This is a genomic window from Paenarthrobacter sp. PPS72 (assembly GCF_048537125.1).
Taxonomy (GTDB): Bacteria; Actinomycetota; Actinomycetes; order Actinomycetales; family Micrococcaceae; genus Arthrobacter; species Arthrobacter nitroguajacolicus_E.
Map to the genome: position 1 here is coordinate 1 of NZ_JBLYIE010000025.1, position 55,986 is coordinate 55,986.

A 55,986-nucleotide genomic window follows, 5' to 3' on the forward strand; every position below is an offset into this window, starting at 1 on the left:
GCCAGCAAATACGGGCCGGCAGCCCTTCGAATTCCACCCGGTCCGCAGCAGCGTCCAGCCACTTGTGCAGGTGCTTGTTCTCCGGGAACAACTCCTTGATCGCCGCATCCGTCACGGCGATGTCTTCCGGATCCCCGGACAACGCGACCCAACGGAACGGGCCAAGGCCCTCGCAGAACAGAGGGCGGATGTACGCCGGGACGAAACCCGGGAACTCAAACGCCCGCTCGTACCCGCCCTTACGTGCCTCATCACGGATCGAGTTGCCGTAATCAAACACCTCAGCCCCGGCGTCCTGGAACTCCACCATCGCCTGGACCTGACGGGCCATGGACGCCTGCGCCTTCTTGGTAAACCCTTCCGGATCCGCCTCAGCCTCCGCGTGCCACTCCGCAACGGTGATGCCCTCAGGCAAGTAGCTCAACGGATCATGCGCGCTTGTCTGGTCCGTGACCACATCAAAGGTCACTTCCCCGGCCCTGTGCCGGGCCAGCAGTTCCGGGAACACCTCAGCGGCGTTACCCACATACCCCACCGACCAGCCACGACGCTCGTCCTTAGCGGCCTGAACCTTCTTGATTGCAGCATCCAGATCGGTTTCGACCTCGTCCAAGTACCGCTTCCCGACGCGGCGGCGCAGCCTTGTCTCGTCGACGTCAACGATCAAACACGCCCCGTCGTTCAACGTTACAGCCAACGGCTGCGCACCGCCCATGCCACCGCAACCACCAGTCAAAGTCACGGTCCCGGCCAGCGGGCCCTCGGTGGAACCATCAGCGGCAGGCGCCGGGTGACGACCCTCAGCAGCCAACTTGTTCCCCACCGCAGCGAAAGTCTCGTAGGTGCCCTGCAAGATGCCCTGAGTGCCGATGTAAATCCAGGACCCGGCCGTCATCTGCCCGTACATCATCAAACCCTCGGCCTCGAGCCGGCGGAACTCAGGCCACGTCGCCCAATCCCCCACCAGATTGGAGTTCGCCAGGAGAACCCTGGGCGCCCACTCATGAGTACGGAACACACCCACCGGCTTACCCGACTGCACCAGCAGCGTCTCGTCCTTCTCCATGGACTCCAACGTCCGGGTAATCGCATCAAACGCAGCCCAAGAACGGACAGCACGACCCGTACCGCCATAAACCACCAAATCATCAGGACGCTCAGCAACCTCAGGATCCAGATTGTTCATCAACATGCGCAACGGCGCCTCGGTCTGCCACGACTTGGCAGTAAGCTCAGTACCCCGCGCGGCCTTAACCGGACGGGCACCAGAAGTGAAATCGGCAGTCATTCTTTACTCCTCTAAAGCAACCAGCAACATGAACCAGCAGGGATTAGCCCAGGTTCTTGGTCTTGAGCCATTCCTTGGCGATTTCGCCGATGTCCTCGAACTTGGCCACGCGGCCGTTCATTTTGATGAGGTCTTCCGTGGTCAGGGCAGCGGAGACCTTGTCCAGAGTTTCCTTGACGGTCTCCGTTGCCTTCTTCTCGTTGATGACAGGCACGATATTCTCGGACAGGAAGAGGTTCTTGTTGTCTTCCAATGCCACGAGGTTGTTCTCGGCCAGGGCCGGATCGGTGCTGAAGAGATCGGCAACCTGTACCTGGCCGGAAAGAAGGGCGTTCAGCGTGAGCGGCCCACCGGCGTCGAGCGCTGAAAATTCTTTGAACTCAAGGTTGTAAACGGACTTCAGGCCGGCAACGCCGTTGAGGCGGGTCTTCCACTCCGGCGGGCCGCCCAACACGAGTTCCTTGGCAACGGGCTGGAGGTCTTCGATGGTCTTCAGCTTGTACTGATCGGCGATTTCCTTCTTGACGGTGAGGACGTCCTTGTCCTCCGCTTCGGAAGCAGTCAAAGCAGTCAGGCCGGCCGGGACCTTTGTGGTCAACTCTTTGGCAACGTCCTCGGAAGAAACAGCCTTGGTGCCGGAGTCCAGGTACTGGAGGAGCGCGCCACCGTATTCGGGCATGAGGTCGATGGAGCCGTCCTTGAGTGCGGGGATGGTGACCTCGCGGCTGCCGATGCTCGGCTTCTCGGTGACTTCGACGCCCTTGGCCTTGAGGGCTTCGGCGTAGATTTTCGCGATCAGCTGGCTCTCGGGGAAGTCCGCGGAACCGACAATGATGCTGTCGCCCGAGGTACCTGCTGCGGCTGTGTTGGACGAGCTCATGGGATCCCCGCCGCCACAGGCGCTCAGGGTGATGGCAGCAACGGCTGCCAGGGTGAATCCGGTGAGGTACTTCTTCATGTCAACTCTCCTGGGGTGGGTGCTGCAGGGCATGCAGCGGCCAGATGGGGGTGGGGTGGAGGTGAATCTTGCGCCGAATAACCGGCGCCGGTGTTGGTTAGACCGTGACGGGGGTCTTCACGGGTTCGGTCACAGCGGCCGACTTGATGGTGCGACGCGTCAATCCGGGTGAGACAACGCGGCGGGTGATGAAAGCGAGAAGCTGGTCGAAGAACAGTGCCAGCAAGGCGACCAGGACGGCGCCGGCGACCATTTGGCCGTAGTCGTTCTGGGCCTTGCCGTCGATCAGGAGGCGGCCCAAGCCGCCAAGCGAAATGTATGCGGCGATCGTCGCAGTAGAGATGATTTGCAACAGTGCGCTGCGGACGCCGGACAAAACCAGCGGCAGAGAACACGGGAGCTGGACGTCCGTGAGGATCTTCATAGTGCGGAAGCCCATGCCTTTGGCGGCGTCGACGGCGGCAGCATCCACTGCTCGCACGCCGGCGTAGGTGTTGGTCAGGATGGGCGGAACTGCCAGAAGCACCAGCACGATAAGGCTGGGCAGAACGTAGCCCATACGGGACGGGAAGGCGGGCGAGATGAGCAGGACCAGCAGGATCAACAAACCCACGCTGGGAAGTGCGCGGAGGGCGTTGGCAAGGCCGGCGATCATGAACACGCCTTTGCCTGTCACCCCGATGTAGATTCCCAGAGGTACGGCGATGATGGCCGCGATTACCAGGGCAATAAGCGAGTACAGGAGATGCTCAGCAATCAGGGTTGGGATGCCGTCTGCGCCGCTCCAATGCGCGGGGTCGAATAAGTAGTTCACGATGCCACCACCTTGGGGGTCCACGGTGTCAGCCACCGGTTGATGAGGATGATGATCCCGTCCAGGACCATGGCCAGGACCACACAGAGCACAATGCCGGCGATGATCGGGGTGTAAAAGCGGAGCTGGAAGCCTTGCGTGAACAGCGAACCGAGCTGCGGGATGCCCAGCAGGGCGGCAACGGATACGAGACTGACGTTGGAGACGGCGGCGACGCGCAAACCTGCGCAAATCACCGGGACACCCACAGGAAGTTCAACTTTCAGGAGGCTCTGGTAGCCACGGTAGCCCATGGCTTTGGCTGCCTGGACGGTGTCCTCGGGAACGGAATCGAGGGCATCCGCCACCACCCGGACCAGCAGGGCCACGGTGTAGATGGTGAGTGCGGCCACGATGTTCAGCGGGTCCAGGATCTTGGTGCCCAGGACCAGCGGAAGGAGCACGAAGAGCGCCAGGGACGGCACGGTGTAGAGCAGGCCCGCAAGACCCACCAAAAGTGGGTAGATGCGGCGGCTCCGGTGAGCCCACCAACCCAAGGGCAATGCGATGAGCAGCCCCAGGATCAGCGGGGTAACGGCCAGCAGGACATGCCAACCGAGCAGGAACACAATGTTGTCGAACTGGCGGCCCAGCCACTCGAAGTTCATCAGATCGTCTCCAAGTGTGGTTCGGCCTCGATGGCCTTGACCACGTCTGTTGCGGACACGGTACCGATCAATTCGCCGTGTTCGTTGACAACCACACCCCGCCGGCTGGGCGAGGAGAGGGCGGCATCAAGCAGTTGGCGCATGGTTCCTGAAGCTGCGGCCGGGATGCCGCTGAGGTTCAGGTTTTCACGCTTCACCTCACCGTTGAGAAGCTCCGGCTGAGCCCATCCGAGAGGCTTCCTGCCGCCGTCGACCACCAACACCCAAGCACCCAGTGCCTTGGCGCGGGCCTCGTCAGCGGAGGCACCCAGCTGAACAGCAGCTTCTTCGCCGATAGCCACGGCGCCCGCGGTCTTGGTAAAGCCAAGCGAACGGTAGCCACGGTCACGGCCCACAAAGTCGGCAACGAACTCATCTGCAGGCGCGGTCAGCAACTCGGACGGTGACGCCATCTGTGCCAGCTTGCCGCCGACGCGCATCACGGCAACCTGGTCACCGAGTTTGAGGGCTTCATCGATGTCGTGGGTGACCATGATGATGGTCTTGCCGATCTCGCGCTGCAGGCGAAGGAACTCTTCCTGCAGCTGCGCGCGTACTACCGGGTCCACTGCACTGAAGGGCTCATCCATCAGCATGAATGCCGGGTCCGATGCGAGCGCACGGGCAACACCCACGCGCTGCTGCTGGCCGCCGGAGAGCTGCCAGGGATAACGCTTGGCGAAGCTCGCGGGCAATCCAACGCGTTCCATCAGTTCGAGCGCCTTGGTCCTGGCTTTTTGCCGGCTTTCGCCGAGCAGGAGAGGCATGGTGGAGACGTTGTCCACGATTGTCTTGTGCGGGAAGAGCCCTGCGTGCTGGATGACGTAGCCGATCCTCCGGCGGAGCAACGCTGCGTCCATCCCGGAGGTGGGCTGATCATCCAGGTAGATGGTGCCGCTGGTGGGTTCGATGAGGCGGTTGATCATCCTCAGTGAGGTGGTCTTGCCGCAGCCGGAAGGACCAACAAGAATGGTGAGCTTTCCGGTGGGGGCCTCCAGGTTGAGGCCGTCGACTGCCACCGTGCCGTCAGGGTAGGCCTTGGTGACATTTTCAAACTTGATCATTTTGCTTCCATGCTTTCCTGGGGTAGCTCATGGTTTTCGGTGTTCAGGCTGAGGATGTTGTCAGCTTCCTCCACCAGTTGCTGGCCTATCTTGAGGGCCTTCAGTTCGTCCACGCGGTAGCTGGGAACCACAATGCTCAGCGAAGCCACTGTCCGTCCTCCCATGACCACCGGCGCGGCGATTGCCGTAACGTCGTCCTCCACACCGCTGCGCACCACGGCAAAGCCACGCTCGGGTTGTTCGCCCTTGAGTACTTGGCCGGAGGCTGTGCCTTCGAGCGGGATGCTCCGCCCAACCCAGCTGGAGTGCCTGATCGAATGAGTTCCCTCAACGATCGCGATGTAGATTCCCGTGTCCCCAACACCGGGAATGCTGAGATAGCAGGATTCGCGCGTTGTCGCCACGAGGCGCTTCATCGCCGGCGTGCACAACGAGACGAGTGATTCTTTGCCGAGCGCGAGTGCGCCAAGCTGGATGATGCTGGCCCCCGGACGGAAGTTGCCGCCGTCGTCTCTTGAGACGAAGCCGCTTCCTTCAAGGGTGCGGAGCAGGCGAAGCGCTGTGCTTGGTGAGAGGTCCGCAACCCTGGCCGCATCGCTCAGCGCAATGGCTCCTTCCGAACAAACTGCCCCCAAGAGCGCTAGCGCCCTCTCTACTGTCCGGGTGGAGGAGTCAGCCATTACACACCTTCGCTTTCCGTGGTCCACATCACAACGTTCTTGCCATTCAGTAAAAACGAAGTTTCATTAAATGGCAAGACCCTTCCGGAACATTGCGGAGGTTTGCTGCTATGAGACGCAATGATGCCCTTTCATCGATGCGGGTCTGTTTCCGCCGTGTAAATAGTTCGATCAGCCCTTGTCATGTGGTGACAACTGGTTTTTACTTGGTGGCAGTCTTCAATCGGAGGAAAACGTGGAACCCGTCAATCAGCTCCTAGCCTCAATCCAGGATGTGGGCCGCGATGCGGTCCGCGGAGGTTACTCCAGGGCCGTCTATACGACTCCCGAAATCGACCTCAGGCAATGGTTCATCGAGCAAGCCCAGCAGCGCGGCCTCGAGGTGGAAACAGATCGGAACGGGCTTATCTGGGCGTGGTGGGGCAAGCCCCAGGATGGCGCCCTTGTCACCGGAAGCCATCTGGATTCGGTCCCGGGTGGAGGTGCGTTTGACGGCCCGCTCGGCGTCGCTTCCGCGTTGGCCGCCGTCGATATCCTTAAGGCCCGCGGAGTACAGCCCGCGCGCTCCCTCGCCGTCACTGTGTTCCCGGAGGAAGAAGGTTCCCGCTTTGGCGTGGCCTGCCTGGGCTCCCGGCTCCTCACGGGCGCGATCGACGTCCACAAGGCCCTGAACCTGCGGGACATCAATGGCGACTCGTTCGCCGACATCGCCGGCGCCAATGGCTTGGATCCTCGTCACATAGGTCCGGATCCAGAAGCCATGGCGCGCATTGGCGAATTCATCGAGCTGCATGTCGAACAGGGCAAGGGACTGGGACAGGACGGCCCTGCCATAGCTGTAGGAAGTTCAATTCTGGGTCACGGTCGTTGGAAAATCAGTGTCAGTGGCCAAGGAAACCATGCCGGCACCACGCTCATGGCAGACCGCTCCGACCCCATGGTCGCAGCGGCGCAGATCATTCTCGCCGTACGCGACACGGCCGCCAAGCAGCCCGACGCCAGAGCGACAGTAGGCCGCCTGACGCCCGTCCCCGGCGGAACCAACGTCATCGCTTCGCGTGTTGATCTTTGGCTGGACGCCCGCCATCCCGATGACGCAGTAACCGCCCAACTCATCGAGGCGATTTACCGGGCAGCCCGGGACACAGCGGCGGCAGAGGGATGCACCGCAACCCTCACGGAAGAGTCCTACAGCGACACCGTGCATTTTGATGCAGGCCTGAGCCGTCGCATCAACGACCTCTTGCCTGGAGCCCCCGTGCTGGCAACCGGCGCAGGGCATGATGCCGGAGTGCTGGCCGGCTACGTGCCATCGGCGATGCTATTTGTCCGCAATCCCAGCGGGATCTCCCACTCACCCGAGGAATACGTAGCCGACGAGGACGCCTCTGCGGGCGCTATTGCCTTGGCTGATGTTGTGGAAGGACTCCTATGAGCGCGTTCTGGTGTGAGACGGCCATCATCGCGGGCGACAGCGGCAGAAGCGACGGCGTTGGCAACGGCGGGCCGGCCCTTACGGAGGCAGCTACGGGCGTGCGCGTGGAGACCGTGGACGGCCGCATCTCCTTCATCGAGAGAGGTGCGGGGCCCCAACCCGGGGACACGAGACTCACGGGCGTCGTCTTCCCTGCGGCTGCCAACGCGCACTCGCATGCTTTCCACAGGATCCTCCGCGGAAGGACGCACGATGGGCGCGGAGACTTCTGGGTGTGGCGGGAGCAGATGTACCGGAGCGCGTCGGAGCTGACGCCGGAGAAGTACCAGAAACTCGCCACTGCCGTGTTCGCTGAGATGGTGGTGGCAGGTTTCAGCAGCGTGGCCGAGTTCCATTACGTCCATCACCAACCGGACGGTACGCCCTATACGGAGCCCCATGCCATGGAATTGGCCCTTGCGCGGGCTGCAATGGCCGCAGGAATCCGCCTCACGCTTTTGGACACTTTGTATCTCGCGGGCGGAATCGACACAGCGCTCAGCCCGGAGCAGGCAAGGTTCGGAGACCCCGACGCACAGGCGTGGCTGGATCGGCTGGCCTCCCTGCGGGCAGCGATAGCGCTGGAGTTTCCGCCGGAGATGGTGGGCGTCGGCGCTGCCCTTCACTCCGTCCGGGCTGTGCCGGAACAAGCACTGGAGATTGTTGCCAAGCACCTACCCCGGGACATTCCCCTTCACATCCACCTCAGCGAACAACCTGCCGAGAACCAGGCCTGCATCCAGGCCTACGGCACCACGCCAACGGGTCTTTTGGAACGCCACGGCCTCCTTTCCTCCCGGCTTTCAGCCGTGCATTCCACGCATCTGACCCAGGACGACATCTCCTTGCTGGGCGGAGCGTCCACCACCGTGGTGATGTGCCCCAGCACGGAAGCCGACCTCGCTGACGGGATTGGCCCTGCCCGTGAACTTTGCGACGCCGGAGCCACCATCGCTCTGGGCACGGATCAGCATGCAGTAATAGATCCTTGGATCGAAATGCGCACCTTGGAACACGGGGAGCGGCTGGGCAGTGGACAACGCGGAAGGTTCTCGCCCGGGGAACTGCTGCGGGCTGCTTCCGAGGGCGCGGCGCGATCCATGGCCACGCCCATTGCCGCCTCAGCCCTGCAGGTGGGTGCAATCTGCGACCTCATGGTCATCGATCCCGATTCCACCCGGACTGCAGGTTCCCAACCCCTGCAGCTGGCTTTCAGTGCGACCGGCAGCGATGTGACGCAGGTGGTCATCGCCGGTGAACTCATTGCCGCCCACGGCGTGCACACACGCCTTGGTTCGCCGGGAAACCTTCTGACCGAAGCGCTGAAGGAGTTCTCCTAACCTCGCGTAAAGCCTTCAACAGCTAACGACGGCGGCACTTGGCTTGCGTGCAACACTGGCCGCACACCACCGTTCTTGCGTTCAATTAGTGGACTCAATTGGGCTGGCCACTGCGCAGGCGGACGCCCTCCCGACCCGGGCAGGGCCTTTCAGGGAACTCTCAGCGACCAGACATGCGCCTTTGCGTTAAGAAGCTGAATGCATGTAGCGTCCGTCACTTGACTGGAACTTGGTGGATATGACGTGCCACACTGTGTAGCGCGAGTGCACCGGCGTCCCCGTCGGACAGCCGACGACGTCCCGCACCGCGATCCCACACCACCATTTCCCAAGGGAGACCCATGTCCAGTCCCAGCACCGAAGAAGGCGCGCCCCCAGTTTCCCGGAAGGTGATCGGCCTGGCCGTTGCCGGCGCCGTGGGCGGCTTCCTCTTCGGCTTCGATTCGTCCGTGGTCAACGGTGCCGTGGATGCGATGGCTGACGAATTCGTCATGAGTGAGGCACTGACCGGTTTTGCCGTAGCTGTGGCGTTGTTGGGCTGTGCCGCCGGCGCCTATTTCGCCGGCAAGATAGCCGACCGCTACGGACGAATTCCCGCCATGAAGATCGGCGCACTGCTCTTCCTGGTAAGCGCAGTGGGAACCGGCCTTGCATTCGGCGTTTGGGACCTCATCTTCTGGCGACTGGTCGGCGGCCTGGGCATCGGCCTTGCCTCCGTTATAGCCCCGGCGTACATCTCCGAGATTTCCCCGCGCCACGTACGCGGGCGTTTGGCGTCACTTCAGCAGCTCGCCATCACCACTGGCATCTTCGCAGCGCTCCTTTCGGATGCGGTGCTCGCCAATTCGGCCGGCGGGGCCGGCGGCGTGTTGTGGTTGGGCATTGAAGCCTGGCGCTGGATGTTTATCGCCTGCGCCCTTCCCGCCGCCGTGTACGGCTGGATCGCCTTCCGCTTGCCTGAGTCCCCCCATTTCCTGGTGCTCAATGGCAAGGAAGACCAAGCCCGCACCGTCTTCACCAAGCTCATTCCCGGCGGCGACATCGAACGCCACATCCGCGAAATCCGGGAATCCATCCAGGAGGAAAAGCTCTCCACCAAGAAGGGCTCGCTCCGCGGCAACAGGTTTGGCCTGCTGCCGGTGGTCTGGATCGGCATCATCCTGTCCGTGCTGCAGCAGTTCGTTGGCATCAACGTGATCTTCTACTACTCCACCACTTTGTGGAAGGCGGTCGGGTTCCAGGAAAAGGACTCCCTGACGATCTCCGTCGCAACGTCCGTCACGAACATCCTGGTGACCTTGGTTGCCATCGCGCTGGTGGACCGGATCGGCCGCCGCCCCATCCTCCTGACCGGCTCCATTGGCATGGCTGCATCCCTCGGTGTCATGGCACTGGCGTTCTCCTCCGCAGTTGGCACAGGTTCCGAGATCAGCCTCCCGGGCGCTTGGGGTCCGGTTGCCCTCATCGCCGCCAACGTTTTTGTCATCAGCTTTGGCGCCTCGTGGGGTCCCCTCGTGTGGGTACTGCTGGGTGAGATCTTCCCGTCCCGCATCCGCGCCCGGGCCCTTGGCCTGGCAGCCGCTGCGCAGTGGATCGCGAACTTCGCCATCACGCTCAGCTTCCCCATCATGGCGGCAGGTTCGCTGCCGCTGACCTACGCCATGTACGCGGCGTTCGCGGCGGCGTCGTTCTTCTTCGTGATGTTCAAGGTTCCCGAGACGAACGGCATGTCCCTGGAGCAGGCTGAAACATTGTTCGTTCCAAAGGGTGCACCAGTAGCGCCGCTCCCGGTCACTTCGGACGAAGCAAAGTAGCGCACTAAAAAGCCCGGCAGGTTCTGGACCAGTTCAGTTCCGCCGGGCTTTTTGTGTCTCCGTAACCGGTTAGACCAAGTGTGGATCGTGCGATTTCAGGTATGCCCGGCCACCAAGGGCAATGAAGATGGCGATAACCATGGACACGGCACCAGCAAAGAACGGCACCTGCGGGCCGAAGTGCTCACCCAACTGGGCTGCCGCAGAGGGGGCCAGCGCGCCGCCCATCCAGCGCACGAAGTTATAGCCGGCAGAGGCGATGGGACGCGGTGAATCAGAAACACCCATGGCAAGTTCCGTGTAAACGGTGTTGTTGATGCCCAGCAAAGCACCAGCCACGATGACAAGCACGACGACGGCGCTCACCGAGTGCCCGGCGGCCAGTCCCAGCCCGATGAGGTCCAGCATGAGGACAGCCAACGTACCTGTCAGGACCTTCACCGCTCCGAACCGCTTTTGCAGCACGGGAGCAACGAAGACCGAGAATACGGCAACAGCTACTCCCCATCCGAAGAACACTCCCCCGATTCCGTAGGCGTCCATGCCCAGGATGAAGGGCGTGAAGGCGAGGATGGTGAAGAAGCCATAGTTGTAGAACAGCGCACTGGCTGCAGTGGTGCGCAGGCCTTTGTGCCCGAGGGCCAGCAACGGATCCCGCAGACGGGACTTCTCCGCCGGAGCGGGTGTTTTGGGCAACAACGCAAGCAGTGCGATGAAGGCCGCGGCCATGAGCACTGCGGTACCGAAAAACGGTGCGCGCCACTGCCAGCCGCCCAGGAGAGCGCCAAGCAGGGGTCCGAGCGAGATACCCAAACCGAGGGCGGCTTCATAAAGAATGATGGCCGTGCCCGTTCCGCCACTGGCTACGCCTACGATCACTGCCAAGGCGGTAGCCACAAACAAGGCATTTCCGAGACCCCAGCCTGCCCTGAAGCCCACGAGTTGCTCAACACTGCCGGAGAGACCGGACAACGACGCGAACACCACGATGATCGACAAACCAATCAGCAGGGTCTTCTTTCCACCGACCCTTGAGGACACGAATCCACTGATCAACATCGCTATGGCCGTCACCAGGAAGTAGCTGGTGAACAGCAGCGAAACTTCACTGGTGGATGCCTCAAGGTTCGTTGCAATCGCGGGCAGGATCGGGTCCACCAGCCCAATCCCCATGAATGCGAAGACGGCCGCGAGCGCAGTCGCCCACACCGCCATTGGCTGTTTGAGGAAGGACGTTTTCTCCGCTTCCAGAGTGGTTTCGATGGTTGTTTCGGCGCTTGCTGAAGCGTCAGCCAACTGGCGTGACATTCAATTGCTCCTTGTTGGTGCTGGTGTTCTGAACAGTGCTGGTCTTCTGAACGGTGCTGGCTTCCTAGCTCTGGAACGAGCTGTTGAGCTTGGCGATCACAGGCAACGCGGCGGCAAGGTGCTCAATCTCGTCGCTGCTGAGTTGTTGAAGCAATTCGGCCACCATGGCGTTGCGCCGTTGATTGGCGAACTCGACGGCTGCCGTACCGGCTTGGGTGATGGCCACCTGCACGGCCCTCGAATCGTCAGGGTCAGGCTGGCGGGTGACCAGGCCAGTACGCTCGAGCTTGATGATCTGCTCCGTGGCGCTGGGGACCTTGATACCGAGGTTCTTGGCGATATCGCCCACGCGGAGGCCGCCGTCGGAAATCATGGACAGCAGGCTGAGCTGCGCGGCAGTAAGGTCGCCTTCGGGGTCGAGGCGGCGAAACATGTACACGCCGAGTCGCAGCGACTCGCGAAATTCCTGTGCGAGACCAAGCAGCCGGGGATCAAAAGAGCTCATACTTAGGTACCCTAATAGTTAGGGTATCTAATAGTCAAGCTTTGATCGGTGAGGGCGGCCTGCGCGGATGGCCGGGCAGCGGCCGGGCTTTGGATGTGTAGTTATGCCCGGTAGGTGTGCTGACCTCCAGGGTATGGACGTCTTCCAACAGCTGCTTTGTCGTCCAACCAAGGTTTTCCTTGGTGTGGTTGCAAGCTTCGCAGAGCCCCGCACCGTTGCTCACGGTGGTAGCGCCACCTGTATGCCAAGGGACAACATGATCGATATGCCTGATGGGGGCGTCGCAGTAGGGCGTGCGGCAGGTATCGTCCCGGACTTCGATAAATCGCCGCAACCTCGGCGGAAAAAGCCGGGCTTTGGAGTCCATGGTGATGAGCTCCCCTGTGGACGGCGCTGTAAAGAGCCGGCGAAGCCACACCGTGAATTCCGGATTCTGCACAGTGCCTGTTCCCTGATTCATCCCACGAGGTTCGTCGGCAACAACCTCTCCGGCGCCGACCAGGGCTCTCGCCCACGCCGCCGGGACTATTCCATAGCCTTTGAGTCGGGCCGGCTCGCTATCCCCCTGCAACAGTGTGCGGTCCGTCATGACGAGTTGGAGGTCGACACCACTGATGCCGCCGCGACGGCCGGTGATACGTTCGACGAGGGTATCTGCCATAACCTGACCCCGGTTCCGAGAGTCCCCACCAGCCCGCGCAGAGTCCGCCTTGCGCGTCAGCGCGGCATAGACAGCTACCCCATGGGCGACAGGAAGCAGTGCGGTCAGATACGTCATCGCATCCGGCGCCGGCCGCAGGCTCACTGTTCGCTCGGTGGCTGCATGACTGGCGCGCTGGGCAACGGAACGGGGATCGCGCCTGTAGGCGGCGGCTTTCGCGGCCGCAATAATGGCTTTGTCGCCCGCCCCCTCAAAGGTGCCCATGTCAGGTGCAAGTTCCTCGTCGACGGCGCGCCGATCTTCCAGGGAGAGGCAGGCCGTCTCTTTCACGAGCAACGTGGCGCGCCATTCATTGAGCTGGCCGGATTCCAACGCAGCCATGGTGCGTGGCATCTCCACGACCACCGCCTTCGCGAATCCAAGGAGACGGGAGCCGCTGTTGGGTGACTCCCGCCGGGCCAATGCAACTTGAGCGGCGACACTTTGCCCCTGCTCCGAAGAGCCAACACCAGCAGCCGATTGCTCCCGCCGTTGCACCAGGTCCAAAGCCACCGCGGCCCGAGCCTGGACACCTGCAACAGCAGACTTCAGGTCCTCCAATCCACGCAGCTGATCAATCAGCTGAACGCTGGAAGAACCAAGGCGCACGGTCCTCAGCAGCGCAATGACCTCAGGAACAACTGGCTGGGAGCCGTCGGGCCGCGACCCGACCCGGACAGCAAGGGAACCCCCATCAACCCCTCGCCGCTCTCGAATCTTCTCCATGACCCAACTCTTGCAGCGGGCCATGTGCCCCGTAAGAGCAGAATCTCCCTATGTGGACAACAGGGAGAAGTCGCCCTCCTATAGCGTCAGCTTCATCCCTTCATGGCTTGCGACGAACCCCAGCCGCTCATAGAAGCGATGCGCCGCTACCCGGGATTTGTCCGTGGTGAGCTGCACCAGGGAACAACCCCGCTCCCGGGCCTGATCGATGGCCCACTGGATCATCAGAGCCCCAACACCCTGACCCCGCAGCACGTCGGACACCCGCACCGCCTCGATCTGCGCACGCCAGGACCCCTTGCGCGACAGCCCCGGGAGGTAGCTGAGCTGGAACGTAGCCACAACATCGCCGTCGAGTTCGCCCACCACCAGAAGGTGGGCCGGGTCGGCGTCGATCGCGTCAAAAGCCCGTTCGTAGGGCGCCAAATCTTCGACGCTTTCCCGGGTGGCGCCAAGCTGGTCGTCCGCCAGCATCGCAAGGATTCGCGGCAGGTCGCCCTTGAGAGCGCGCCTGAGGGTGAAGGTCCCGCGTTCGACGGCGGCAGTAAACAAAGCGGGAACGGCACCGTACTGAGTAGTCACCACCCCAGCATGCCAGTCCGGGCACAGAAACCCGGAACTCAGTATTGCTAAGTACCGGTACTTAGTTCTACTATGTAGTGGTAGCTAGTAATACTGAGTAGCGAGGGAGGTGTCCGATGGGCAAGCAAATGACAGAGATGCTCAAAGGCACATTGGAGGGCATTGTTCTAGCCCTCCTGACCGGAAAGGCAGCGTACGGATACGAGATCACCACGCTGCTCCGGGAGCAAGGATTCACCGAGATCGCGGAAGGCACCGTGTACGCGCTGCTGGTCAGGATCGAGCAAAAGGGGCTGGTGGACGTTGAGAAGCGTCCGTCCGAAAAAGGGCCGCCCCGCAAGGTGTACACGCTCAACGCACAGGGCGAAAAAGAACTGAACGAATTCTGGAACACCTGGAGCTTCTTGTCCGGACGGATTGAAGAGCTCCGCAAGGAAGGAAAGTAACCATGACAGCGAAATGGATCGAACTGGTCACCGGATCACTCGAGCAGAAGAAGCAGTACAAGCAGGCCAAAGCACGGCTGGACGCACTTCCTGAGCCGTACCTCACCGTAGCGACCGCCTTCAACAGGTACCTGATGTACTACGGCGGCGTCACTGAGGGCGACACCATGGTGCAGATGTTCACCGACTTGGCAGACCTGTGGGAAAGGGCTGCGATTGAAGGCACGCCGGTGACCGAAATGGTGGGCGAAGATCCCATCGAATTCGCCGAGACCTTCGCCCAGGCCTACGGCGGCAAGCGCTGGATCGACAAGGAACGCGAGCGCCTGAACAAGGCAATCGACAAGGCTAAGGAAGCGGAATCATGACTGCTGCGGCAATACAAGTAAAGGGCATCGAAAAGTCCTACAAGGATCTCCACGTACTCCGGGGAGTGGACTTTGAAGTCGCGCGTGGCAGTATCTTTGCCCTGTTGGGCTCCAATGGCGCGGGCAAGACCACTATGGTGAAGATCCTGTCCACGCTGCTGAAAGCGGACGCCGGCTCGGCCGCCGTCGAAGGCTTTGATGTTGCCTCTGAGTCGCTCCAAGTGAGGCAGTCCATCAGCCTGACGGGGCAGTTCGCGGCAGTGGATGAAGTCCTGACCGGCAAGGAGAACCTGATCCTGGTGGCGAAGCTGCGTCACTTGAAGAATCCGGGTGCAATCGCAGACGAACTGCTGGCTCAGTTCAGCCTCACCGAGGCAGGGTCCCGCAAGGTGGCGACGTACTCCGGCGGCATGCGTCGGCGCCTGGATATAGCGATGAGTTTGATCGGCAATCCGAAGGTGATCTTCCTGGACGAGCCGACTACCGGCCTTGATCCTGAAGCCCGGCTGGAGGTGTGGCAGATCGTCAAGAATCTCGCCAAGCAAGGGACCACGGTCCTGCTCACCACACAGTACCTGGACGAAGCCGAGCAACTCGCGGACCGCATCGCCATCCTCCATGAGGGCCGCATCATCGCCAACGGTACCCTGGCAGAGCTCAAGCAGTTGCTGCCGCCGGCCAAGATCGAATACGTGGAGAAGCAGCCGAGCCTGGAGGACATCTTCCTGGCGCTCGTAGGCACAGGCACCAGTAACAATGAGTCAGTAAGGGACAGGTCATGAGCACCCATTTCTTCGCAGACACCTCGGTCCTGCTGGGCCGTTCCATGCGGCACATCTTCCGCAGCGTTGACACCATCATCACCACCGCCATCACCCCGATTGCCCTGATGCTGCTGTTCGTCTACGTGTTCGGCGGGGCCATCAGGACCGATACCGGGAACTACGTAAACTACCTGCTCCCGGGCATCATGCTGATTGCGATCGCCTCAGGGATCGCCTACACGGCAGTCCGCCTGTTTACCGACATGCAAAGCGGGATCTTCGAGCGGTTCCAGTCCATGCCGATCGCCCGGTCATCGGTTCTGTGGGCCCATGTGCTCACTTCGCTGGTGGCCAACGGCCTCTCCCTGGTGATCATCGTCCTCGTGGCGCTTCTCATGGGTTTCCGCACCTCGGCCAACGTGCTGGACTGGCTGGCTGTCGCCGGTATTCTGGCTCTCTTCACCTTGGCGCTGACATGGATCGCAATTATCGCGGGCCTCTCGGCGAAATCCGTGGACGGCGCAGGAGGATTCTCCTACCCGCTGATCTTCCTGCCCTTCATCAGCTCGGCCTTCGTCCCTACGGAGACCATGCCGGGCCCGGTGCGTTGGTTCGCTGAAAACCAGCCGGTCACGTCAATCGTGAACACCATCCAGGACCTGTTCGCGCAGCGTCCCGTGGGCGGCGACATCTGGGTAGCCTTGGCGTGGTGCCTTGGGATCCTGGTTGTCTCCTACGCCTTTGCGACGGCGGCCTACAAACGCCAGATCGCCTAGTACTGAGGCAGTACTGAAGCAGTGCCAAAGCAGCACCAAACAACGGCTTGAGCTCCTCTTTTCCACAAGGGGAGCTTTCGCCATGCCGACCGATTCGCCATTGATCAGACATTAGCTATAGCTTTATCGAACAGATTTGTAACGGCCGTCACCATTGTGGCGGGTCCTTCGAAGGGTTCTTGAACTAATGTCCGATCAGACAACACAGGGGAAGCTCCACGTCTCCAGCAGGGACAGCGAGCCCCACCTGTCACGCTCGCTCAGCAACCGCCACATCCAGCTCCTGGCAATCGGCGGCGCAATCGGAACCGGCCTTTTCATGGGTTCCGGCAAGACCATCTCCGTCGCCGGCCCCTCCGTAATCTTCGTGTACATGATCATCGGCTTCATGCTGTTCTTCGTCATGCGGGCGATGGGCCAGTTGCTGCTTTCCAACCTGAACTACAAGTCCTTCAGCGACTTCGCGGGCGACCTCCTGGGCCCTTGGGCAGGCTTCTTCACCGGGTGGACCTATTGGTTCTGCTGGGTAGTCACCGGCGTGGCGGATGTCATTGCAATCGCTGGCTACGCCAATGAACTCTGGCCGGGAATCCAACTCTGGATCCCGGGCATCGCCACCATCATCATCCTCCTGCTCCTGAACCTGCCCACCGTGAAGGCGTTCGGTGAGACCGAGTTCTGGTTCGCCCTCATCAAGATCGTGGCCATCGTGGCACTGATCGTCGTTGGCCTGGTGATGATCTTCACCGGCTTCCAGTCCAACGCAGGCACCGCGAGCTTCACCAATCTCTGGAGCCACGGCGGTTTCTTCCCCAAGGAATTCATGGGTTTCGTGGCCGGTTTCCAGATCGCCGTCTTTGCGTTCGTGGGCATCGAATTGGTGGGCACCGCCGCCGCCGAAACCAAGAATCCGGAGCACAACCTCCCCCGCGCCATCAACGCCATCCCCTTGCGCGTCATGCTCTTCTACGTAGGAGCCCTCATCATCCTCATGTCCGTCACACCGTGGACTGAGTTCAAGGCAGGCCAAAGCCCATTCATCGCCATGTTCTCGCTGGCAGGCCTCGGCATGGCAGCTACAGTGGTCAACCTCGTGGTCCTCACTTCAGCCATGTCGTCGGCCAACTCGGGCATCTACTCCACCTCCCGCATGGTGTACGGCCTTGCCCACGACGGCGACGCCCCCAAGCTCTTCGGCCGCCTCTCCAGCCGCAAAGTACCCCAGAACGCACTGTTCCTTTCGTGCGTCCTGTTGCTGGCCGGCGTCGCGCTTCTCTACGCGGGCAAGGACGTTGGCGTGGCATTCGACATGGTGACCACCGTGTCCGCCGTCTGCTTCATGTTCGTCTGGTCCATCATCCTGGCCAGCTACCTCGTTTACCGTAAACGCCGCCCCGAGCAGCACGCGGCCTCACCGTTCAAGATGCCCGGCGGTATCCCCATGGTGTGGGTGGTGTTCGCGTTCTTCGCGTTCCTCGTATGGGCGTTGACCACGCAGCCGGATACGCTCACCGCGCTGCTGGTGACGCCCATCTGGTTCGCCATCCTCGGCGTCGCCTACGCAGTGGTCCGCAAGTCACCCCTGCACCAGGCCCGCGTGGCCGAATGGAAGGCGATGGCCGAAGGCGAAACCGCCGCAGCACGCTAGCCTCCAACAACAGATGGAGAACGACGTCGGCACCCGGCCTGGGTGCCGACGTCGCACTTTAATTCACACCCTCGACTTCACATCACCGCGGCTGGGCCGGATTGGTGGGAACGCCCTGGGACGGCGGGTTGATGGGCGGGCCGGACGTTGCGGGGCTGACGGGTGAACCCGTACTGGTCCGGCTGACCTCGGGAGTGCTGGGCGAAGTGGTCCCGCTGGGCTCAGCGCCGTTCTTGAGCGCATCAAGCCGGTGCTCCAGGATCTGGACGACGGGGAGCCTGTTGCCATGGGCCCGCTCGTAGCTGAGGAGTTGCTCGATTCCTCCCTGGTCCAAGCCTGAGATCCGGGACGGCAAGGTTCCACTGGGGATGTGATCATAATCAGCCAAAGGCAGTTCATTGTGCTGAGGGGTGTCGTTCACTGAAGATACCTCCTGTTTTCCGCTGCCGGGCCACGGTCCGGTCCGGCGATCCACATCAGCGATGCTGCCAAAGTAGCAGCCTTTTTCCTTGAAAGTAAGGTTGCTGATGTTTGCCGAAACGTGTTTGCGGAAACGTGTTTGCGGAAGCGTGTTTGCGGAAGCGTGTTTGCGGAAGCGTGTTTGCGGAAGCGTGTGACCGGAGCGTCAGGCGAAGTACACGCCAATGCGGTTACCGTCGATTTCCTCGATGCGGATATCGATGTCGTAAACGTCGTACAGCATCCCCGCACGCATGATGTCCGAGGGCGTGCCCTGATGGATGAGCCGGCCGTTTTTCATGGCCAGGATGGTATCCGAATAGCAGGACGCGAAGTTGATGTCGTGGACCACCAGCACGATGGTCTTCCCGAGCTCGTCCGACAACCGCCGCAGCAGCCGCATCATTTCCACGGAGTGCTTCATGTCCAGGTTGTTAAGAGGCTCATCCAGAAGCAGGTACTCAGTATCCTGCGCCAGGACCATCGCAATATAGGCACGCTGGCGTTGGCCACCGGAGAGCTCGTCCACGAACTTGTCCGCCATTGACGTGAGATCCAGCTGACGAATGGCCTCGTCCACGTGCTCAAGGTCCTCAACAGTGGGCCGGCCACCGCTATGCGGGAAACGTCCGAACGCCACGAGGTCCCGGACAGTAAGCCGCATGGTCAGGTGGTTTTCCTGCCGAAGGATGGCCATGGTCTTGGCCAGTTCCTTGCTGGGCGTCGCGGTGACGTCCAGACCGGCGACGGAAACTCCCCCGGCATCCATGGGCTGCAGGCGGCTGATCAGGGAAAGAAGTGTGGACTTGCCCGCACCATTGGGACCGATGATGGAGGTGATGCCGCCACGGGGAATCTCGCAGGACACGTCGTCCAGCACGGTGGTGCCGCCGTAGCGCTTGGTCACGTTGCGGACGGTAATCATTTGAGTGAGCCTTTCAGCAACAGGTAAAGGAAGAGGATGCCGCCCGTGAACTCGATGATGACGCTAAGTGCAGTGGCAAAGCCGAACACTCGTTCCAGCAACAACTGGCCCCCCACCAGTGCAATCGCACCGATCAGCACCACGATCGGCAGCAGCCACGCATGCCGGAACCCACGGCAAAGTTGATATCCAAGGCTGACCACCAGGAGCCCGAAGAACGTTACCGGACCCACCAGTGCAGTCGAAATGGCCACCAGCAACGAGCAGGCCAGCAATACCCGCATCACTACGCGCTTGTGATCGACGCCCACATTGATGGCCACTTCGCGGCCCAGCGCCAGGACATCAAGTGTGTGCCGCATGCGCCACACACCGGCGCACACCAAAGCAATCAATACAGCGGAGACACCCAGCAGCCCCGGGTCCACATTGTTGAAGCTGGCGAAGAACAAGTCCTGCAGGATGATGAATTCGCTCGGTTCCATCAGCCGCTGCAGGAGCGAGGAAAAACCGCGGAACAACGTCCCCAGGACAATCCCCACGAGCAACAGCAGATGCAGCGACCGCGTGGCACCGGTGAACATCCACCGGTACAGGAACGCACTGAACCCCACCATCAGCAGGATCTCCACAGCGAACTTCAGCGTGGACGGCGCCGTTGCGAGCGTCGCAGCACCTGCCACGAACGCCAACGCGGTTTGCACCAGGATGTACAGGGAATCGAAGCCCATGATGGACGGCGTCAGGATCCGGTTGGCCGTCACAGTTTGGAACAGCAGCGTGGATACACCCACGGCCACGGCCACCAGCAGCATCGCGGACACCTTGATGACCCGCCGCGGCAGCACATAAGCGATGTTGCCCTTGAGGTCTATTGTCAGGAAAACAGCAACAAGCACGACGGCGGCAATCGCCAAAATTGCGATCACCAATCCCGGCGGGGTTCTTCGGATGGCGTCCCTCCAGCGTGCTGGCCCGGACCAACGGGGTGGTCTGGCAACAGGAGGGCCGGGAGCGCCCGGCGTCACGGATTCAGGAGTCACGGAAGTTTCAGGCATTGCGTTTCCTCAGGAGCAGGAAGAGGAAGAGGATGGCTCCAAGCACTGACATGACCATGCCCACTGGAACCTCGTAGGGGAATCGGATGGTGCGGCCGATGATGTCGCAGACCAGCACGAACGCGGATCCAAAAAGCGCGGTCCAAGGAACAGCCCGGCGGAGATTGTCCCCGAACAGCAGGGAAACGATATTCGGGACCACCAGGCCGAGGAACGGCACGGCCCCCACAGTGGTGACCACCACAGCCGAGATCAAAGAAACGATCATCAGGCCGAGCCGCATAGTGCGGGCGTAGTTGAGGCCCAGGTTGGTGGTGAAATCCGGGCCCATTCCGGCCACAGTGAACCGGTCAGCAGCAAACAGTCCCACCAGCACCAGGACCGCCACGATCCACAGCAGTTCGTACCGCCCGCGCAGCACGCCGGAGAAGTCGCCGATCATCCAGTTGCTGAGCGTCTGCAGCAGGTCGAAGCGGTAGGCAAAGAACGTGGTGACAGCAGCAATAATGCCACCCAGCATGATGCCCACCAGCGGAATGAGCAGGGTATTGCGGGCCGGAAGCCTACGGAGAATCGCCAAAAACAGGGCGGTGCCCAGTACGGCGAACACAGAAGCCACCAGCATTTTGGTGAGGATCGGCGAGTCCGGGGCCAGCACCGTGACCACCAGGATCCCCAGCGTCGCTGACTCAACTGTGCCCACGGTGGACGGTTCAACAAAGCGGTTTCGGGCCATGAGCTGCATGATCAACCCGGCAACGGCTACGGCCATGCCAGCCAGGACAACGGCCACAGTGCGCGGCACCCGGGAGACCCAGAAGATTTCCCAGGCGCCGGCGTCGTTCGCCAGCAAGGCGGGCAGCGAAACATCGCTGACCCCGACGAAAATACTGCCGACTGCGACCACCAGCACAACGGCAGCAGCCGCAACCAGGCGGGCGGTTTCGCCAGTCCGGTTGCGGCTCGCTGAGGCCGTGGGGCGCACGGCTGTAGTTGTCACGTCAGGTTTTCAGCTGAAGCGGTTGGTCAGGCGACGGAGTCGGCCACTGCCGTGACCATGGCCTGGACGTTGTTCAGGCCGTAGCCAACGATGTACCAGCCGGCAGGATCGAGGTTGACGATCTTGTTGTTCTTGGCGGCGTTGGTGGACTTCACGAGCTCGTTGTCCAGGATCGGGTTGGCGGTGGAGCCAGCGGTGCCCACAGCCGTGTCGCGGTTGATGACGTAGAGGATGTCCGGATTGGTGTCCTTGATGTATTCGAAGGAAACGGCCTCACCGTGGGATCCCTCGGTCTTGACATCGGCGGCGGTGGGAACGCCCAGGACGTCGTGGATGATGCCAAAGCGTGAGCCTGCGCCGTACGCTGTGACTTCGCCACCGGAGGTCAGGACGATCAGGCCCTTGCCGGCCGAAGCAGCCTTGGTCTTGGTGTCCGCGACCGTCTTGTCCACCTCAGCAAGCTTGGAAGCGACCTCGTCTTCCTTCTTGAAAATCCTGCCGAGCTTCTCGGTCTGGGCCTTGAAGCTTTCCATCGGCTTGGCAGCATCAACGGAGAGATCGATGGTGGGGGCGATCTTGCTCAGTTCCTCGTAGGCGCCGGCCGTGCGGCCGGAGACGATGATGAGGTCAGGAGCCGCGGAGCTGACGGCTTCGAAGTCCGGCTCCTTGAGCGAGCCGACCTTGGCGTACTTGGCGTCGGAGAACTTCTTCAGTGCCTCCGGGTAGCTGGCCTCGGGAACACCGGTGGGCTCGACGCCGAGCGCGTTCATGGTGTCCAAAACGCCGAGGTCGAACGTGACAACCTTGGCCGGGTTCACGGGAACGTTGGCCGTGGACCCCTGGGCGTGCTCAATGGTGATGGTGCTGGCTTCCTCGGGCTGCGAAGACGCCGTTGCCCCGCCTCCACACGCCGTAACGGTCAGCAAGGCAGCGCCTGCAGCCAATGCCCCAATGTAGCTGGACAGCCTCTTTTTCACGCCGGTGCTCCGCTCACTAATAAGTCATAGATCTGTTGCCTAATTACTGTTTGACTCTATTAGTAAGGTGAGGCTAACTTCAAAACCGAAAGGCTCTCCAGCGGGTATTTGTGACTGAAGTCACGTGTTTTTCTCCCGCTGGAGAGCCTTTATGACATTCGGCTGCTGCTTTACCCCTCGGCTTGCCGATCCTCTACGAGCTTCTGGAGGGCCGGGAACAGCGGGTGCGACGCCGTCAGTTCCGTAATGCGTTCGACGGCGGCAGCTGCGTCCAGTTCGGACAGCAAGTTGGCGAGCTCCACGGCTTCGTCGTCGTTGCCGTCGTCGAAACGGAGTGCTGCCGACATCGCTTCAAGGAGGGCCGCGGGTGTTACGCCGCGCTCGGCCAACTCTGCGGCAGGACCGACAAAACGCTCGTGCCGGCTCAGCTTCCGCAAGGGCGCCCGGCCCACGCGGTTCACGGTATCCGGCAAGTGCGGGTTGGTGAAGCGCGACAGGATCTTCTGCACGTACGCTTCCTGCTCGGCCTCAATGAACCCATGTTTGGCTACCAGCAGTTCCTTGGTTTCCTCCAGCACGGCCCGGACCTTCGCAGCCACGGCCTGATCAGCCATGGCATCGGAAATTTTCTCCAACCCGGCCTGGTAACCGAAATACGCCGCCGATGCGTGGCCGGTGTTCACGGTGAACAACTTGCGCTCGATGTACGGGCCAAGCTCGTCCACGAAAGTGGCACCCGGGATCACCGGCGCGTTGCCGTCAAACGGCGTGCGATCAATGACCCACTCGTAGAAGGTCTCCACTGTGACATCCAGCCCCTGGCCCGGCGCCTGGTTGGGGACAATGCGGTCCACCGCCGTGTTGGCGAAAACCGCCACCGCGTCGAGGTCCCCGGCGGAATCGTCCCAAGCCGCACGGATCTCCGTGTGCAGGAGGTCCGTGGCATTGATGGCGTTCTCGCAGGCCATGACCTGAAGGGGCGGCAACTCCGTGGGCCGGGCGGCCAACCCACGGGCGATCACCGGCGCTACGAACTTCAGGATGTGCGGCCCCACAGCAGTGGTGACCACATCCGCCGTCGAGATTTCCTCCACAACGGCGGCTTCCTGCGAACCCGAGTTGAAAGCACGGAAACCGGTGACGGTCTTGACCGCCGGGCTCTCGCCCACCTCATGGACGTCGTAGCTGCTGGCCGATGCGAGCTGGCTGATCAGCGCATCCGCAACGTCCGCGAACACCACCTCATAGCCGGCCTCGTGCAGCAGCAGCCCCACGAAGCCACGCCCAATGTTGCCGGCCCCAAAATGGACTGCCTTCACTATGCGTTGACCTTTCCGAACAGCTCCAGGACTTCATCAACCGTGGTGGCTTCTTCCAGCTGGGCAACCTGTGCCTTGTTGGTGAAGATCTTCGCGATGGAGGACAGGATGTGGAGGTGCTCATTGTTGAGGCCAGCGACGCCGACCACGAACTTCACTTGCTTGCCGCCCCAGTCGATTCCCTGGGGGTAGCGGATAATGGACACGGCCGAGTGGTTGATGTGTTCCTTGGCATCGTTGGTCCCGTGCGGGATGGCCAGGAAGCTGCCCATGTATGTGGACACGGATTCCTCGCGCTCGTGCATGGCGTGGACGTAGCTGACATCCACGGCGCCGCGGTCCAGCAGGAGCTTTCCGGCCTCGTCGATCGCCGCGTCACGGTCCGTTGCAGTTCCGTTCAGGATCACGCTTTCGCGGAGCAGGACACCTTTACCTGCCACTTGACCGCCTGCCACTTGACCGCCTGCTACTTGACTGTCTGTTGCGGCGGCCGGCTCAGCGGCGTGCGCACCATGGGCTGCGGTTGCTGTGGTGGTTACAGCGGCAGCGGGCTGGTCGCCGGCGGTGGATTCCGCCGTCGTGCCTGAAGCCGCGCCTTCGCTGTTGCTGCTGCGGACCAAGTCAACGATTTCGTCGTACTTGGGGCTGTTCATGAAGTTGTCCACCGAGTAGTGAACGGCGCTGGCCGTCCTCGGCTGGGCGCGTTCAGTGAGGTCCTGGTGCGTGACCACCACATCAAAGGTGTCGTCAAGGTTGGCGATGGCCGAGTTGGTGACCTTGACCTCCGGAAAGCCGGCGGCCTTGATCTTGTTGCGCAGGACCGAGGCACCCATGGCACTTGAACCCATGCCGGCGTCGCAAGCGAACACGATGTTCCGGACCGGGCGGGTGAGGACGGTGCCGGCCTGGGCGGCACGGTCGCCAGTCAATGCGGAGGAGACTGAGCTCTTCTTGCCCTTCATGGCCTCCATGCGTGACGTAGCAGCTGAGAGATCGTCCTCGCCCTTGTTCTTGGACGTGCGCAGGATGACCGCAGCGATGAGGAAGGAGACGGCGGTGGCCAGGATGACCGCAAGAATCACGCCCACGTAACTGTCACGGGATGTCTGCGCGAGCACCGCAATGATGGAACCCGGAGCGGCAGGAGCCACGAGGCCGGAGTTGGTGATGGCGAGGGTTGCGATGCCCGTCATGCCGCCGCCGATTGCAGCGAGGATCAGGACCGGCTTCATCAGGACGTACGGGAAGTAGATCTCGTGGATACCACCGAGGAAGTGGATGATCGCTGCACCGGGGGCCGAAGCCTTGGCGGCGCCGCGTCCGAAGAACATGTAGGCGAGCAGGATGCCGAGGCCCGGGCCGGGGTTGGCTTCGAGCAGGAACAGGATGGATTTGCCCTGTTCCAGCGACTGCTGGATGCCCAACGGGGTCAGCACGCCGTGGTTGATGGCGTTGTTGAGGAAGAGGACCTTGGCCGGCTCAATGAAGATGCTGGTCAGCGGCAGCAGGCCGTTGTTGACCAGGAAGCCCACCACGGCGCCGGCGCCGTCAGTGAAACGCTGGACAACCCAGGAAAGTCCGTAGAAGCCGCCCAATGCCAACAGCGCGCCCCAAATACCGGCGGAGAAGTTGTTGACCAGCATCTCGAAGCCTGGGCGGATCTTTCCGTCCCATAGGGAATCGATCTTCTTCATGGTCCAGGCACCCAGCGGGCCCATGATCATGGCGCCGATGAACATTGGCGCATCCGTGCCTGCGATGACGCCCATGGTTGCGATAGCGCCCACCACGCCGCCTCGGACGTCGTAAACCATCCGGCCGCCCGTATACGCGATCAGGATTGGAAGGAGATACGTGACCATGGGGCCGACGATGCCCCCGTTGGGATCACCTTCGGCATTGGTGCCGAAACCGCCCAGTTCAGCGACTGGAAACCAGCCCTTCTCGATGAAGAGGGCCGTGATGAGGCCCCAGGCGATGAAGGCGCCGATGTTGGGCATGATCATGCCGGACAGGAAGGTGCCGAACTTTTGTACACCAACGCGCACGCTGGTGCGGGGCTTCGCAACTGTCTCTGTTGCCATGTGAATTCCTAACGTGTGTCCCGCGGCGGCGCGGGGTCAGTCGATATAGATCGAGAGAGCGCAGCCTTTAGGAGCTGCTGGAAATGCGGTGAAGCCATTCAAGGAAAAGCTTCAGTTCAGAGCTGGATAGTTGGTCCGAATGCGAGGCCTGCAGTGCCGCATTCAGGGCGATTGCCGCAACAACTACGGACGACTTACCGGAGTCGTCCCCTGCGGCGCCACGGGCGGTGTCCGTGGAGACGGCAAAAATCATGGAATCCCGGGTCATCGTTGAGAGCTCGAGATTCCGTTCCTCCACCGGTTCTGCGATCAGCATGAGCGTGACGCCCACGTTGGCCGCCAGGATGCTGCGGGCCGCTTCGCGGGGCGGCACGTTGATCTGACCGGAAATAGCGGCCTTGTTCAGCATTTCTTCCAGAAGCGCTTCAGCATCGGCCACGATTGCAGGGCGGCTTTCCGGCCTGATGTTGCCGAACATGACCAGGTATAGATGGGGTTGCGTCAGCCCGAACTGGACGTGGTTATCCCACATCCGCCGGACGTCTTCCAACGGCTCCCCGGACGGTGCAAAATCCCGCTCTCCCGCCACATACTCTTCAAATCCGGCTGATACGACGGCGTCGAACAAGCCTTCTTTGTCGCCAAAGTGGTGGTAGAGCGTTGGCGCCGTGACCCCGGCAAGCTTGGTGATCTGGCGCGTTGAGACCGCTGACCCCTCCGAATTCGCCAGCAACTCGGCAGCTGCGCGAAGCAACCGAATTTTGGGCGGAAGCTGGTCATCGAAACTCATAACCGCTACCCTAGCACCTATAGCGTTGCTATATGAAGTGGCTCACAAAGGAATTTTGTAGGCTAGTTTCCGAGGCTCCCGGTGCCGTCGCCGGCGGGCCTGAACCAACAAGCAGGAACAGAGGATTCAGTGCAGAATTTCCAAGGAGTAGGGGTAAGCCCTGGCCGCATCATTGGTTCCGTCCGCCAGATGCCCAAGCCGGTGAGCGAACCGCCGTCGGGAGAACGCCTGGCCGCGGACGTGAGTCCGGAAGACGCCGTCGCGGGTTTGAAAGCGGCTGCGCAGGCCGTCCATGACGAGCTCAAGGGACGTGCGGACAGCGCTTCCGGCGACGGCAAGGCCGTCCTCGAAGCCACAGCCCTCATGGCCAAGGACACCATGCTCCTGAAATCGGCGAGCAAGCTCATCAACGCCGGATCCTCTGCCGAGAGGGCCATCTGGGAAGCGGGCGCCTCGGTCTCCGAAATGCTGCACAACCTGGGCGGCTACATGGCCGAGCGCGCCACCGACGTCCTGGATGTGCGCGCCCGGATCGTGGCCGAACTCCGTGGAGTTCCTGCTCCCGGCATCCCCGCCTCTGACACGCCCTTCATCCTGGTGGCCGAGGACCTCGCCCCCGCCGACACCGCAACACTGAATCCCTCGGTGGTACAGGCGCTGGTGACCTCAGGCGGCGGCCCGCAGTCACACACGGCCATCATCGCCCGTTCGCTCGGACTGCCTGCCGTGGTTGCCGCTCACGGCGTGGACTCCTTGCCCGACGGATCCGAGGTCTACGTAGACGGCGCGGCTGGCTTTGTTGCCGTTTCGCCCTCCGATGAGCAGCGTGCCGCAGCTACGGCCTGGGCGGAAACCTCCGCCACCCTCGCCGAATTCGACGGAAACGGCACGACGGCGGACGGCCACCTGGTGCCCCTCCTCGCCAACGTGGGCGGAGCCAAGGATGCCGTGGCAGCTGCCGCTTTGGGCGCCCAGGGTGTCGGCCTGTTCCGCACCGAGTTCTGCTTCCTGGAACGGGATACCGAGCCCTCCGTTGACGAGCAAGCCGCAGCCTACAAGGCCGTGTTCGATGCGTTCCCGGGCAAGAAAGTCGTCCTCCGCACCCTCGACGCCGGCGCCGACAAGCCCCTCCCCTTCCTCACTGACGCCACCGAACCCAACCCTGCGCTGGGTGTCCGCGGCTACCGCACCGACTTCACCACCCCGGGTGTCCTGGAGCGTCAGCTCGAAGCCATCGCGCGGGCAGCCTCCGAATCCGAAGCTGACGTGTGGGTCATGGCCCCCATGATCTCCACGGCTGCCGAAGCCGGACGTTTCGCCTCGCTCTGTGCCGCCGCTGGAATCCAGACGCCGGGTGTCATGGTGGAAGTTCCCTCTGCCGCTTTGACTGCTGCCACCGTGCTGCGGGAAGTGGGATTCGCCTCGCTGGGAACCAACGACCTCACCCAGTACGCCATGGCCGCCGACCGCCAGCTCGGACCCCTGGCTGAACTCAACACGCCATGGCAGCCTGCTGTACTCAGGCTCGTGCAGCTCACAGTTGAAGGTGCTGCACAGGAAAGTTCAGGCCGTGAGGGTGCCGCCAAGCCCGTCGGCGTCTGTGGTGAGGCTGCCGCTGACCCGGCCCTCGCCGTCGTACTGACCGGCCTGGGCGTCACCACACTGTCCATGACCGCGCGCTCCTTGGCCGCCGTCGGGACTGTGCTGAAAACCGTGACCCTGGAGCAGGCGCAGGAACTGGCGCAACTCGCGTTGTCCGCACCCAGCGCTCTGGAGGCACGCGACTGGGTCCGCGCCAAGCTCCCCGTGCTCGAAGAACTCGGCCTCTAACTTCTGTTTGTTTCTGTCAAAGGAGAAACCATGCCCGAACGCACAGCCACCATCGCCAGCCGCTCCGGCCTGCATGCCCGTCCGGCCGCCTTGTTCGCGGAAGCCGCGGGCGAGCAGCCGGTTGAGGTCACCATTGCCATGCAAGGCGACCCTGCCGATGACGCGCTCGACGCCGCCAGCATCCTTTCGCTCATGACGCTTGGCGCCGCGAAAGGCGACGTCGTTGTGCTCAGGGCGGAGGGCGACGGTGCGGACGCCGCGCTGGACACACTGGTGAAGCTGCTGGAGACGGACCTGGACGCGGAGTAGCCTTCGGCCGGAGGGCCCATTTCCGGGAGGGCCATTTCGATGGCCAGCTGCAGCTAAGACGGTAGGAATCGTCTTGCCTGCAGCGAGCCATCTAAATGAGCTGGCTTGCTCGTACCGCTGGGAGTAGGTTCGGGCTATGAACGAGCACGTGATCCCTATCCTCCCTTGCCGCAACGTGGACGACGTCGTGCCGTTCTACGAGGCCTTGGGCTTCACAATGACCTTCCAGCAGGCCCGACCCAACCCCTACGTGTGCTTTAACCGGGGCGGGATCGACCTCCACTTTTTCGGCTTGGAAGCCTTCGAGCCCGAGAACTCCATGGCAGCGCCATCCTGCTGGTCCCGGACACAGGCGTGCTGTTCGACGAGTTCGCTGCCGGCCTCCGCGCGGCCTTCGGGAAGTTGCCGGTTTCCGGACTTCCGCGGATCACCCGGCCGCGACGGAAACAGGGGACCGCTGCCGGGTTCACCGTGGTGGATCCGGGCGGGAACTGGCTACGGATCTATGCCCTGGGGGCAACAGAGGAAGACGGCAAGGGCTCGGAAACCCGTTTGGAAAGGGTCCTGCTGAACGCTGCCCGACAAGGCGATGCGCGCGGCGCTGAAGCAGTGGCGATATCGGTCATCGAGACCGGGTTGTTGCGGCACCCGGATGCCACCGACGCCGAAAAGCTTCCCCTGCTGGTGTATCTCGCTGAGCTTCACGGGCGCAGCGGGCACCGCGAGCTCGCAATACCGGTGCTGGATACCGTGGACGCGCTTACGCTGACGCCCGCTGAACGTGAGGCCTTGGCAGGGGACTTGGCCAACGCCGCCGAGCTCCGGGCGTCGTTGTAGGTTCCGTGGCGCCCGTTTGGTGGGTTCCCTGCAGCTCATGCCGGGCGCACGGCCCTGCCGGCAGGGAACCATCGAAATGGGCAGCTAACTCCCGCCCGGCTCCCACAGGCTAGGCTTCTGCCATGGCACTGATAGCTCCCCGCGTGACGGCCGGCCTTCCTGCCGACGACGCCCGGAATCTGGCACGCTCCCTCCAGGACAGCAACGACATCACCGTGTTCGTGGACGGCACGGTCCACCGCCTGCCGGACGAGGCGAGGGACGCCGTCGTCGATCTCCTCGCGAGACTGAGCCGTGGCGAAACGGTGACGGTCAGCAGCGTGGAGGAAATGCTCACCACATCGCAGGCCGCCGAACTCGCGGGCATCTCTCACACTTATCTGCGCAACATGACGGACCGCGGCGAGATCCCGGTGGAGTACCGGGGAACTCATCGAAGAATCCGGCAGGCTGCCATCATGGCGTGGCTGGCAACGCAAAGGAAGAAACAGCAGGCCGAGGCCGGCGCAGGAGACGACGCCGCGGAAGAAAGCGACGCGAGACCCTAGCCGACCACCAATCCCGGCATGCTGTTGAATAGCGTTATGGCTTCGAGTAAACCTTCCGCCGTCTGGCCCGTGGTGCACAGAGAACGCCGCGCCCTGTTACAGGACTTGGAGCCTCTTCCGGCAGCTCAATGGCAGACGCCATCGCTCTGTGCCGGTTGGGACGTCCACGATGTCCTGGCCCACGTGGTCGACAGCGCCAAGACGACGCGGCTGAACTTCATTCGCCGGATGATTGCCGCCCGGATGGACTTTGACCACGACAACGCCGTTGGAGTGGAGCGCGAAAAGACCGCGGAACCGGCGCAGACGTTGAACGGGCTGCGCGCTGTGCTTTCGCGAACCTCCGGCCCGCCGGCAAGCTTGGCCACCCGCTTGGTTGAGGCGTTCGTCCATGGGGAGGACATCCGGCGCCCCTTGGGAATCCGGGGCGACTACCCCGCGGAGCACGTGGCCACCGCCCTCAGCTACCAGGTGAAGACCACCACCAAAATGGGTGGAGGCAAGGAAATTGCGGAGGGTTGGCGCTTGGTAGCCACTGACACGCCTTTCGATCATGGCAACGGCCCCACGGTTGAAGGTCCCGCCATAGCCCTGTTGCTGGCGATATCCGGCCGGCCCATCGGGCACGAAGAAGTGGGCGGGCCAGGGGCTCCGGTGTTCCTGCAGCACTTGGGAAACGTGTGAACGCGCGTGTGAATGCCCGGGCCAAGACCGCAAGCCTGCTGTCCGCCGACGTCGACGTCATGGGCCTGACCGGACGGATTCTCTGGACCGACGGCGCACCTCCGCCGGAGCCGGGCGCAGAACCCCGGAACGAGCCTGCGTACATCCTGATTCACGGCATTGGCGTATCGCATCGGTACTTGGCGCGGTTACACGGAGTACTGGCCGCGAGCGCGCCGACCTATTCGCTTGACCTGCCCGGCTTTGGCGGGACACCCAAGCCTGGCCGCCAGCTGTCCGTGGAGGATTACGGCGCTTTCATTGCGGAGACACTCAAGACCTGCGGCATCGATTCCTACGTGCTGGTGGGCCACTCCATGGGAGTGCAATTTGCCATTGAAGCGGCTTTGCATGCCCCGGAGCAGATCAGTCAGCTGGTGTTGATGGGGCCGGTGGTGGACTCGCGGCACAAGAACGTTCGCCGGCAGTCCTTGGCGCTCTTTTTGGACGGATTACTCCGTGAGAGTCCGTCGTCCAATTGGATTGTCATCTCGGACTACTTCCGCTGTGGTCCACGCTGGTATCTCAGCGAGCTTCCCGTCATGATGAGTTACCCCACGGAGAAACGGCTCGCCGGAGTGCAGGTGCCCGTACTGGTTCTGCGTGGGAGCCGCGACCATGTGGCAGGCCCGGATTGGGCGTTGCGGCTGTCGAGGGCAGTAGCCCAGGGGCGTTTGGTGGAGATTCCGGGGGTGGGGCACGTGGCGCAACACATGCGTCCCATGGCTGTAGCGGATGCCATCCGAAGCTTCGTCACCGCCACGACTCCTCACCGCTAAGCATTAACGCACGACGCCGGCGCCCGGGTTGCGCCTGCCTTTTGGGGTTGCGCCTGCTTGTTGGGCCAGCGCCTGCTTGTTGGGCCAGCGCCTGCCGACTAGGCTGGCAAAGCAAGCGCATTAGTAAGTTTGCTTACGAAAGGGCTGATCGTGACTAATAAAGACTTGAATGAGGAAACCCAGGGCTTCGGCGCAACGGGCGCTACAGGGCCCTTCGACACTACGTCCGACGCCGACAGCATCCACGAGGATCCCGACATGCGCCAGGATGAGGACGAGGATCCCGCAGCCTCCGCCAACCCCGACCCCCTCGACGGCAATGTCACGGGCTTGGAGCCAGGCGGCGGAGTACCCCCGGGAGAAACCCCGCCCGCCGAAGGCAGCATGAGCAGCGATCAAGGGCACGAAGAGTAGCTACGTTGCCAACCCGCTGTTACGTTGCTGGCCAGCGACGTAACAGCGGGTTCACCACGTCCTTACGGGCTCCCGGCTACTGCAGTTTCAGGATTTCCCCGAGATCGTATTCAGCAGGCTCTTCCAACTGAGAGTAGGTGCAGCTCTCCGGAGTACGGTCCGGCCGCCAGCGCCGGAACTGCGTGGTATGCCGGAACCTGTCCCCCTCCATGTAGTCGTACGCCACCTCGATCACCAGCTCGGGGCGCAGTGGGACGAAGGAGAAATCCTTTCCACCGCTCCACCGGCTTTGGGCGCCGGGCATGCGCGAACCCCCGGGTGCCTCGTCCTGTTTGGCCCACTCGCCCCACGGGTGCTCACCGAGTTCAACCTGGTACGGCTCAAGCTCAGCCACCAAGGCTTCGCGCTTGGCCATGGGGAACGATGCCACCACTCCCACATGATGCAGGCGGCCAGTGTCATCGTGAAGCCCCAGCAACATCGAGCCCACAACCTTCGCGGTCTTGTGCCATCGGAAACCTGCCACCACGCAATCAGCCGTGCGCTCGTGCTTGGTCTTGAACATCACGCGCTTGTTGGGTTGATAGGCCCCGGTCAACGGCTTGGACAGCACGCCATCCAGCCCCGCGCCTTCCAATTGCACGAACCACTCCTGCGCCCGGTCGAGATCCGTTACAGCCGGAGTCACATAAACGGGCGGCTCAGCCTTGGCCAGCGCACGTTCCAAGATGGACCGGCGCTCGGAGAAGGGCTTGTCCATAAGGTTTTCATCGCCGAGGGCGAGGATGTCGAACGCAATCATGGATGCCGGGGTTTTCTCGGCCAGCATCCGTACCCTGCTGTCGGCGGGGTGGATCCTTTGCTGGAGCACCTCGAACTCCAGCCTTTTGCCCTCGATCAGGACGATCTCGCCGTCGATCACGCATTTGTCCGGAAGGTTCTTCCTGAGCGCCTCCACCACTTCGGGGAAGTAGCGGGTCATGGGCTTCTCATTGCGGCTGCCCAAAATGATCTCGTCCCCATCCTTGAAGACGATGGTCCGGAACCCGTCCCACTTGGGCTCATAGTGCCCAACATCGGGAATGGTCGGAACGGATTTGGCGAGCATGGGCGAGACGGGCGGCATCACAGGCAGGTCCATAGTCAATGTCTACCTGCAGGCGCACCACGAAGCTAGTGTTAGGCCATGGATATCTTGCTCGTGTTGGCAGCAGTGCTGGGAGTTCCGGCCCTGCTGGGCGGGCTCTGGTACTGGTCATTGCGTGGGAGCAGCCCGGGCAAAGTTCGCCGCGGAGCAACCGGCGGAATGCTGGGAGTAGCGGATGAAATCTTCCGGCCGGAAACTCACCAGGCAGTGCAAATCCAGAGGATCCAGCATGAGTTGCCCGCTCCCGCACCGGCCCCGAAGCCTAAGTCATAGAAACCTGTCGTTTGGGCAGACGTACCGCCCGTTACATTAATGTGACTTTACTTTCCGGCTCATGTACCGTCGTAGGGCGACCCGTATCTCCGCTGGGCCGCTTCCGGATTGACGCCGAGCTCTGCCGCAATCCGGGATCCGCCAGACCCGCGGCAGAGGCGGGGGACCCACAGTTCCCGGGCTTGGTATCCAAGCCCTCGGGGTGAAGCCGCTTAGGCGGCCGGACGGCCTCGTCCGAACCCGACAGCTAACCTCGAAGGCGTTGAGAGGCAACCACCATGTCCCCAACCATGGATCAGCCGCGCCGCGCCCAAACTGAAGGCGCGCGCACCAAGCCAACCGGACGCCGTCGGGCCCAACCCAGCGGACTCCTTGACAGTTCGCCGGCCGATTCCGCCGCTGCGCCCGGAACAACAGGCACGACGCCGGAACCCGCCACCGCATTCATCCCCACCGTCGCGGCGCCTGCCACTCGTGCGGAAATACGTGCGGCCGAGCGGCAGCGTGCGGCCCAGGCAGTGATCGCGCCCGAAGCATCGGCGCCACAGCCCGAAGGCGAGCAAGCTGCCCAGGCAGTTGCTCCGAGGTCCACCACACCCGGGCCTCCTACCTCTGCGATCCCCATTGTTCCGGCAGCTGATATTAAGCCGGGTTCGCTGGAACTCAGCACGCCCGAACCCGCCACCGCGGCTATTCCCGTGGTGCAGCCTGCAACGCCGGAACCCACAACGGCGGCCATTCCCGTGGTGCAGCCTGCAACGCCGGAACCCACAACGGCGGCCATTCCCTTGGTGTCTGCCGGGTCACCGCGCACTGAATCTCCGCGCGGCAAGTCCCCTGCGCAGGTTGCTGCAGCCGCAACGGCGGCGGCATCGCTGGCCAGCCGCAAGGATGCCCGCAGGCAGGCTGCTGCCCCCGCGGCAACCCAGTCCAGCATCGGCTCGACGTCCTCATTTGGCCGCGAACCCCACGCAGCCCTTCGCAAAGCAGCGTCGGTGAAGCACATGAGCCAACGCATGGCAGTGGTTGCAGGTGCACTTGGACTCGCGCTGACGGCGGGAACTTTGGGGCAAGCCCTCGAGCTTCCGTTCTTCGGCCAGGAAACCCCCGCGCAGGAAGCAAGCGCAGGCAGGAACTCGGGCTCCGCTTCTCCTGCGCCCAGCGCCTCCTACTCCACCGCTTCGTCGCCTTTCGCGTCGTCGCCATCACCCTCGTCAGTTGCCACTGCTTCCTCGGAAGCCGGCCAACCCGCGACATTGGCGGAGGCACCCACGGCAGGGTCGTCGTCGTCGGCTCCGACACCGAAGGTATCCCTGGCCGACCCGGTATGGGTTCCGTCAGGGGCGGCCTCGGCAGCCTCCCCCGCACCAGGTGCGAGCAGCCCCGTTCCAGCCCAGCCGGCGCCCGCCCCGAGCGAGGTGCCGTCGGACACCATCACCACGCCTCCCACGACTCCGACGCCCACACCAACGGGAACTGCAAAGCCGACTCCAACGGTCACGCCGACGCCCACACCCACCCCAACGGAAACTGCAACGCCCACGTCCAAGCCGCGGCCGGGCAAGCCGCAGGCCGCCTCGGCACCGCAGCCCAGCGGCTCGGCACCGCAGCCCAGCGGCTCGGCGCTTCAGGACATCCTGAATGCAGCCCAGGACGTCCTCGGATGAGCACCCGCCTGCCCCGCATGGCCAGTCATGTGGGATGGCACAGCCGGTACTGCAGCAGCAGCCGGACGGCCACGTTCCGTCGCAGGATGGGACGCTGGAGCTGCCAGCGGTTTCGGCGCTCCTAAGCTCAGATCCGCGGCCGCCCTGCCCAGCGCCGCGCCTTCAGGGCCGCATGTAACTCGAGCCGGATCGCGCCACTCAACGGATCAGCACCGATGAGTTGGCGGATCCGGCCGAGCCGATTGTAGATGCTGCTTCTGTGGAGGTGAAGCTTGGCGGCCACATCCTGCACTGAGCCGTCATTGTCATACAGCAGTTCCAGCACGGGCAGGAGTTCGCCGTTCCTGTCCTGGTCCTCAAGGGTCTGAAAATGCACCGAACCCGTGTCGTCCCAACCTCCGGGCGCCACCAGGCGATCGAAAAGTTGGTAGACGCCAACAGTCCGGCTGTCCACCAGCTCTCCCAAGGGCTGGTCCACTGCCGCCGCTTGCGCAGCAACCTTCGCCTGACGGTAGGCCCCCGACAGCTGCCGAATGACTTGGAAGGGTTCGCTGATGCCCAGGATCACCCTGTCCACCTTGCGGCCGGCCCTCTTTCCGAGTTCCAGTTGATAATGCACCAGCACCTGGGCATGGTCCGCCCGGCCACCCGACTCGCGGAACAACACCACCGAATGCGTCTCCGTCCCGGCGCTGAACAAGGCTGCATTGACCCCAATAGTGGACTGCAGCGCCGCTGATCGGTGCGTCAGGGTTGCGGCTATGGGATCGACGTCGGACCTCGAGCCCTCCGGGTCGAGGATGGTCACCAGTTGCCACGGACCGCGCCCTTGGATTTCCTTCCACCCCGCGACGGCGGCCACAGCGTTCGATTCGCCACCGCAGGCCGACAGGAATTCCTGCTCACGCCTTCGCCTGAACTCCGATTCGGCCGTATTGGAATCCAGGAGCAAGCCTGCCAACAGGTCCAGTTCGTCCCGCACGCCGGGCAATTCGGTGAGGATCGCCGTCGCACTCTGTTCTTCGAGGTCCAACTGCACCCACAGGTAACCGACGCGGAAACCGCGCACCAGAAGTGGCACGCAGACGCGGCCCAACATGCCGAGTTCGTCATTGGCGGGAACCACCACCGGGCGCACGGCCGTGGCGATGCCGTGAGCGAGCTGCCAGGCGCTGACGTCGCTGGGGACCCGCTTGCTGAGGAGGAAGTTCACGCGGACCCGGTCGGCGTGCGACTGGTTGGAGCTATAGGCGAGAAGAACGCCGTCGAGGTCTTCCAAGGAGAGCCCGCGGCCCAGCTTCAAGGCCACACGTTCAACGATCTGTTCCACGTCCTGCTGCATCCTTCAAAGCGTACCAACAGCAGGCGACACTTGACGCTTCAGCGCTCGACAAATGTCGAGCACCGCCACAGAAGATCGTTGAATTTACGGGGTCTGCTTGTGCGGGCAGCTCCACGTCCGTGTCGCCTGCCTCACAGCCGGATTTATTCTGGAATCACAGCCCGCAACACATTTTTCGGCCGAAGAGGCCGCTAGCGATGGAGCCCACAGATGATCATCGGTGTCCCCAAAGAAATCAAGAACAACGAGTTCCGCGTAGCCATCACGGCCGCCGGGGTCCACGAGTTCCGCACCCACGGACACACCGTTCTGGTTGAGCGCGGCGCAGGCCTCGGTTCAGGCATCACCGACGAGGAATACTCAATTGCCGGCGCCGAAATCGTCAACGAAGCAGATGACGTTTGGGCGCGCGCGGACATGGTCATGAAGGTCAAGGAACCCATCGCGGCTGAGTACCACCGCTTCCGCAAGGGCCTCATCCTCTTCACCTACCTCCACCTCGCCGCAGAGCCCGAGCTCACCGCCGAGCTCATCAACTCGGGCGTCACGGCCATCGCTTACGAAACCGTGCAGGAAGGCCGCACCCTTCCGCTGCTGGCCCCGATGTCGGAGGTCGCGGGCCGCCTGTCCGTCGTGGTCGGCGCTTCCTCGCTGATGGCTCCGGCCGGCGGCAAGGGCGTCCTCCTGGGCGGCGTACCGGGTGTACGTCCGGCCAAGGTTGTTGTCCTCGGCGCCGGCGTTGCGGGAACCAACGCCGCCGCCATGGCGCTGGGCCTCGGTGCTGATGTCACCATCATGGACATCAACATCAACCGGCTGCGGGAACTCGATGCCCTCTACCAGGGCCGCCTGAAGACCGTTGCCTCCAACGCCTACGAGATCGAGAAGTCAGTCATCGACGCAGATCTCGTGATCGGTTCCGTCCTGATCCCGGGCGCCAAGGCACCCAAGCTGGTCACCAACGAACTGGTTGCCCGCATGAAGCCCGGCTCGGTCCTGGTGGACATCGCTGTTGATCAGGGCGGCTGCTTCGAGGACACGCACCCCACCACCCACCAGGAACCGACGTACAAGGTCCACAACTCGATCTTCTACTGCGTTGCCAATATGCCCGGCGCTGTTCCGAACACCTCCACGTACGCACTGACCAACGTCACACTGCGCTACGCCGTGGCACTGGCCAACCTGGGCGTCAAGGCCGCCTTCGACCGCGACCCCGCCCTGGCGGCCGGCCTCAACATCGCCGCTGGCCACGTGGCACACCACTCCGTTTCCGAGGCGCACAACCTGCCCCTCGTCAACGACTGGCACACCCTGGTCTCCGCGTAGCCCAAGCTTCGCGGCGACGGAAACGTCGTTGGCCCCCTGTTCCGTTGCTGCCCGGCAACGGAACAGCGGGCTTCCCGCGTTTAACGCGCTTCAGCCTTTCGACGCCTACCCAAGGCCACCCTGAGCTTCTGATCCAGTTCCCACGGCCTGTGCAGGTGGGCCCACTCGATTCGAACAACCTCCCAGCCCATGGCAATCAGGGCTTTCTCGCGGCGACGTTCTTCGAAAATGACCTCTTCCGTGGGCGCGTAGTCGAAGTACTTGGCCCGGCCGTCGAACTCAAGGATCACCTTCTGTTCCGGCCAGCCAAAGTCTCCCCGGAAGGTACCGATTCCTGTCTCCACCTCCAGCTGCAGCACAGGCACCTGAATGCCCAACTTTTCCAGAATCAGGCGAGTGCGTGACTCCCCCACCGACTCGGATCGCTTGTCCATTGCGCCGAGAACCCTGCGCAGCCGCCGGGCGCCGCGGGTGATCCTCCCGCTGTCCAGATATTCCTGCATGAGTCCTGGATCGGCCCCTCGCCTGAGGGCTTGGTCTGCGATAACGACTGCGGTCTCGAACTCCAAAGTTCGCGCACAGTCGATCACTGTGCGTTCAAGGCTCGTGACTCTGGCGTGGCGTCCCCATGACGAGGGAATTTCCGTGATTTCTTCCGGGTTCAATGGCCCGCCGTGGGCAACGACGTCCACACCCGAACTTGCCTGGGCCGGGGAGAACGGCGTGGTGACGTGCACTTGCGGGCCACCTTCCCAGTCAGGACACCCGTGGAGCCGGGCAGCACTCAGGTGGCTATACGTGGCTCGGCCCGGGATGCTGCAAGCATGGGCCTGAATCCGTAGTAGCTCCCGTTCCCAAGGTTTGCGGTGACGCCAATCAACTGTCCGGACATAGGCACCGCGCCTCAACCTCAGGAGCTTTCCGGATCGTACTCCCGCGGTTAGCGCGCGGTCCCCAATGCCCTTGGCCGCAAGCTCGGGGGTAGAGGCAACGAGGGTGGACGGCCACTGTGCGGCGATAAGAGCATCGAGTTTCTGTGATTGCATGTACCCATCGTTGGCGCAGGGGTGGCCGACAGCCATCGGTGATGCATCCTATGTGGACAAGTACGTGCCGAGGCCGCTTCTCCGTTGGGGCCCAACAACGCAATAGCGGGCCGGGAACGGATCAGACGATTAAGGTTTCCCGGGGAGGTCCGGGTTTGCCGGGAGTGACGGAATCAGGTGCGAGGGAACCGGCACAGGAACGCCCGAGGGACCAAGCTTGGAGGGGTCGATCTTGGAGGGATCGATCTTGGACGGGTCGATCTCCGGTGGTGTCACGGGCAACACCGGAGGCGACGGGATGACGCCGTTTCCGGGCTCTTTGTGTGACGGCACTTTGGGTGTGTTGGGGTCGTGCGGGGGCGCTCCACCGGGTTCCGGCTGGGGAGCGGGAACGGCAGGGCTGCCTGGTACGGCCGGCATCGGCTGGGGTTGGACCGTGGCAGGAGCTTGCTGCGGCTCTTCCTGGACAGGCAGCGGCTCGGGAGTGGTGCCTGCGGGGGCATCGGGCCGAGGCGCACCGGAACCGGGGTTTAGTTGCGAGACCACGGAACCAATTGCTGCCCCGAGATGCTGGAAAGCGCCCGGCAGGCCGCCCTCGGCAGCGACCGCAGCGGTAGCGCCGCCAGCCAAGGACACAGCAACGGCGAGACCCGCGATGGCCGTCCGACGCTTCTTACGACGCCGGGCGGCAAGTTCGTCCACACGACCGGATTCAGGACCGGATTCAGGAACGGTTTCCGGGCCGGTTTCCGCGCCAACCGTGGCGAGGACCGCAGTCGGCGAACCCGACAACGCAGCCGGGCCGTCCGCCGTCGTGATCTGCCGGGTTGCTGTGACGTGCGGAGTGGCTGTCATCTGCTGTGTGATGGCAGCCGGGCTGCTGACCATGAGCGCGCGAACAGCATCCGACGGCACAGGGGCAGTGCTGGCCAGGGAACGGAGCCCGAGCAGTTCAGTGCGGAGCTCGGCGTCGCCGGTGAAGCCTGAGTCGGCCAGCAGGTGGTCGATTGCCTGCTGGTCGTGACGTCCGCGAGGCGCAAATTGTTCGCTCATGATGTGCCGTTCCTTAGTAGTGCACGCTTCTTCAGTGCACTCAATGCCCTGCGCTGTAGCTGTTTGACGGCTCCTTGGGACTTACCCATGATCGCCGCCGTATCTTCCACCGACACGTCGGCGACGACCCGGAGGGCCAGGACCTCCCGGTAATCGTCGGGGAGGTCATCCAAAATTTCAGTGACGCCCAGGCCGGCAACCCGTCCGAAGGCCTGGTCTTCGGCCGATGGCGATCGCCGTGCGTCCAGGTCCGCTTCGTACGGAGTGGAATCGGGCGTTCGTTCGCGTTTCCGGTAGTGGTCCACCATCCGCGCATGGGCTATGGAGAACAACAGGGTTTTGGCCCCCTGGAGCCCCCCGTGGAGTGATTCCAGCTTGGGATACAGGGCCAGGAATACGTCCTGGGTTACGGCTTCGGGGTCGTCCACGCCGCGTGCCCGGAGGTAGCCAAACACCGGTCCGGCGAAGTTATTGTAGGCAGCCGTGAAGAGCAGGGCGGGATCGTCCTGATCCGCCTGCACATATTCATCAGCCAAAGGGTCAAGCACCCGTGGATGCCTCCGTCCCACACTACGTAGCGGGGCTCCTTGTACTAAGCCAAGGAGCCCCGCCCTTAAACCGTAACCGCTGCTTGCTTAGCGGACAGAATCGAGGGGCGTTCCGGGAACAGCCGGGACCTCGGAGGGAACCTGGGTGGGCAGCTCAGGCGTCGCAGGGACGGCCGGGACAGCCGGGACAGCCGGCGTGGCGGGAACGGCAGGTACCGCGGGCACAGCCGGAACTGCAGGCGTTGCCGGGAGTTCGGACGTTACGGAGGCGTCGACGTCGGCCTCTGCCTTCGCCGAGCCGTCAGCCTTCAGGCCGGCTACCTTAGCGGCCTCAACCACGGCCTCACAGTGCGCCTCCACCTTGGCTTCGCCGCCGGCGGCGATGGTCAGGGACTCGAAGCCCGGAAGCTTGGCGTCAGAGTCCAGGCCGCCATTGAGGAATGCGGTGCAGAGGCCGAAAGCCTCCGGGGACGTTGCGTCTTCTACCGCTGCCTTGGCATCGGAGACGGCGTCGGTGGCCTTGGCCTGGCCGGCTTCGGCGGCCTCAGTTGCTGTTGACTGCGCGGTCTCGACGGCGTCAGTCGCCTTGGCCTTGGCCGTCTCGGCAGCGTCGGCGGCTGCGGCATCGGCGGCGGCTGCGGCATCGGCGGCGGCTGCGGCATCGGCTGCTGCGGCATCGGCGGCGGCTGCCTTCTCGACAACCGGGGCCGGCGCACCAACGAGGTCATGCGCGGTCTGCTGGATTTCGGTGGGAAGAGCGCCATTGAAGGCAGCAACACCGGTTCCACCGGCAGCTACGGCTCCGGCAGCCAAGACGCCCGCGGCGACTTTGCTGGTGGCAAGGATAGTGAACAAGGACATGAAACCCTCCGACAAACGATTTTGGGATTGCCCCGGTCACGGTTGGGTCGCGACCGGATGATCAGCGTGCGGACGTGGCCCGCACTCCCCTTACATCGTTCGTGGCGCCGGTGAGGTTACGCGTTGTCCGAAATTCTTTTTTCCGGGGCCTGTTCGGCTGAGGCCACGCAAATTCGTTCGTGCCCTGTATATAGACTTCTGCCACGCGGATCCAGGTGTCCTCAGTGCGTTTCGAGGTCAGCTACGAATTTGGGTGTCACTCATGGCTCAGAGCGGCCAGAGCCCTGGCCTGCTCAATCAACTTCAGCACCTCAACGGAGTCGGCCGGATCCACAGGTGACGGAAGCCCGGAGGCGGTGCCGCCGTCGTCGAGCTTTTCGGCGAGGATCCGATAAAACTCTGGGTAGGCGCCGCGCTCGGTAGGGATGGTGGCGCGCTGTCCGTTACGTTCCAGCGTTCCATGGTTTTCTGAAGGCTCGACGCCGTAGTCCGCGTCCGTAGGCAGCCCGCCGCCCAGCATAAACGGCTCCTGTGGGTCGGTACCGAACTTCACGAAGCCTCCCTCTGTGCCCAGGATGCGGAAGCGCGGGCCGTGCAGGTGGCTGTTGAGGTTGATGGTGACGTGGCTGACCACGCCGGACTCATGCTGGAGAGCCAGGAAGACGTCATCATCGGCTGACTCTTGGGGGCGCCGGGCCGCGATCTCTGCATAAGTGACCGTGGCGGGTCCAAAGAAACGAAGAGTCAGATCGAGGACGTGGGTGCCGAGGTCGAACAGGACGCCGCCGCCATCTGCCGCCGTGGCGCCGGCTTTCCACGCCTTGGCGATCTCCGGCGCCCAGCGCTCCATGCCCACCTCAAACCTGGTCACGGTACCCAGCGTGCCGGCGTCGAGCAGTTTCTTCACGGTGAGCGAGTCGCCGTCCCAGCGCCGGTTTTGGTACACGGTGAGGACGCGGCCCAGCTTCGCCGCCAGGTGGATCAGTTCCTCGCCCTCCGCGCTGCGGACCGTGAACGGCTTGTCAACGACGACGTCGAGTCCGGCTTCCAGCGCCGCTTTCGCAAGCGGAAAGTGGGTTGCGGGCGGAGTGCCCAGGACGATGAGGTCCAGCCGGTCGGCCAATGCCAGGATGTCCTGCGGGGTTTGGACGACAGTGGCTTGCGGGTAGCGGTCCCTGGCTTTCGCCTGCCTTGCGGCGTCCGAGGTTGCAATGACGGCCAGTTCGTAGGCGGGGTTACTGGCGATGAAGGGCGCGTGGAAGACGCTCCCCGACAGGCCAAAACCTTCGACGGCGGTACGGATCGGCTGGGTAGTCATGACCCTAGGCTACCGATCCTCTCTCACGTAACAGCCCTTTCACGCCAACCCTCTATCACCGGGTGATCGAGGGTTTGGGTGAAGGGCTCGGGATGTGAGTGAGGGTTGGGGTGAAGGGCTCGGGATGTGATCGAGGGTTGGGGACGGCGAAGGCCGGGAACCTCCCGAGCCTATGAACAGGTTCAGGGAGTTCCCGGCCTTCAGGAAACTACACTTTGGGAAATTGCACTCCAGGAAATTGCAGCCTGGGAAATTGCAGCCGGAGGTCTACTTCTTGGCGCCCTTTTCCCAACCGATGGTGGTCCAGTCAGGAACGTTGGAGAGGCTCTTGAACAGGGACGGACCGTAGTTGGCCAACCCGGTGCGCACAAACTGGATCTCCGGGCCGTTCAACACAGTGCCCATGGAGAAGTACTTCTCCATATGCTTCTTCTCTACCTCCATGGCGGCCTTGTTGCGCTCTTTGTCATCAGCAATGGTTGCCAGGCGCTTGATTTCAGCGTCCAGCTCAGCATCGCCGAGTTTGTTTTCGTTGGTGGTGGACTCGTAGAACTGCTTAACGCCACTCGTCGCATCCGCGCTAACGGTGTAGCCCGAAATCGTCAGATCAAACTCCCGCGACCCCAGAACCTTCTGGAAGTCAGCGTCACCGCGCTGGTCGATGGACACGTCCATACCAGCGGCTTGGAGCTGCTTCTGCAGGGTCTGCGAGGTGGCAGCCTGCGTGGGGTCGTCTCCAAAGTAAGTGACCTTGAAGGACACCGGGACGCCGTCCTTGGCCATGATTCCCTTGTCGTTGGCGGTGTAGCCTGCATCGGTCAGGACCTTCTTGGCAGCCTCAGCGCCGGTCTCCTTCACGGGGTAGTTGTCCTGGTAGTACTCGGAGAACGGCATGAGCATCATGGAGCCCGAGCTTTCCTCGGACCAGTTCAGGCCGTTGAAGCGGACATCGCGGATGGCCTTGCGGTCCACTGCGGTGAAGATCGCCTTGCGGACGGCAACGTCGGCGAGGGCAGGCCGCTCGGCGTTGAGGTTGAGACCACCGGCGAACAGTCGCTGACCGCGGCGTACCTCGGCGTTCTTGGTTCCTTCAAGCTGCTTGTAGCGGCTCAGGGAGCGAGCGTCAGTAGCATCAATTTCGCCGTTCTTAAAGGCGGCGATGGTTGCGCTGGGTTCCATCTGGCGCCAGATGATCCTTTCGAGAACAGGCTTCTGGCCCCACCACTTGTCGTTGGGAACCATGGTGACGGTCTTCGCGGTGGTGTCGTAGTTCTCCACCTTGAACGGGCCAGCCATCCATTCGGGACGCATGTTGCCGGCAAAGCCCTTGTTGAAGATCTCCGCGGTGTTGACGGCCGGGTGGATCAGGCCGAAGAACAAGTCCTCCAGCGGGTAGACCGGCTGAGTAGTGGTGACGATGACTTCTTTGTCATTGGCACCGGCTTTGACCGAATCAACAAAGGGATATGACCCCGGGTTAACTATGTCAATCGCCTTGTCTTCGCCGCGGGACATCTTCCACGTGTTTTCGAAGGTCTTGACGTCGATGGGGGTGCCATCATTCCACGTGGCCTTGTCGTTGACCTTAATGGTGATGGTCTGCTTACCGTCCTTGACTTCGCTCTTTACCTCTTCGCAGAAGTCCTTATTTGGCTCAGCCTTGCCGTCAAAGTCCAGCTTCCAGCAACCGCCGATACCGCCGCTGCTAAGACCGGCCGGATTGACGGGGGTCAGCACCGCTGAGGTTGCGGCGCTGTTCCCGACGTTGGAATTATTGTTGAAATCCGGCCCTAGATCCACGGTTGGCAGCGTGAGCGTACCGCCCTGCTCCAGGTCCTTTGCTTCCTTGGCGTTGACGCTGATCAGCTTGCTGATATCGCCTCCGCTCGCTTCGGCCTTCTGCGAGGCCGGACCCGACGGCGTTCCCCCGCCGCAAGCCGTCAGCATAAGCGTTGCTGCGAGCGCTACGCCACCGATCGTCGTGTATTTCTTCATGGTTTGCCCTTCATGTTTACGACTGGAAATCTTTGCGAGTTGAATAACAGGGTTTCAATCGATGCGTCATATGTCGTCAGGCATGCACCACCAGCATGTCAGCATCTATCTCTCCGTCCGGGAAGAAGCAGGCGAAGTCCTGTGCGCTTTCCTTCTCCGATGCCAGTGGCGGCTCCAGAGTAAGGCACTTCTCCTGCTTTGCGGCAGGTAGTGCCGCGAAGACGGGACAACGGGTCGCAAAATTACATCCCTGGGGAGCATCAAGCGGGCTGGGTAGGTCACCCTGCAGGATGATGCGTTCGCGGGTCCGTTCCAGGTTGGGGTCCGGCACCGGGATCGCTGACAACAGGGCCCGTGTATAGGGGTGGCGCGGGTTGTCGAAAACGTGGTCCACATCGCCGGTTTCCACGATCTTGCCCAGGTACATGACGGCCACGCGGTCAGAAATGTGCCGGACAACCGAGAGGTCGTGGGCCACCATGAGGTAGCTGAGGCCCAGTTCGGCGCGGAGCTTGTCCAGCAGGTTGATGACTCCGGCCTGCACTGAGACGTCCAAAGCAGAGACGGGTTCGTCCAAAACAACGAGCTTCGGGTTGACCGCGAGCGCCCGGGCAATGCCGATGCGTTGGCGCTGGCCCCCGGAGAACTGGTTGGGGAAGCGGTTCACGTGGTCCGGCTGCAGGCCCACCAACTTCATGAGTTCCATGATGCGTTTCTTGACGGCGGCCTTGGGCATTCCCAAGTTTTCGAGGGGTTCGGCCAGGACCTCGTACACCGTGAAGCGCGGATCCAAGGCACCCGTTGGGTCTTGGAACACCATCTGCATTTCCTTGCGCATGGCCATCTTGGTCTTGTGGTCGGTGGCCACTTTGTTGCTGACACCGCCGATCACTACTTCACCCACCTGGTCCGGGTGGAACTCCATGATCTCCAGGAGCGTGGTGGTCTTGCCGCAGCCCGACTCACCAACGATCGAGACGCACTCGCCTTCGCGGATGTCGAAGCTCAGACCGTCCACGGCTTTGACCGTGCCGATCCGTCGCTTGATCAAAGCACCCTTGAGCAGCGGGAAGTGCTTCTTCACGTCCTTGAGTTCCAGGACCTTTTCGCGCTCGACCCGAGCGACGCCGTCGAACTTTGAAACGGGTTTGGGCGGCGCGTGGAAAATCTTGTGCGCATCGGCGTTCCCGGACAGTTCGTCAGTCTTGATGCACGCCGCTTTGTGTCCCAGGGTCTGGCCGTCTGAACCGCGCCCCTCCACACCAGGCACCGGGAAGAGCTCCGGTTCGCCGTTCAGGCAGGCATCACTGACCAGGGGGCAACGGGCTGCGAAGGAGCAGCCGGTCACCGGCAATGCGAGGTTGGGCGGCGTTCCCTCGATGGGCACCAGCGACTGTTTGGTTGCTGTGTCGACGCGGGGAACGGCACCGAGCAGGCCCAGCGTGTAGGGCATCCGCGGATTGTAGTAGATGTCCTCCACGGTGCCCGTTTCCACGGGCTTGCCTGCGTACATGACCATGATGTCGTCGGCCATGCCGGCAACGACGCCGAGGTCGTGCGTGATCATGACGACGGCGGCCCCGGTCTCCTCCTGCGCGGTGTGCAGGACCTCGAGCACCTGCGCCTGGATGGTGACGTCCAACGCCGTCGTGGGTTCATCTGCGATGAGTACGCGGGGATCATTGGCGATGGCGATGGCGATCATGACGCGCTGGCGCATACCGCCGGAGAACTCGTGCGGGAAGGCCTTCAGCCGGTCCTTGGGGCTGGGGATGCCCACCATGCGCAAAAGGTCGACGGCGCGGGCTTCTTTGGCCTGCTTGCTCATGGTGGGGTTGTGGACCGTCAGTGCCTCGATGATTTGGGTGCCTACCGTGTAGACCGGCGTCAACGAGGACAGCGGGTCCTGGAACACCATGGCGATGTCGTTACCGCGGTGTTTGCACATAGCTTTGTCGCTGAGTCCCAGGAGTTCCTTGCCCTTGTACCGGACGGAGCCTGTGATGTCGGCGGTTTCGGGCAGGAGGCCCATGATGGCCATGGAGGTCACGGACTTACCGGATCCGGATTCACCCACGATGCCCAGGGTTTTGCCGGGCATGAGGTCGAAGTCGACGCCGCGGACCGCATGGACCACGCCGTTCTCGGAATTGAACCGGACGTTCAGGTCGCGGACGCTGAGGACGGCGTCGCCGGGTGCGTAGAGTCCTGCATCGCGGAGGCGCTCGGCGGGAGTGGTGTTGGTGCTCATTTGCCAGCCTTTGCGGTCTTGGTCTTGGCCCGTCCGATGGAGCTGGAGCTGGGGTCGAAGGCGTCACGGAGGCCGTCGTTCATCATGGCGAGCGAGCCGGTCAGCAGGAACATGACGGTCAGCGGTACCCAGAACATCCACGGGAAGGAGGACACCTGGCCCGTTGCCTGGCCGATCAGGACACCGAGGCTGACGTCCGGGAGCTTGATACCGATGCCGATGAAGGAGAACGCGACCTCGGCCAGGATGGCACCGGTGATGCCGCGGGTGAAGTCGAGGACCAGCAGCGAGCCGATGTTCGGGACGAGGTGGCGCCACACGATGCGACGGGAAGGGACTCCCATGTATTTTGCGGCTTTGACGTAATCGCGCTGCATCAGTGACATGGACAGCGAGCGCACCAGGCGGGCGGTGCCCATCCAGCTGAAGAACAGCAGGACAACGATCAGCAGGAGCCAGCTGGGGAGGTCCTTGAGCCCACCGCTGCCGCTGGTCGCCACGGCCACCACCAGGATGGCGGGCATCATGATGAGCGCTTCAAGGATGAACAGCATGGTGGCGTCCACCTTGCCCCCGAAGAACGCCATGGTGCAGCCGTACACCGCGGAAATGAGGACGGAAACTCCGCCCACGATCAGGCCGATGAGAATGGAGGTCCGGGTGCCGTCCACGATAAGCGCCATGAGGTCGATTCCGGCCTGCGTGGTACCCAGCAAGTGGTCCGGTGACGGCGGCATTCCAATGTTCAACGGATCCAGGGTGTCCTTGTCCCAGGAGGTAAGGAACCCGCCAAAGACCGAGAAGAGGAACAGCGCAAGGAAAATGAACAAGCCGGCGACGGCGGTCCGGTTCCGCATGAAGCGACGGAAGATGATGCGGGATTTCCCAATTACGACGTCCTGGTCGGCAACCCGGGCTTCGTCGAGTTCCGCAATGGGATCGATGATGTTGGTCATTACTGGACCCTCACTCGTGGATCGACCAGCGTGGTGGCGAAGTCGGCAAGGATGGCGCCGATCGCGAAGATCACCGAGCCATAGGCCAGCGTGGCAGTGGCGACGTTGACGTCCTGAAGGCTGATGGCTTGGATGCTCCAGAGTCCGATGCCCGGCCAGGCGAAGATTGCCTCAGCAAAGAAGCCTCCCGTGAAAATGGCCGGGATGGTGAAGGCGATACTCTGCGCCACCGGGATGAAGGAGACGCGCAGGGCGTGCTTCCTGATGGCTTGGTTTCGGGTGAGCCCCTTGGCCCGGGCAGTGCGCACGAAGTCGGCGTTCACGTTGTCCAGAAGGTACTGACGCTGGGCGATCTGGTAACCGGCCCAACCGAAGATGGTCATCGCGAAGGTGGGGACGGCGTAGTGGGCCACGAGGTCAACGAAAGCCGGCCAGCCCGGCTCAATTCCCGGCGTCGAAATTCCCGTCACGAAGAAGATGCGCTCGCCAACGGCCTCGTTGATGCTGATGGCGCCGAGCTGCACCAGGAAGTACGCGATGGGTGCGGGGAGAATGTGGACCAGGTAGCTGTAGGACGTAATGACGCGGTCCTGGAACTTGTACTGGCGGGCGGCGGAGTACACACCGAGGGCGACGCCGATGACCAAGGTGAGGATGATCGAGGCGATGAACAGCCGGGTGGAGACCAGCACGCGGTCCGCGAATTCGGCGTTGACGAATGCGCCGTTCGGGCTGCGGCCCCAGTCCCAGCGGGTGACGATGCCCCAGAGCCATTCCAGGTAACGCTCCCAGGGGTTCTTGTCCGGGTCCAGTCCAAGCCCGCGGAAAGATGCGGCAACCTGTTCGGGGGTTGGCCGCGGGATCTTTTCCTGCTCGAGAACGGCAGGCTTCAGTGACGAGACCGCCAAGAAGTAACCCGCACTTGTTGTCAGGAAGATCATGATCAGGTAGATACCCGACCGCTTCATCAGATATTTCAGCATGTCGGGCGGCTGCCCCGAATCGTGGCAAAACTCAATGCTCGTCCTTCCGCGGTTCCCGGCTGTGGCCGGCGTCAGCTGCGAAGTGGCGCAGCGGGTTGTTGGGTCCCCCGCACCCCTTCAGTGATCACCAGCCCTGTATGGCATGCGTCACATTCAAGAGGAAACTACCACAATAACTGCTTCACGTTTTGCTTCGAGGCGCCCGGTTTCGCGCCTGCAGCCATATTGTTATGTGCGGCTTGCGTCATGTTTTCGACGCCGGCAGCACTGTCCCGCTTACAGCCGCGGGGATGGGGACGCTAACAGGAGCCTGCTCCCATATCAGCGCTGCCGGTTCTGCGATCTAAGCTGTCGTCAGGAGACGGGTGATCAGCTCGCGCCAGGAGTCGGTAAGCCTCGTGGGTGAAATGCCGCGGACACGTACGTCGTCGACTATTCGCTCAGGGTCCAGTGCGTAAGTCAAGGACATCGCCATCACCCAAGGATCCGCGATTCCCGCCTCCCGCAGCAGGACCTCCATATGTCGATGCGAAAGCTTGGTAGCCGGGACATCGAACCTGTTGCGGGTAGCAGCGCCAGCCGCTTTCAGGAGTTCGCCGTTTTCCAGGACGAAATAGATCCGACCCTCCCCGAAGGCCACCAAACGATCTTTCGGGGTTGCGCCCGGCCCAAGCGGCGGCGGCCCGAACATGAAGCCGTGCTGGAATTCAGACTCCGAGTCACTCAACAGGGTCATCATCAGCCCCGCCCGACTACCAAAACGGCGGAAGACTGTCCCCTTGCCAACTTTGGCCTTGCAGGCGAGGGCGTCCATGGTCAGCGCTTCGGCACCAAACTCCGCCACCAGGTCCCGGGCAGCGTTGAGTAATCGCTCGCGATTCCTCGCTGCGTCACTGCGCTCGTGGGGCGCACCTAGGGGCACGTCCGGCCGGATGGGGATCGAGCTCACAGAAATATTCTAGACCCCGGGAATAGAAAGCGGACCATAGTCCGTTTAGTATCGATGAAGGCCCCAAAGCCAAGACACTGAACGGCCGCCCCCGGCCAGACACAAGGAGACACCATGTCAAAGAGCACAGTTCTTACCCTCGTCGGCAGCCTCCGCGCCGATTCCCACAACAAGAAGCTCGCCGAAGCCATCCAGCTGAACGCACCTGAGAACGTCGACGTGCAGATCCACGACTCCCTGGGCAACATCCCCTTCTACAACGAGGACATCGACGTGGAAGGCCAGGTCCCCGCCGAAGCCGCAGCCCTCCGCGCCGCCGCAGAAGGCGCCGACACGATCCTGCTGGTCACCCCCGAACACAACGGCACCGTCCCGGCTTCCCTGAAGAACGCCATCGACTGGCTGTCCCGCCCCTTCGGCGCCGGCGCCCTCTCCGGCAAGCCGACCGCCGTCGTCGGAACCGCCTTCGGCCAGTACGGTGGCGTGTGGGCCCAGGACGAGGCCCGCAAGGCCGTGGGCATCGCCGGAGCCAAGGTTCTGGAAGACGTCAAGCTGGCCGTTCCGGGCTCCATGATCCGTTTCGCGGAACTGCACCCGAAGGACGACGCCGAGGTTGTTGAGCAGATCAAGGGCATTTTCGAGCCCCTGACCGCCGTTCAGGACGAAGAAGCAGCAGCCTAGTCTTTCCGCTTTTGATGCCCCCGTTCCGCAATCCGCGGAGCGGGGGCATTCGCGTTGCTTCTGTTTTGGCAGGGCGTGATCAACTCTTGTCCGAACCGTCACCGTAACGGCATGTTGTGTTCCGCCTCCCCATCCTAACGTTGGAGGTACAGGTGGACGGACAGGAGCGCGGGGCTGTCATGCATGCCGGACGGGGACCAAAAAGTACGACGGCGATCACGGCTGCCTGCCTCGTTTTTGGCTTGTGGGTTGCTGGCTGCACCGCTGTCCCTGTGGGGCCCGCAGCTCCTGAAGGTGCCGCGCCCTTGCCGACGGTTTCGGTGACGCCGCTGGTACCTTCAACGAGCACTGCGCCCGCTGCTTCCGCACCTGCTCCCTCAGCTTCTGCCCCCGTGGTCCCAGATACTCCATCCGTCGGCGTCGTGCCCGCTGCGACGCCCGCGCCGGCAGCACCAACCCCCGCGCCGACAACCGCTCCCCCGAGCACCCCCGCTTCCTCCGGGGCCGCGCCCACCCAACCGGTGCCCATCGTCGAGCCTTCACCCCAACCAGGCACCAGCACGCCTGAACCAACGGCCACGGTGGTACCCGTGGATTCGGACCACTCCGGACCAGCGGTCTACTACGTGGCAATCGACGACGGCGGCGCCCGCGGCATACGATTCGGCTGCAACGACAGCCTGGTACCCGTCAGGGGGATTGCCGTGCCCGGCGACCCGTTGTCCGTGGCGCTCGGCCGGCTACTGGAGGCAGGAATGCCGGTGGATAGTGACGCGGCCCTTTACGATGCTCTGGCTAATTCGTCTCTGCGCTACCTCTCCGGCTACATGAGCGGCGCCACCGTAGTGGTCAACCTCAGCGGATCCCTGCGACCCGGGGGCATGTGCGACATCCCCCGAATCCAGGCGCAGCTCACCCAAACCATAGTGTCGGCCAGTGGCGCTTCGAGGGCCGAGATCTACGTGAACGGCAGGACATTGACGGAGGCGCTGAGCGTGCGGTGAGTGCTGATTCGGGGCGCGCTGCTCCGTGGGTTCCCCGCTGCCACGTTGCCGAGCCGCTATTCCGTGGTTGGCCCGCGACGGAATAGCGGGCTGGCAACGAATTAGCGGGCTGGCGGTCGGCTGGGTGGGGGCAGGCGGTCGGCTGGGCAGCTATGCCGTTGCAATGGCCAGCACTCGCCGGAGTGCCCACGCCACCCTCAGCAGGGCCAGGACTGAAGCGAAAGTCAGCATGAAGACCACTGCTTCCGGGATCCAGAGGCCCGTGGCTGCGTCTCCTTCGAGGACCACCGTGACCAAAGCCGCAACCACCAGTAGCCCCAACCCGGGGATGGCAAAGAGGAACACCTCGCCAATTTGGCGTCGGTGAGAGGCGGACAGTTTCTCAAGGGGAAGTTCCCGCTGACCCGGTGCAGCCTTCTTTCCCAGCACATTGATCAGCATGGACACACTGGTTAGAGTCAGGCCGGCAGTAGCCCCGGCCAGGGTGGCGAGGGTCTGGAACAAGGTTCGCCGCGCACCAGGGTCCACGCCCTCCAACATCAGGGGTTGACGCGCCAGCAACGCGATTCCCAGCCAGATCACAACGGCAATCGCAGCCCATCCGAAGTCAGCGCCGGGATGCAACAGAAACCAGCGCCACGGAGTCTTTCGGCGCCCGCTTCGCTCCACGTCAACCTCGTACAAGCTCATGATCTGCACCGCCTTGGTTCCCGTGGGCTGCTTGCCCGGCTGTTTCAACTTGCCCGGCTGTTTCAGCGCTCTTCTCAGCGGCGGCCAGGGTTGCCCGAACAGTGGCCATTCCACCCGCAACGAGGTCCGGCACCAGCCCCGAATCAGCCGAGCCTTTGATGTCAGGCAAGGTCCTGGCGAAGAATGCTTCGTTGTCCCTGGCTTGCTTGGTGAGGATGGTGATGGCCTCAGCGGTGGACCTCCGGGGATCGTTGAAGATATCCGGGTCAACCTCGATGTGCGAAATGAAGCGTTCCTTCAGCAGGTCCACCACTTCACGGTCCCCTGTCAGGGAGTCCTTGCCCTCGGCTACCACGTAGTCGAAATGCTCCACGGAACCCGCCCTCCGGAAGAGATCAATCAACTGTTGGATACGTTCCCGAATCCGCTGCTTGTCCTCGACCTTGCCCGACCTGCCCACACTCAAGGAAATCCGGAACGTGCCCTCATTCATGAGCCGCGAGGCGCTGTCCAAAACGTCAGCCCATTCGCCCTCCATGAGCTTTCCGGACAGGCGTTCCGCAGGAAGTGCGAACTCGAAACGGCTCACCTCCAACCGGGTCAGGATTTCGTCGATATCCTCCCGGACAACCGGAACCAGGTTCGGCTCAAGCCCCAGCATTCCCTCGAGATACTCGCCCATCCTGGACGCCCGGGGTCCGTTGCCACTGGTCAGCACCGCGATGACGTTCCTCTTCAAAAAGGCAAAGTAGGTAGTCTCCAGCAGATGATCCCCCGGAGCCAAAGGCAGGGGTTTCCGCCGACCAAGGGCATCGCCGACACTCGGGAGATTGGTATCCCTCACCCGGTCCAACAGCAGCACGGGATGAGGTGCTGACGCCACTGCCTGAGCCAGCAACACGGTGCCGTCAGCACTGGTGAAGTGCCTGTCCGTCTCCGCATCCTGGGCTTTCTTCAGAACCTCGGCAACGCGGCGCGCTGGAAAAGGACGGCTGAGCTCCTCACCGTTCAGCTGCTCGATCCGCCAGAACTGCACACTGCGCCGTGCCATGGATTCTCCCCTCGTCTTCCGTGACCCACGCTAGAGGCGAGCTCTGACATTAAAGCCGCGCGCCGCCGTCGTGCCTCTGGTTCAAAGGCTTTACTGGGTTCAAAGGCTGTATTTGGGCCCGGGTGCGAAAAGCGAGTCCATTTCATCGTGGCTTCGCGTGCCGGCCAGCCCCGCCCAATTGCCGTCACCGAGAATTTCCTTCGCCACCCGCGCCACCTTGGCGTACGCCGCTTTGGCAGTGTTGCCACCAATGCTGACGCGACGAACTCCGGCGTCGTGCAGTTCAAGGGGTGACGGCGCACCGACGCCCGCCAGCGCGTTGAGCGGCGCAGGAATGCGGCTGGAAAGCTCATGCAGGACATGGAGATCCACGACGCCGGGCACGAAGATTCCGTCTGCACCCGCAATGAGGTAGGCCTCGGCACGCCGCAAAGTCTCGTCATAGGCGTCGTCCGGGAACTGGCCCGACAGGTAGGTGTCAGTCCGGGCGTTGATGAACAGCGGTATTCCACGATCGTCAGCAACAGCGCGGATCAAGGCGATCCGGCGTGACTGTTCGGCGATGCCCGTGAGCGGCTCGGTAGCGGAGTCCTCGATGTTGATTCCCACGGCCCCCTCGTCCAGGACAGCGTGGACTGTGGCCCTAAGTTCGTCGTCGTTGCGCCCGTAGCCGGTTTCAATGTCCGCCGAGACCGGCAACCGGGTCGCCCCCACAATGCGTCCGAGTGCAGCCATAGCCAGGCCCCACGGCACGTGATCGCCGTCCCGGAAACCCAGGCTCCAGGAGACGGCCGAGCTTGAGGTGGCAATCGCCGTCGCCCCCGCCTCCTCTACTACGCGGGCCGAGGCCGCGTCCCATACGTTCACAAGGACCAACGGGGCGGGCCCGGCGTCGTGGAGTTTATGGAAATGCTCGGCCTTGGTCACGGGTCCCCGGTGCGGTGTCATAGCTACATTCCAGCCGTTCCCGATCACGGCGTAAAGCTTGGCCTGAGGAAATAGGGTGATCCGAAAACAACTGTTGCCTAATTAGCAACATCGAGGAGTATCCTGTCACTGTGACCCACGAAACATTGGATGCCGGCGCAACGTTGCCCGCTGAAGCCATCGACGCCATTGAGCGGGCGGCCACGGCTGCCCACCCGCACGAAGAATTGTTCTCCGCGCGAGCCGCCAACATCAAGCAGTCCGCTGTCCGGGATGTCTTCGACATTTCGATGCAGCCGGGCCTCGTTTCCCTCGCCGGCGGCAACCCGTACCTGCAGTCCCTACCGCTCGAGAAGCTTGGCCAAACAGCGGCTCGCATCATCGCCGAGGAGGGAATGACCGCCCTGCAGTATGGTGGCGGCCAAGGCACGGAGGAACTCCGCGAACAGATCTGCGGCATCATGGCGACCGAAGGAATCACCGACGCCCTTCCCGAGAACATTGTCATCACCGCCGGATCGCAGTCGGCCCAGGATGTCGCCACTAAGGTGTTCTGCAACCCCGGCGATGTTGTTCTGGTGGAAAACCCTACCTACGTGGGCGCCCTGAACACGTTCGAGGCCTACCAAGTCCAGGTGGAACCCGTTGAAATGGACGACGACGGCCTGGTACCCGAGCTGCTTGAGGCCAGGATCGCTGCGCTGCAGTCCGAAGGCAAGAACATCAAGTTCCTGTACACGATCCCCAACTTCAACAACCCCTCCGGCATCACTTTGGCCGAGGAGCGCAGGCAGCGGATCGTCGATATATGCCGGGAAGCGAATATTATTGTCCTCGAGGACAATCCCTACGGACTGCTGCGGTTCGACGGCCACCCGATCGCCCCTATGCGCGCAGCGAACCCGGATGACGTCATCTACTTGGGCTCATTCTCCAAGATCTTTGCTCCAGGGCTGCGCATCGGCTGGGCCTTGGTTCCCGCGCACTTGCAGCGTCGTTTCTATCTTGCGTCCGAGGCCGTGACCCTCTGTCCGCCTCCCCTGAATCAGATGCTCGTCTCGGCATACCTTCGCGAGTACGACTGGGAAGGGCAGATTGACACCTACCGGACGCTCTATGCCGAGCGCTGCCAGGCACTGCTGTCCGCGCTCGACGAATACATGCCTGCCGGCCTCACCTGGACACGCCCGGATGGCGGCTTCTTCGTGTGGGTCACTCTCCCTGACGGCGTGGACACCTATCCCCTGCTCGGGAAGGCAATCGACGCCGGAGTGGTCTTCATCCCCGGTGCAGCTTTCTCCCCGGCTGACGGCCCCTCCAACAAGCTCCGGCTCGCTTTCAGCGCCGTGCCGCCGGATACGATAGCCGAAGGTGTCCGCCGCTTGGCCCCTGTCCTGGCGGATGCCATTGAAGCTACCAATGAAGGAGCACCACAATGACCGGAGTTGTGATCGTCGGAGTAGACGGCAGCGAGACCGCAATGAGGGCAGCGCAGGCCGCCCAGCAGTTGGCGATCGGCCTCGGAGCCAGCCTGCGCGTGGTCAGCGCCTTCGACAGCAACCGGACAGAGGTGGTTGAGATCGGCACCGACAAGTGGATCGTCTCCGACGCTGCCGAAGCTGAAGCTGTTGCTCGCGCCGTCGCCGAGCGCCTGACGGACGACCGCCTCGAGGTCACCTACTCGGCCGCCCGCGGCAAACCGGGTGAAGCCTTGGTCAAAGAAGCTGAAATGCAGGATGCCCGCCTCATCGTGGTGGGAAACCGTCGCATGCAGGGCTTGGGTCGCGTCCTTGGCAGCGTAGCCAACACGGTTGCACACACCGCACCCTGCGACGTCTACATCGCTAAGACAGACCAGCCGTAACGCGAGCTGGATCACGACGCCGGGTGGGGAGCCTCACCCGGCGTTTGGCTTATTTTCG

Annotated in this window: 55 protein-coding genes, 1 pseudogene and 1 riboswitch; of the genes and pseudogenes, 22 read left to right on the forward strand and 34 right to left on the reverse strand. The window is 62.7% G+C overall.

Features of this window, described 5'->3' with window-relative positions; translation table 11 throughout:
- The 6 genes from hutU to ACLRGI_RS12590 form a co-directional block, all read right to left on the reverse strand.
- The coding region (gene hutU / locus ACLRGI_RS12565) for a urocanate hydratase (protein ID WP_419201979.1) at nt 1-1,288 on the reverse strand (1,288 nt) is incomplete at its 3' end.
- Between the two features lie 43 nt (nt 1,289-1,331).
- Nucleotides 1,332-2,246, reverse strand: coding sequence for an ABC transporter substrate-binding protein (locus ACLRGI_RS12570; RefSeq protein WP_419201980.1), 915 nt, complete (start codon nt 2,244-2,246; stop codon nt 1,332-1,334).
- A 97-nt stretch (nt 2,247-2,343) separates the two neighbouring features.
- Complete coding sequence (locus ACLRGI_RS12575) at nt 2,344-3,060, reverse strand: ABC transporter permease (protein ID WP_419201981.1); 717 nt, start codon at nt 3,058-3,060, stop codon at nt 2,344-2,346.
- Nucleotides 3,057-3,707, reverse strand: coding sequence for an ABC transporter permease (locus tag ACLRGI_RS12580; RefSeq protein ID WP_419201982.1), 651 nt, complete (start codon nt 3,705-3,707; stop codon nt 3,057-3,059). Before ACLRGI_RS12580 ends, ACLRGI_RS12575 begins: the two co-directional genes overlap by 4 nt.
- Complete coding sequence (locus ACLRGI_RS12585) at nt 3,707-4,810, reverse strand: ATP-binding cassette domain-containing protein (protein ID WP_419201983.1); 1,104 nt, start codon at nt 4,808-4,810, stop codon at nt 3,707-3,709. The genes ACLRGI_RS12580 and ACLRGI_RS12585 overlap by 1 nt, the downstream gene beginning before the upstream one ends.
- Nucleotides 4,807-5,490, reverse strand: coding sequence for an IclR family transcriptional regulator (locus tag ACLRGI_RS12590; RefSeq protein WP_419201984.1), 684 nt, complete (start codon nt 5,488-5,490; stop codon nt 4,807-4,809). The genes ACLRGI_RS12585 and ACLRGI_RS12590 overlap by 4 nt, the downstream gene beginning before the upstream one ends.
- A gap of 235 nt (nt 5,491-5,725) precedes the next feature.
- Here ACLRGI_RS12590 and ACLRGI_RS12595 point away from each other — a divergent pair, with 235 nt between their 5' ends.
- From ACLRGI_RS12595 to ACLRGI_RS12605, 3 genes are all read left to right on the forward strand, one after another.
- On the forward strand, nt 5,726-6,925 hold the full coding sequence (locus ACLRGI_RS12595) for an allantoate amidohydrolase (protein ID WP_419201985.1): 1,200 nt from the start codon (nt 5,726-5,728) through the stop codon (nt 6,923-6,925).
- On the forward strand, nt 6,922-8,304 hold the full coding sequence (locus ACLRGI_RS12600) for a formimidoylglutamate deiminase (RefSeq protein ID WP_419201986.1): 1,383 nt from the start codon (nt 6,922-6,924) through the stop codon (nt 8,302-8,304). Before ACLRGI_RS12595 ends, ACLRGI_RS12600 begins: the two co-directional genes overlap by 4 nt.
- Nucleotides 8,305-8,645: 341 nt before the next feature.
- Nucleotides 8,646-10,118, forward strand: coding sequence for a sugar porter family MFS transporter (locus ACLRGI_RS12605; protein WP_419201987.1), 1,473 nt, complete (start codon nt 8,646-8,648; stop codon nt 10,116-10,118).
- A 69-nt stretch (nt 10,119-10,187) separates the two neighbouring features.
- Here the strand turns inward: ACLRGI_RS12605 and ACLRGI_RS12610 are convergent, their stop codons facing one another.
- The 4 genes from ACLRGI_RS12610 to ACLRGI_RS12625 form a co-directional block, all read right to left on the reverse strand.
- The gene (locus tag ACLRGI_RS12610) at nt 10,188-11,426 is read right to left on the reverse strand and encodes an MFS transporter (RefSeq protein ID WP_419201988.1); all 1,239 of its coding nucleotides are present in this window, start codon (nt 11,424-11,426) and stop codon (nt 10,188-10,190) included.
- 64 nt (nt 11,427-11,490) lie between these two features.
- Nucleotides 11,491-11,931 carry a MarR family winged helix-turn-helix transcriptional regulator gene (locus ACLRGI_RS12615; RefSeq protein ID WP_419201989.1) on the reverse strand — a complete coding sequence of 147 codons (441 nt, stop codon included), beginning with the start codon at nt 11,929-11,931 and terminating at the stop codon, nt 11,491-11,493.
- 34 nt (nt 11,932-11,965) lie between these two features.
- Nucleotides 11,966-13,357: an HNH endonuclease gene (locus tag ACLRGI_RS12620; protein WP_419201990.1), complete on the reverse strand. Its 1,392-nt coding sequence runs from the start codon at nt 13,355-13,357 to the stop codon at nt 11,966-11,968.
- A 78-nt stretch (nt 13,358-13,435) separates the two neighbouring features.
- Nucleotides 13,436-13,942, reverse strand: a complete 507-nt coding sequence (locus ACLRGI_RS12625) for a GNAT family N-acetyltransferase (protein WP_419201991.1) — start codon at nt 13,940-13,942, stop codon at nt 13,436-13,438.
- A gap of 113 nt (nt 13,943-14,055) precedes the next feature.
- Here ACLRGI_RS12625 and ACLRGI_RS12630 point away from each other — a divergent pair, with 113 nt between their 5' ends.
- From ACLRGI_RS12630 to cycA, 5 genes are all read left to right on the forward strand, one after another.
- Nucleotides 14,056-14,385 (forward strand): PadR family transcriptional regulator, encoded by a 330-nt coding sequence (locus tag ACLRGI_RS12630; RefSeq protein WP_091463688.1) that lies wholly within the window; start codon nt 14,056-14,058, stop codon nt 14,383-14,385.
- Nucleotides 14,386-14,387: 2 nt separating this feature from the next.
- Nucleotides 14,388-14,753, forward strand: a complete 366-nt coding sequence (locus ACLRGI_RS12635) for a DUF1048 domain-containing protein (protein ID WP_419201992.1) — start codon at nt 14,388-14,390, stop codon at nt 14,751-14,753.
- A complete protein-coding gene (locus ACLRGI_RS12640) occupies nt 14,750-15,535 on the forward strand; it encodes an ABC transporter ATP-binding protein (RefSeq protein WP_419201993.1) in 786 nt (261 codons plus the stop codon). The genes ACLRGI_RS12635 and ACLRGI_RS12640 overlap by 4 nt, the downstream gene beginning before the upstream one ends.
- Nucleotides 15,532-16,293, forward strand: coding sequence for an ABC transporter permease (locus ACLRGI_RS12645; protein WP_419201994.1), 762 nt, complete (start codon nt 15,532-15,534; stop codon nt 16,291-16,293). Before ACLRGI_RS12640 ends, ACLRGI_RS12645 begins: the two co-directional genes overlap by 4 nt.
- 187 nt (nt 16,294-16,480) lie before the next feature.
- Nucleotides 16,481-17,941, forward strand: coding sequence for a D-serine/D-alanine/glycine transporter (gene cycA / locus ACLRGI_RS12650; RefSeq protein WP_419201995.1), 1,461 nt, complete (start codon nt 16,481-16,483; stop codon nt 17,939-17,941).
- 82 nt (nt 17,942-18,023) lie between these two features.
- Here cycA and ACLRGI_RS12655 read toward each other — a convergent pair whose 3' ends face one another.
- The 8 genes from ACLRGI_RS12655 to ACLRGI_RS12690 all read right to left on the reverse strand — a co-directional run bounded on the left by ACLRGI_RS12655 (nt 18,024) and on the right by ACLRGI_RS12690 (nt 26,553).
- A complete protein-coding gene (locus tag ACLRGI_RS12655; RefSeq protein WP_419201996.1) occupies nt 18,024-18,362 on the reverse strand; it encodes a DUF8129 domain-containing protein in 339 nt (112 codons plus the stop codon).
- 204 nt (nt 18,363-18,566) lie between these two features.
- The gene (locus ACLRGI_RS12660; RefSeq protein ID WP_419201997.1) at nt 18,567-19,325 is read right to left on the reverse strand and encodes an iron ABC transporter ATP-binding protein; all 759 of its coding nucleotides are present in this window, start codon (nt 19,323-19,325) and stop codon (nt 18,567-18,569) included.
- Nucleotides 19,322-20,383 carry an iron chelate uptake ABC transporter family permease subunit gene (locus ACLRGI_RS12665; RefSeq protein WP_419201998.1) on the reverse strand — a complete coding sequence of 354 codons (1,062 nt, stop codon included), beginning with the start codon at nt 20,381-20,383 and terminating at the stop codon, nt 19,322-19,324. Before ACLRGI_RS12665 ends, ACLRGI_RS12660 begins: the two co-directional genes overlap by 4 nt.
- Nucleotides 20,376-21,383: an ABC transporter permease gene (locus ACLRGI_RS12670; protein ID WP_419201999.1), complete on the reverse strand. Its 1,008-nt coding sequence runs from the start codon at nt 21,381-21,383 to the stop codon at nt 20,376-20,378. The genes ACLRGI_RS12665 and ACLRGI_RS12670 overlap by 8 nt, the downstream gene beginning before the upstream one ends.
- Nucleotides 21,384-21,409: 26 nt before the next feature.
- Nucleotides 21,410-22,360: a siderophore ABC transporter substrate-binding protein gene (locus tag ACLRGI_RS12675; RefSeq protein WP_419202000.1), complete on the reverse strand. Its 951-nt coding sequence runs from the start codon at nt 22,358-22,360 to the stop codon at nt 21,410-21,412.
- Between the two features lie 170 nt (nt 22,361-22,530).
- Complete coding sequence (locus ACLRGI_RS12680; RefSeq protein WP_419202001.1) at nt 22,531-23,679, reverse strand: mannitol-1-phosphate 5-dehydrogenase; 1,149 nt, start codon at nt 23,677-23,679, stop codon at nt 22,531-22,533.
- Entirely contained in the window at nt 23,679-25,763 is a 2,085-nt protein-coding gene (locus tag ACLRGI_RS12685; RefSeq protein WP_419202002.1) for a PTS mannitol transporter subunit IICBA, read from the reverse strand. Before ACLRGI_RS12685 ends, ACLRGI_RS12680 begins: the two co-directional genes overlap by 1 nt.
- Nucleotides 25,764-25,830: 67 nt before the next feature.
- Entirely contained in the window at nt 25,831-26,553 is a 723-nt protein-coding gene (locus ACLRGI_RS12690) for a TetR/AcrR family transcriptional regulator (protein WP_419202003.1), read from the reverse strand.
- A gap of 129 nt (nt 26,554-26,682) precedes the next feature.
- Here ACLRGI_RS12690 and ptsP point away from each other — a divergent pair, with 129 nt between their 5' ends.
- The 7 genes and pseudogenes from ptsP (at nt 26,683) to ACLRGI_RS12725 (ending at nt 31,993) form a co-directional block, all read left to right on the forward strand.
- Entirely contained in the window at nt 26,683-28,383 is a 1,701-nt protein-coding gene (gene ptsP, locus ACLRGI_RS12695; RefSeq protein WP_419202004.1) for a phosphoenolpyruvate--protein phosphotransferase, read from the forward strand.
- 30 nt (nt 28,384-28,413) lie between these two features.
- Complete coding sequence (locus tag ACLRGI_RS12700) at nt 28,414-28,692, forward strand: HPr family phosphocarrier protein (RefSeq protein WP_419202005.1); 279 nt, start codon at nt 28,414-28,416, stop codon at nt 28,690-28,692.
- A gap of 136 nt (nt 28,693-28,828) precedes the next feature.
- Nucleotides 28,829-29,529 (forward strand): annotated as a pseudogene (locus ACLRGI_RS12705) (DUF8817 family protein).
- A 122-nt stretch (nt 29,530-29,651) separates the two neighbouring features.
- On the forward strand, nt 29,652-30,077 hold the full coding sequence (locus ACLRGI_RS12710; RefSeq protein WP_419202007.1) for a helix-turn-helix domain-containing protein: 426 nt from the start codon (nt 29,652-29,654) through the stop codon (nt 30,075-30,077).
- An 18-nt stretch (nt 30,078-30,095) separates the two neighbouring features.
- Nucleotides 30,096-30,761, forward strand: coding sequence for a maleylpyruvate isomerase family mycothiol-dependent enzyme (locus tag ACLRGI_RS12715; protein ID WP_419202008.1), 666 nt, complete (start codon nt 30,096-30,098; stop codon nt 30,759-30,761).
- A gap of 59 nt (nt 30,762-30,820) precedes the next feature.
- Nucleotides 30,821-31,579 carry an alpha/beta fold hydrolase gene (locus ACLRGI_RS12720; RefSeq protein WP_419202118.1) on the forward strand — a complete coding sequence of 253 codons (759 nt, stop codon included), beginning with the start codon at nt 30,821-30,823 and terminating at the stop codon, nt 31,577-31,579.
- Between the two features lie 150 nt (nt 31,580-31,729).
- Nucleotides 31,730-31,993, forward strand: a complete 264-nt coding sequence (locus tag ACLRGI_RS12725) for a DUF6480 family protein (RefSeq protein ID WP_419202009.1) — start codon at nt 31,730-31,732, stop codon at nt 31,991-31,993.
- 76 nt (nt 31,994-32,069) lie between these two features.
- On the opposite strand, the gene ACLRGI_RS12730 is transcribed toward ACLRGI_RS12725, so the two are convergent.
- Nucleotides 32,070-33,134 (reverse strand): ATP-dependent DNA ligase, encoded by a 1,065-nt coding sequence (locus ACLRGI_RS12730; protein ID WP_419202010.1) that lies wholly within the window; start codon nt 33,132-33,134, stop codon nt 32,070-32,072.
- 45 nt (nt 33,135-33,179) lie between these two features.
- Here ACLRGI_RS12730 and ACLRGI_RS12735 point away from each other — a divergent pair, with 45 nt between their 5' ends.
- Together ACLRGI_RS12735 and ACLRGI_RS12740 are read left to right on the forward strand one after the other, a co-directional pair.
- Nucleotides 33,180-33,413: a hypothetical protein gene (locus ACLRGI_RS12735; RefSeq protein ID WP_419202011.1), complete on the forward strand. Its 234-nt coding sequence runs from the start codon at nt 33,180-33,182 to the stop codon at nt 33,411-33,413.
- A gap of 129 nt (nt 33,414-33,542) precedes the next feature.
- Nucleotides 33,543-33,689: riboswitch (cyclic di-AMP (ydaO/yuaA leader) on the forward strand.
- Nucleotides 33,690-33,691: 2 nt separating this feature from the next.
- On the forward strand, nt 33,692-35,080 hold the full coding sequence (locus ACLRGI_RS12740; protein WP_419202012.1) for a hypothetical protein: 1,389 nt from the start codon (nt 33,692-33,694) through the stop codon (nt 35,078-35,080).
- Nucleotides 35,081-35,207: 127 nt separating this feature from the next.
- On the opposite strand, the gene ACLRGI_RS12745 is transcribed toward ACLRGI_RS12740, so the two are convergent.
- Nucleotides 35,208-36,422: a PucR family transcriptional regulator gene (locus ACLRGI_RS12745; protein WP_419202013.1), complete on the reverse strand. Its 1,215-nt coding sequence runs from the start codon at nt 36,420-36,422 to the stop codon at nt 35,208-35,210.
- Between the two features lie 210 nt (nt 36,423-36,632).
- Here ACLRGI_RS12745 and ald point away from each other — a divergent pair, with 210 nt between their 5' ends.
- Nucleotides 36,633-37,751, forward strand: a complete 1,119-nt coding sequence (gene ald, locus ACLRGI_RS12750; RefSeq protein WP_017198625.1) for an alanine dehydrogenase — start codon at nt 36,633-36,635, stop codon at nt 37,749-37,751.
- An 80-nt stretch (nt 37,752-37,831) separates the two neighbouring features.
- Here ald and ACLRGI_RS12755 read toward each other — a convergent pair whose 3' ends face one another.
- From ACLRGI_RS12755 to ACLRGI_RS12800, 10 genes are all read right to left on the reverse strand, one after another.
- Complete coding sequence (locus ACLRGI_RS12755; RefSeq protein ID WP_419202014.1) at nt 37,832-38,797, reverse strand: type IV toxin-antitoxin system AbiEi family antitoxin domain-containing protein; 966 nt, start codon at nt 38,795-38,797, stop codon at nt 37,832-37,834.
- A 129-nt stretch (nt 38,798-38,926) separates the two neighbouring features.
- A complete protein-coding gene (locus ACLRGI_RS12760) occupies nt 38,927-39,850 on the reverse strand; it encodes a superantigen-like protein SSL4 (RefSeq protein WP_419202015.1) in 924 nt (307 codons plus the stop codon).
- A complete protein-coding gene (locus ACLRGI_RS12765) occupies nt 39,847-40,398 on the reverse strand; it encodes an RNA polymerase sigma factor (protein WP_419202016.1) in 552 nt (183 codons plus the stop codon). Before ACLRGI_RS12765 ends, ACLRGI_RS12760 begins: the two co-directional genes overlap by 4 nt.
- Before the next feature lie 87 nt (nt 40,399-40,485).
- Entirely contained in the window at nt 40,486-41,259 is a 774-nt protein-coding gene (locus ACLRGI_RS12770) for a hypothetical protein (RefSeq protein ID WP_419202017.1), read from the reverse strand.
- Nucleotides 41,260-41,515: 256 nt separating this feature from the next.
- A complete protein-coding gene (locus tag ACLRGI_RS12775; RefSeq protein WP_419202018.1) occupies nt 41,516-42,577 on the reverse strand; it encodes a Gfo/Idh/MocA family protein in 1,062 nt (353 codons plus the stop codon).
- A gap of 267 nt (nt 42,578-42,844) precedes the next feature.
- Nucleotides 42,845-44,572, reverse strand: a complete 1,728-nt coding sequence (locus ACLRGI_RS12780; protein ID WP_419202019.1) for an ABC transporter family substrate-binding protein — start codon at nt 44,570-44,572, stop codon at nt 42,845-42,847.
- Between the two features lie 76 nt (nt 44,573-44,648).
- On the reverse strand, nt 44,649-46,823 hold the full coding sequence (locus tag ACLRGI_RS12785) for a dipeptide ABC transporter ATP-binding protein (protein ID WP_419202020.1): 2,175 nt from the start codon (nt 46,821-46,823) through the stop codon (nt 44,649-44,651).
- Nucleotides 46,820-47,779: an ABC transporter permease gene (locus ACLRGI_RS12790; protein ID WP_419202021.1), complete on the reverse strand. Its 960-nt coding sequence runs from the start codon at nt 47,777-47,779 to the stop codon at nt 46,820-46,822. Before ACLRGI_RS12790 ends, ACLRGI_RS12785 begins: the two co-directional genes overlap by 4 nt.
- Entirely contained in the window at nt 47,779-48,762 is a 984-nt protein-coding gene (locus tag ACLRGI_RS12795; RefSeq protein WP_419202022.1) for an ABC transporter permease, read from the reverse strand. Before ACLRGI_RS12795 ends, ACLRGI_RS12790 begins: the two co-directional genes overlap by 1 nt.
- A gap of 343 nt (nt 48,763-49,105) precedes the next feature.
- The gene (locus tag ACLRGI_RS12800; RefSeq protein WP_419202023.1) at nt 49,106-49,711 is read right to left on the reverse strand and encodes a TetR/AcrR family transcriptional regulator; all 606 of its coding nucleotides are present in this window, start codon (nt 49,709-49,711) and stop codon (nt 49,106-49,108) included.
- 114 nt (nt 49,712-49,825) lie between these two features.
- Here ACLRGI_RS12800 and ACLRGI_RS12805 point away from each other — a divergent pair, with 114 nt between their 5' ends.
- Nucleotides 49,826-50,392 (forward strand): NAD(P)H-dependent oxidoreductase, encoded by a 567-nt coding sequence (locus ACLRGI_RS12805; protein WP_419202024.1) that lies wholly within the window; start codon nt 49,826-49,828, stop codon nt 50,390-50,392.
- Nucleotides 50,393-50,471: 79 nt separating this feature from the next.
- On the opposite strand, the gene ACLRGI_RS12810 is transcribed toward ACLRGI_RS12805, so the two are convergent.
- Nucleotides 50,472-50,972 carry a hypothetical protein gene (locus tag ACLRGI_RS12810; protein WP_419202025.1) on the reverse strand — a complete coding sequence of 167 codons (501 nt, stop codon included), beginning with the start codon at nt 50,970-50,972 and terminating at the stop codon, nt 50,472-50,474.
- Nucleotides 50,973-50,982: 10 nt separating this feature from the next.
- Between ACLRGI_RS12810 and ACLRGI_RS12815 the strand changes: the two genes are divergently transcribed.
- Nucleotides 50,983-51,396, forward strand: coding sequence for a GerMN domain-containing protein (locus tag ACLRGI_RS12815; RefSeq protein ID WP_419202026.1), 414 nt, complete (start codon nt 50,983-50,985; stop codon nt 51,394-51,396).
- Nucleotides 51,397-51,546: 150 nt separating this feature from the next.
- Here ACLRGI_RS12815 and ACLRGI_RS12820 read toward each other — a convergent pair whose 3' ends face one another.
- The 3 genes from ACLRGI_RS12820 to ACLRGI_RS12830 form a co-directional block, all read right to left on the reverse strand.
- The gene (locus tag ACLRGI_RS12820; RefSeq protein ID WP_419202027.1) at nt 51,547-52,086 is read right to left on the reverse strand and encodes a hypothetical protein; all 540 of its coding nucleotides are present in this window, start codon (nt 52,084-52,086) and stop codon (nt 51,547-51,549) included.
- Nucleotides 52,067-53,137: a hypothetical protein gene (locus tag ACLRGI_RS12825; RefSeq protein WP_419202028.1), complete on the reverse strand. Its 1,071-nt coding sequence runs from the start codon at nt 53,135-53,137 to the stop codon at nt 52,067-52,069. Before ACLRGI_RS12825 ends, ACLRGI_RS12820 begins: the two co-directional genes overlap by 20 nt.
- Before the next feature lie 99 nt (nt 53,138-53,236).
- Nucleotides 53,237-54,085 carry an isocitrate lyase/PEP mutase family protein gene (locus ACLRGI_RS12830; RefSeq protein WP_419202029.1) on the reverse strand — a complete coding sequence of 283 codons (849 nt, stop codon included), beginning with the start codon at nt 54,083-54,085 and terminating at the stop codon, nt 53,237-53,239.
- Between the two features lie 110 nt (nt 54,086-54,195).
- Here ACLRGI_RS12830 and ACLRGI_RS12835 point away from each other — a divergent pair, with 110 nt between their 5' ends.
- Both ACLRGI_RS12835 and ACLRGI_RS12840 read left to right on the forward strand, forming a co-directional pair.
- Nucleotides 54,196-55,503 (forward strand): aminotransferase-like domain-containing protein, encoded by a 1,308-nt coding sequence (locus ACLRGI_RS12835; protein ID WP_419202030.1) that lies wholly within the window; start codon nt 54,196-54,198, stop codon nt 55,501-55,503.
- On the forward strand, nt 55,500-55,928 hold the full coding sequence (locus ACLRGI_RS12840) for a universal stress protein (protein WP_261609865.1): 429 nt from the start codon (nt 55,500-55,502) through the stop codon (nt 55,926-55,928). The genes ACLRGI_RS12835 and ACLRGI_RS12840 overlap by 4 nt, the downstream gene beginning before the upstream one ends.
- Nucleotides 55,929-55,986 lie beyond the last annotated feature (58 nt).

Bases quoted from the DNA above. Each gene is read 5' to 3' on its own strand.
- ACLRGI_RS12570 (WP_419201980.1), bottom strand. From the start codon at position 2,246: ATGAAGAAGTACCTCACCGGATTCACCCTGGCAGCCGTTGCTGCCATC.
- ACLRGI_RS12580 (WP_419201982.1), bottom strand. From the start codon at position 3,707: ATGAACTTCGAGTGGCTGGGCCGCCAGTTCGACAACATTGTGTTCCTG.
- ACLRGI_RS12585 (WP_419201983.1), bottom strand. From the start codon at position 4,810: ATGATCAAGTTTGAAAATGTCACCAAGGCCTACCCTGACGGCACGGTG.
- ACLRGI_RS12590 (WP_419201984.1), bottom strand. From the start codon at position 5,490: ATGGCTGACTCCTCCACCCGGACAGTAGAGAGGGCGCTAGCGCTCTTG.
- ACLRGI_RS12600 (WP_419201986.1), top strand. From the start codon at position 6,922: ATGAGCGCGTTCTGGTGTGAGACGGCCATCATCGCGGGCGACAGCGGC.
- ACLRGI_RS12605 (WP_419201987.1), top strand. From the start codon at position 8,646: ATGTCCAGTCCCAGCACCGAAGAAGGCGCGCCCCCAGTTTCCCGGAAG.
- ACLRGI_RS12610 (WP_419201988.1), bottom strand. From the start codon at position 11,426: ATGTCACGCCAGTTGGCTGACGCTTCAGCAAGCGCCGAAACAACCATC.
- ACLRGI_RS12615 (WP_419201989.1), bottom strand. From the start codon at position 11,931: ATGAGCTCTTTTGATCCCCGGCTGCTTGGTCTCGCACAGGAATTTCGC.
- ACLRGI_RS12620 (WP_419201990.1), bottom strand. From the start codon at position 13,357: ATGGAGAAGATTCGAGAGCGGCGAGGGGTTGATGGGGGTTCCCTTGCT.
- ACLRGI_RS12630 (WP_091463688.1), top strand. From the start codon at position 14,056: ATGGGCAAGCAAATGACAGAGATGCTCAAAGGCACATTGGAGGGCATT.
- ACLRGI_RS12635 (WP_419201992.1), top strand. From the start codon at position 14,388: ATGACAGCGAAATGGATCGAACTGGTCACCGGATCACTCGAGCAGAAG.
- ACLRGI_RS12640 (WP_419201993.1), top strand. From the start codon at position 14,750: ATGACTGCTGCGGCAATACAAGTAAAGGGCATCGAAAAGTCCTACAAG.
- ACLRGI_RS12645 (WP_419201994.1), top strand. From the start codon at position 15,532: ATGAGCACCCATTTCTTCGCAGACACCTCGGTCCTGCTGGGCCGTTCC.
- cycA (WP_419201995.1), top strand. From the start codon at position 16,481: ATGTCCGATCAGACAACACAGGGGAAGCTCCACGTCTCCAGCAGGGAC.
- ACLRGI_RS12660 (WP_419201997.1), bottom strand. From the start codon at position 19,325: ATGATTACCGTCCGCAACGTGACCAAGCGCTACGGCGGCACCACCGTG.
- ACLRGI_RS12665 (WP_419201998.1), bottom strand. From the start codon at position 20,383: ATGCCTGAAACTTCCGTGACTCCTGAATCCGTGACGCCGGGCGCTCCC.
- ACLRGI_RS12685 (WP_419202002.1), bottom strand. From the start codon at position 25,763: ATGGCAACAGAGACAGTTGCGAAGCCCCGCACCAGCGTGCGCGTTGGT.
- ACLRGI_RS12690 (WP_419202003.1), bottom strand. From the start codon at position 26,553: ATGAGTTTCGATGACCAGCTTCCGCCCAAAATTCGGTTGCTTCGCGCA.
- ACLRGI_RS12700 (WP_419202005.1), top strand. From the start codon at position 28,414: ATGCCCGAACGCACAGCCACCATCGCCAGCCGCTCCGGCCTGCATGCC.
- ACLRGI_RS12710 (WP_419202007.1), top strand. From the start codon at position 29,652: ATGGCACTGATAGCTCCCCGCGTGACGGCCGGCCTTCCTGCCGACGAC.
- ACLRGI_RS12715 (WP_419202008.1), top strand. From the start codon at position 30,096: ATGCTGTTGAATAGCGTTATGGCTTCGAGTAAACCTTCCGCCGTCTGG.
- ACLRGI_RS12720 (WP_419202118.1), top strand. From the start codon at position 30,821: ATGGGCCTGACCGGACGGATTCTCTGGACCGACGGCGCACCTCCGCCG.
- ACLRGI_RS12730 (WP_419202010.1), bottom strand. From the start codon at position 33,134: ATGGACCTGCCTGTGATGCCGCCCGTCTCGCCCATGCTCGCCAAATCC.
- ACLRGI_RS12735 (WP_419202011.1), top strand. From the start codon at position 33,180: ATGGATATCTTGCTCGTGTTGGCAGCAGTGCTGGGAGTTCCGGCCCTG.
- ACLRGI_RS12740 (WP_419202012.1), top strand. From the start codon at position 33,692: ATGTCCCCAACCATGGATCAGCCGCGCCGCGCCCAAACTGAAGGCGCG.
- ACLRGI_RS12745 (WP_419202013.1), bottom strand. From the start codon at position 36,422: ATGCAGCAGGACGTGGAACAGATCGTTGAACGTGTGGCCTTGAAGCTG.
- ald (WP_017198625.1), top strand. From the start codon at position 36,633: ATGATCATCGGTGTCCCCAAAGAAATCAAGAACAACGAGTTCCGCGTA.
- ACLRGI_RS12755 (WP_419202014.1), bottom strand. From the start codon at position 38,797: ATGCAATCACAGAAACTCGATGCTCTTATCGCCGCACAGTGGCCGTCC.
- ACLRGI_RS12760 (WP_419202015.1), bottom strand. From the start codon at position 39,850: ATGAGCGAACAATTTGCGCCTCGCGGACGTCACGACCAGCAGGCAATC.
- ACLRGI_RS12770 (WP_419202017.1), bottom strand. From the start codon at position 41,259: ATGTCCTTGTTCACTATCCTTGCCACCAGCAAAGTCGCCGCGGGCGTC.
- ACLRGI_RS12775 (WP_419202018.1), bottom strand. From the start codon at position 42,577: ATGACTACCCAGCCGATCCGTACCGCCGTCGAAGGTTTTGGCCTGTCG.
- ACLRGI_RS12780 (WP_419202019.1), bottom strand. From the start codon at position 44,572: ATGAAGAAATACACGACGATCGGTGGCGTAGCGCTCGCAGCAACGCTT.
- ACLRGI_RS12785 (WP_419202020.1), bottom strand. From the start codon at position 46,823: ATGAGCACCAACACCACTCCCGCCGAGCGCCTCCGCGATGCAGGACTC.
- ACLRGI_RS12790 (WP_419202021.1), bottom strand. From the start codon at position 47,779: ATGACCAACATCATCGATCCCATTGCGGAACTCGACGAAGCCCGGGTT.
- ACLRGI_RS12795 (WP_419202022.1), bottom strand. From the start codon at position 48,762: ATGCTGAAATATCTGATGAAGCGGTCGGGTATCTACCTGATCATGATC.
- ACLRGI_RS12805 (WP_419202024.1), top strand. From the start codon at position 49,826: ATGTCAAAGAGCACAGTTCTTACCCTCGTCGGCAGCCTCCGCGCCGAT.
- ACLRGI_RS12820 (WP_419202027.1), bottom strand. From the start codon at position 52,086: ATGAGCTTGTACGAGGTTGACGTGGAGCGAAGCGGGCGCCGAAAGACT.
- ACLRGI_RS12825 (WP_419202028.1), bottom strand. From the start codon at position 53,137: ATGGCACGGCGCAGTGTGCAGTTCTGGCGGATCGAGCAGCTGAACGGT.
- ACLRGI_RS12830 (WP_419202029.1), bottom strand. From the start codon at position 54,085: ATGACACCGCACCGGGGACCCGTGACCAAGGCCGAGCATTTCCATAAA.
- ACLRGI_RS12840 (WP_261609865.1), top strand. From the start codon at position 55,500: ATGACCGGAGTTGTGATCGTCGGAGTAGACGGCAGCGAGACCGCAATG.